The 55,329-nt window shown below is 49.4% G+C and carries 60 protein-coding genes and 1 riboswitch (1 of these 61 only partly in view); of the genes, 14 read left to right on the plus strand and 46 right to left on the minus strand.

The genetic code is table 11. From position 1 onward, the window contains the following. Positions 1-215: 215 nt before the first annotated feature. Positions 216-1,103 (minus strand): nucleotidyltransferase-like protein, encoded by an 888-nt coding sequence (locus tag ACE3MQ_RS25550; RefSeq protein WP_379398121.1) that lies wholly within the window; start codon positions 1,101-1,103, stop codon positions 216-218. Positions 1,104-1,226: 123 nt separating this feature from the next. On the opposite strand from ACE3MQ_RS25550, the gene ACE3MQ_RS25555 reads away from it, so the two are divergent. Then, the gene (locus ACE3MQ_RS25555; RefSeq protein WP_379398123.1) at positions 1,227-1,607 is read left to right on the plus strand and encodes a DUF2614 family zinc ribbon-containing protein; all 381 of its coding nucleotides are present in this window, start codon (positions 1,227-1,229) and stop codon (positions 1,605-1,607) included. A gap of 59 nt (positions 1,608-1,666) precedes the next feature. Here the strand turns inward: ACE3MQ_RS25555 and ACE3MQ_RS25560 are convergent, their stop codons facing one another. The 18 genes from ACE3MQ_RS25560 to uptA form a co-directional block, all read right to left on the minus strand. Next, positions 1,667-3,397, minus strand: a complete 1,731-nt coding sequence (locus tag ACE3MQ_RS25560) for a glycosyl hydrolase family 18 protein (RefSeq protein WP_379398126.1) — start codon at positions 3,395-3,397, stop codon at positions 1,667-1,669. A gap of 126 nt (positions 3,398-3,523) precedes the next feature. After that, the gene (locus ACE3MQ_RS25565; protein ID WP_379398242.1) at positions 3,524-3,949 is read right to left on the minus strand and encodes a Fur family transcriptional regulator; all 426 of its coding nucleotides are present in this window, start codon (positions 3,947-3,949) and stop codon (positions 3,524-3,526) included. Between the two features lie 137 nt (positions 3,950-4,086). Beyond that, a complete protein-coding gene (locus ACE3MQ_RS25570) occupies positions 4,087-5,919 on the minus strand; it encodes a DUF4097 family beta strand repeat-containing protein (RefSeq protein WP_379398128.1) in 1,833 nt (610 codons plus the stop codon). 117 nt (positions 5,920-6,036) lie between these two features. After that, positions 6,037-6,513: a GNAT family N-acetyltransferase gene (locus ACE3MQ_RS25575; RefSeq protein ID WP_379398130.1), complete on the minus strand. Its 477-nt coding sequence runs from the start codon at positions 6,511-6,513 to the stop codon at positions 6,037-6,039. A gap of 58 nt (positions 6,514-6,571) precedes the next feature. After that, the gene (gene gatB / locus ACE3MQ_RS25580; RefSeq protein ID WP_379398132.1) at positions 6,572-8,011 is read right to left on the minus strand and encodes an Asp-tRNA(Asn)/Glu-tRNA(Gln) amidotransferase subunit GatB; all 1,440 of its coding nucleotides are present in this window, start codon (positions 8,009-8,011) and stop codon (positions 6,572-6,574) included. A 44-nt stretch (positions 8,012-8,055) separates the two neighbouring features. Continuing rightward, positions 8,056-9,510 (minus strand): Asp-tRNA(Asn)/Glu-tRNA(Gln) amidotransferase subunit GatA, encoded by a 1,455-nt coding sequence (gene gatA, locus ACE3MQ_RS25585; protein ID WP_379398134.1) that lies wholly within the window; start codon positions 9,508-9,510, stop codon positions 8,056-8,058. Between the two features lie 119 nt (positions 9,511-9,629). Continuing rightward, complete coding sequence (gene gatC, locus ACE3MQ_RS25590; RefSeq protein ID WP_379398136.1) at positions 9,630-9,917, minus strand: Asp-tRNA(Asn)/Glu-tRNA(Gln) amidotransferase subunit GatC; 288 nt, start codon at positions 9,915-9,917, stop codon at positions 9,630-9,632. A 192-nt stretch (positions 9,918-10,109) separates the two neighbouring features. After that, a complete protein-coding gene (locus ACE3MQ_RS25595; protein ID WP_379398138.1) occupies positions 10,110-10,493 on the minus strand; it encodes an ATPase in 384 nt (127 codons plus the stop codon). A gap of 117 nt (positions 10,494-10,610) precedes the next feature. Next, positions 10,611-11,396: an ABC transporter permease gene (locus ACE3MQ_RS25600; RefSeq protein ID WP_379398140.1), complete on the minus strand. Its 786-nt coding sequence runs from the start codon at positions 11,394-11,396 to the stop codon at positions 10,611-10,613. Further along, the gene (locus ACE3MQ_RS25605) at positions 11,393-12,310 is read right to left on the minus strand and encodes an ABC transporter ATP-binding protein (RefSeq protein WP_379398142.1); all 918 of its coding nucleotides are present in this window, start codon (positions 12,308-12,310) and stop codon (positions 11,393-11,395) included. The genes ACE3MQ_RS25600 and ACE3MQ_RS25605 overlap by 4 nt, the downstream gene beginning before the upstream one ends. Beyond that, a complete protein-coding gene (locus tag ACE3MQ_RS25610) occupies positions 12,311-12,505 on the minus strand; it encodes a PLD nuclease N-terminal domain-containing protein (protein WP_379398144.1) in 195 nt (64 codons plus the stop codon). A 3-nt stretch (positions 12,506-12,508) separates the two neighbouring features. Then, the gene (locus ACE3MQ_RS25615) at positions 12,509-12,748 is read right to left on the minus strand and encodes a hypothetical protein (RefSeq protein ID WP_379398146.1); all 240 of its coding nucleotides are present in this window, start codon (positions 12,746-12,748) and stop codon (positions 12,509-12,511) included. Further along, entirely contained in the window at positions 12,745-13,080 is a 336-nt protein-coding gene (locus ACE3MQ_RS25620; protein WP_379398148.1) for a DUF5345 family protein, read from the minus strand. Before ACE3MQ_RS25620 ends, ACE3MQ_RS25615 begins: the two co-directional genes overlap by 4 nt. Continuing rightward, entirely contained in the window at positions 13,070-13,600 is a 531-nt protein-coding gene (gene sigY / locus ACE3MQ_RS25625) for an RNA polymerase sigma factor SigY (protein ID WP_379398150.1), read from the minus strand. Before sigY ends, ACE3MQ_RS25620 begins: the two co-directional genes overlap by 11 nt. Positions 13,601-13,742: 142 nt before the next feature. Next, positions 13,743-13,940, minus strand: a complete 198-nt coding sequence (locus tag ACE3MQ_RS25630; protein ID WP_379398152.1) for a hypothetical protein — start codon at positions 13,938-13,940, stop codon at positions 13,743-13,745. Positions 13,941-14,165: 225 nt separating this feature from the next. After that, positions 14,166-14,792, minus strand: coding sequence for an MBL fold metallo-hydrolase (locus ACE3MQ_RS25635; RefSeq protein ID WP_379398154.1), 627 nt, complete (start codon positions 14,790-14,792; stop codon positions 14,166-14,168). 1 nt (position 14,793) lies between these two features. Beyond that, the gene (locus tag ACE3MQ_RS25640; protein ID WP_379398156.1) at positions 14,794-15,360 is read right to left on the minus strand and encodes a thioredoxin family protein; all 567 of its coding nucleotides are present in this window, start codon (positions 15,358-15,360) and stop codon (positions 14,794-14,796) included. Position 15,361: 1 nt separating this feature from the next. Then, positions 15,362-15,976, minus strand: a complete 615-nt coding sequence (gene uptA / locus ACE3MQ_RS25645; protein WP_379398158.1) for an undecaprenyl phosphate transporter UptA — start codon at positions 15,974-15,976, stop codon at positions 15,362-15,364. A gap of 165 nt (positions 15,977-16,141) precedes the next feature. Between uptA and ACE3MQ_RS25650 the strand changes: the two genes are divergently transcribed. Continuing rightward, positions 16,142-16,444, plus strand: coding sequence for a dehydrogenase (locus ACE3MQ_RS25650; protein WP_379398244.1), 303 nt, complete (start codon positions 16,142-16,144; stop codon positions 16,442-16,444). Here ACE3MQ_RS25650 and ACE3MQ_RS25655 read toward each other — a convergent pair. From ACE3MQ_RS25655 to yyaC, 5 genes are all read right to left on the minus strand, one after another. After that, positions 16,441-18,675, minus strand: a complete 2,235-nt coding sequence (locus ACE3MQ_RS25655; RefSeq protein ID WP_379398160.1) for an O-antigen ligase family protein — start codon at positions 18,673-18,675, stop codon at positions 16,441-16,443. The genes ACE3MQ_RS25650 and ACE3MQ_RS25655 overlap by 4 nt on opposite strands. 659 nt (positions 18,676-19,334) lie before the next feature. Next, positions 19,335-20,510 (minus strand): class I SAM-dependent methyltransferase, encoded by a 1,176-nt coding sequence (locus ACE3MQ_RS25660; RefSeq protein WP_379398162.1) that lies wholly within the window; start codon positions 20,508-20,510, stop codon positions 19,335-19,337. A 63-nt stretch (positions 20,511-20,573) separates the two neighbouring features. After that, positions 20,574-21,221, minus strand: a complete 648-nt coding sequence (locus ACE3MQ_RS25665; RefSeq protein ID WP_379398164.1) for a DUF6483 family protein — start codon at positions 21,219-21,221, stop codon at positions 20,574-20,576. A 255-nt stretch (positions 21,222-21,476) separates the two neighbouring features. Further along, entirely contained in the window at positions 21,477-22,277 is an 801-nt protein-coding gene (locus tag ACE3MQ_RS25670; RefSeq protein ID WP_379398246.1) for an alpha/beta fold hydrolase, read from the minus strand. A gap of 110 nt (positions 22,278-22,387) precedes the next feature. Next, positions 22,388-22,927 carry a spore protease YyaC gene (gene yyaC, locus ACE3MQ_RS25675; RefSeq protein WP_379398166.1) on the minus strand — a complete coding sequence of 180 codons (540 nt, stop codon included), beginning with the start codon at positions 22,925-22,927 and terminating at the stop codon, positions 22,388-22,390. A gap of 136 nt (positions 22,928-23,063) precedes the next feature. Between yyaC and ACE3MQ_RS25680 the strand changes: the two genes are divergently transcribed. Next, on the plus strand, positions 23,064-23,291 hold the full coding sequence (locus tag ACE3MQ_RS25680) for a DUF1128 domain-containing protein (RefSeq protein ID WP_379398168.1): 228 nt from the start codon (positions 23,064-23,066) through the stop codon (positions 23,289-23,291). Between the two features lie 176 nt (positions 23,292-23,467). Here ACE3MQ_RS25680 and ACE3MQ_RS25685 read toward each other — a convergent pair whose 3' ends face one another. Together ACE3MQ_RS25685 and ACE3MQ_RS25690 are read right to left on the minus strand one after the other, a co-directional pair. Further along, positions 23,468-24,187 carry a pirin family protein gene (locus ACE3MQ_RS25685; protein ID WP_379398170.1) on the minus strand — a complete coding sequence of 240 codons (720 nt, stop codon included), beginning with the start codon at positions 24,185-24,187 and terminating at the stop codon, positions 23,468-23,470. Between the two features lie 140 nt (positions 24,188-24,327). Next, positions 24,328-25,341: an asparaginase gene (locus ACE3MQ_RS25690; RefSeq protein WP_379398172.1), complete on the minus strand. Its 1,014-nt coding sequence runs from the start codon at positions 25,339-25,341 to the stop codon at positions 24,328-24,330. A 209-nt stretch (positions 25,342-25,550) separates the two neighbouring features. On the opposite strand from ACE3MQ_RS25690, the gene ACE3MQ_RS25695 reads away from it, so the two are divergent. The 3 genes from ACE3MQ_RS25695 (at position 25,551) to ACE3MQ_RS25705 (ending at position 26,611) form a co-directional block, all read left to right on the plus strand. After that, a complete protein-coding gene (locus ACE3MQ_RS25695) occupies positions 25,551-25,916 on the plus strand; it encodes a YtxH domain-containing protein (protein ID WP_379398174.1) in 366 nt (121 codons plus the stop codon). A 96-nt stretch (positions 25,917-26,012) separates the two neighbouring features. Beyond that, a complete protein-coding gene (locus ACE3MQ_RS25700) occupies positions 26,013-26,333 on the plus strand; it encodes a DUF5665 domain-containing protein (protein ID WP_379398176.1) in 321 nt (106 codons plus the stop codon). A 53-nt stretch (positions 26,334-26,386) separates the two neighbouring features. Then, positions 26,387-26,611 (plus strand): hypothetical protein, encoded by a 225-nt coding sequence (locus ACE3MQ_RS25705; RefSeq protein ID WP_379398178.1) that lies wholly within the window; start codon positions 26,387-26,389, stop codon positions 26,609-26,611. A gap of 86 nt (positions 26,612-26,697) precedes the next feature. On the opposite strand, the gene ACE3MQ_RS25710 is transcribed toward ACE3MQ_RS25705, so the two are convergent. From ACE3MQ_RS25710 to ACE3MQ_RS25760, 11 genes are all read right to left on the minus strand, one after another. Then, positions 26,698-27,672 (minus strand): magnesium transporter CorA family protein, encoded by a 975-nt coding sequence (locus ACE3MQ_RS25710; RefSeq protein WP_379398180.1) that lies wholly within the window; start codon positions 27,670-27,672, stop codon positions 26,698-26,700. A gap of 91 nt (positions 27,673-27,763) precedes the next feature. After that, complete coding sequence (locus ACE3MQ_RS25715) at positions 27,764-28,537, minus strand: sigma-70 family RNA polymerase sigma factor (protein WP_379398182.1); 774 nt, start codon at positions 28,535-28,537, stop codon at positions 27,764-27,766. Then, positions 28,534-28,986, minus strand: a complete 453-nt coding sequence (gene rsbW / locus ACE3MQ_RS25720; protein ID WP_379398184.1) for an anti-sigma B factor RsbW — start codon at positions 28,984-28,986, stop codon at positions 28,534-28,536. Before rsbW ends, ACE3MQ_RS25715 begins: the two co-directional genes overlap by 4 nt. An 18-nt stretch (positions 28,987-29,004) precedes the next feature. Continuing rightward, positions 29,005-29,343 (minus strand): STAS domain-containing protein, encoded by a 339-nt coding sequence (locus tag ACE3MQ_RS25725; protein WP_379398186.1) that lies wholly within the window; start codon positions 29,341-29,343, stop codon positions 29,005-29,007. A 52-nt stretch (positions 29,344-29,395) separates the two neighbouring features. Next, positions 29,396-31,087, minus strand: coding sequence for a response regulator (locus tag ACE3MQ_RS25730; RefSeq protein ID WP_379398188.1), 1,692 nt, complete (start codon positions 31,085-31,087; stop codon positions 29,396-29,398). 32 nt (positions 31,088-31,119) lie between these two features. After that, positions 31,120-31,992: a CheR family methyltransferase gene (locus ACE3MQ_RS25735; RefSeq protein ID WP_379398190.1), complete on the minus strand. Its 873-nt coding sequence runs from the start codon at positions 31,990-31,992 to the stop codon at positions 31,120-31,122. A 71-nt stretch (positions 31,993-32,063) separates the two neighbouring features. Further along, complete coding sequence (locus ACE3MQ_RS25740; RefSeq protein WP_379398192.1) at positions 32,064-35,729, minus strand: response regulator; 3,666 nt, start codon at positions 35,727-35,729, stop codon at positions 32,064-32,066. Then, positions 35,726-36,895, minus strand: a complete 1,170-nt coding sequence (locus ACE3MQ_RS25745) for a PP2C family protein-serine/threonine phosphatase (protein WP_379398194.1) — start codon at positions 36,893-36,895, stop codon at positions 35,726-35,728. The genes ACE3MQ_RS25740 and ACE3MQ_RS25745 overlap by 4 nt, the downstream gene beginning before the upstream one ends. A 201-nt stretch (positions 36,896-37,096) precedes the next feature. Continuing rightward, the gene (locus tag ACE3MQ_RS25750; RefSeq protein WP_379398196.1) at positions 37,097-37,441 is read right to left on the minus strand and encodes a YflT domain-containing protein; all 345 of its coding nucleotides are present in this window, start codon (positions 37,439-37,441) and stop codon (positions 37,097-37,099) included. A 114-nt stretch (positions 37,442-37,555) separates the two neighbouring features. Beyond that, on the minus strand, positions 37,556-38,098 hold the full coding sequence (locus ACE3MQ_RS25755) for a hypothetical protein (protein WP_379398198.1): 543 nt from the start codon (positions 38,096-38,098) through the stop codon (positions 37,556-37,558). Between the two features lie 48 nt (positions 38,099-38,146). Continuing rightward, complete coding sequence (locus ACE3MQ_RS25760; RefSeq protein WP_379398200.1) at positions 38,147-38,656, minus strand: DUF948 domain-containing protein; 510 nt, start codon at positions 38,654-38,656, stop codon at positions 38,147-38,149. Positions 38,657-38,919: 263 nt separating this feature from the next. Here ACE3MQ_RS25760 and ACE3MQ_RS25765 point away from each other — a divergent pair, with 263 nt between their 5' ends. Then, a complete protein-coding gene (locus ACE3MQ_RS25765) occupies positions 38,920-39,084 on the plus strand; it encodes a DUF1328 domain-containing protein (protein WP_125082230.1) in 165 nt (54 codons plus the stop codon). A 109-nt stretch (positions 39,085-39,193) separates the two neighbouring features. On the opposite strand, the gene ACE3MQ_RS25770 is transcribed toward ACE3MQ_RS25765, so the two are convergent. Continuing rightward, positions 39,194-39,778, minus strand: coding sequence for a hypothetical protein (locus ACE3MQ_RS25770; RefSeq protein ID WP_379398202.1), 585 nt, complete (start codon positions 39,776-39,778; stop codon positions 39,194-39,196). Positions 39,779-39,905: 127 nt separating this feature from the next. On the opposite strand from ACE3MQ_RS25770, the gene ACE3MQ_RS25775 reads away from it, so the two are divergent. Next, positions 39,906-40,229: a hypothetical protein gene (locus ACE3MQ_RS25775; protein WP_379398204.1), complete on the plus strand. Its 324-nt coding sequence runs from the start codon at positions 39,906-39,908 to the stop codon at positions 40,227-40,229. Between the two features lie 105 nt (positions 40,230-40,334). Here ACE3MQ_RS25775 and ACE3MQ_RS25780 read toward each other — a convergent pair whose 3' ends face one another. Next, entirely contained in the window at positions 40,335-41,351 is a 1,017-nt protein-coding gene (locus ACE3MQ_RS25780) for a C40 family peptidase (RefSeq protein ID WP_379398206.1), read from the minus strand. 266 nt (positions 41,352-41,617) lie between these two features. Between ACE3MQ_RS25780 and ACE3MQ_RS25785 the strand changes: the two genes are divergently transcribed. The 3 genes from ACE3MQ_RS25785 (at position 41,618) to ilvB (ending at position 44,054) form a co-directional block, all read left to right on the plus strand. Then, positions 41,618-41,851 (plus strand): DUF2249 domain-containing protein, encoded by a 234-nt coding sequence (locus ACE3MQ_RS25785; protein ID WP_379398208.1) that lies wholly within the window; start codon positions 41,618-41,620, stop codon positions 41,849-41,851. 22 nt (positions 41,852-41,873) lie between these two features. Continuing rightward, entirely contained in the window at positions 41,874-42,197 is a 324-nt protein-coding gene (locus ACE3MQ_RS25790) for a hypothetical protein (RefSeq protein WP_379398210.1), read from the plus strand. A gap of 156 nt (positions 42,198-42,353) precedes the next feature. Then, the gene (gene ilvB / locus ACE3MQ_RS25795) at positions 42,354-44,054 is read left to right on the plus strand and encodes a biosynthetic-type acetolactate synthase large subunit (RefSeq protein ID WP_379398212.1); all 1,701 of its coding nucleotides are present in this window, start codon (positions 42,354-42,356) and stop codon (positions 44,052-44,054) included. A gap of 70 nt (positions 44,055-44,124) precedes the next feature. Here the strand turns inward: ilvB and ACE3MQ_RS25800 are convergent, their stop codons facing one another. Next, positions 44,125-44,997: a cation diffusion facilitator family transporter gene (locus ACE3MQ_RS25800; protein ID WP_379398214.1), complete on the minus strand. Its 873-nt coding sequence runs from the start codon at positions 44,995-44,997 to the stop codon at positions 44,125-44,127. Between the two features lie 192 nt (positions 44,998-45,189). Here ACE3MQ_RS25800 and ACE3MQ_RS25805 point away from each other — a divergent pair, with 192 nt between their 5' ends. Next, complete coding sequence (locus tag ACE3MQ_RS25805) at positions 45,190-45,378, plus strand: hypothetical protein (RefSeq protein ID WP_379398216.1); 189 nt, start codon at positions 45,190-45,192, stop codon at positions 45,376-45,378. 74 nt (positions 45,379-45,452) lie between these two features. Here the strand turns inward: ACE3MQ_RS25805 and ACE3MQ_RS25810 are convergent, their stop codons facing one another. The 5 genes from ACE3MQ_RS25810 to ACE3MQ_RS25830 all read right to left on the minus strand — a co-directional run bounded on the left by ACE3MQ_RS25810 (position 45,453) and on the right by ACE3MQ_RS25830 (position 50,785). Continuing rightward, on the minus strand, positions 45,453-47,078 hold the full coding sequence (locus ACE3MQ_RS25810) for an ABC-F family ATP-binding cassette domain-containing protein (protein WP_379398218.1): 1,626 nt from the start codon (positions 47,076-47,078) through the stop codon (positions 45,453-45,455). Positions 47,079-47,236: 158 nt separating this feature from the next. Then, on the minus strand, positions 47,237-48,187 hold the full coding sequence (locus ACE3MQ_RS25815) for an MBL fold metallo-hydrolase (protein WP_379398220.1): 951 nt from the start codon (positions 48,185-48,187) through the stop codon (positions 47,237-47,239). A gap of 110 nt (positions 48,188-48,297) precedes the next feature. Beyond that, entirely contained in the window at positions 48,298-48,399 is a 102-nt protein-coding gene (gene cydS, locus ACE3MQ_RS25820) for a cytochrome bd oxidase small subunit CydS family protein (protein ID WP_379398222.1), read from the minus strand. Between the two features lie 8 nt (positions 48,400-48,407). Next, entirely contained in the window at positions 48,408-49,439 is a 1,032-nt protein-coding gene (locus ACE3MQ_RS25825) for a cytochrome d ubiquinol oxidase subunit II (protein WP_379398224.1), read from the minus strand. Beyond that, complete coding sequence (locus ACE3MQ_RS25830; RefSeq protein WP_379398226.1) at positions 49,436-50,785, minus strand: cytochrome ubiquinol oxidase subunit I; 1,350 nt, start codon at positions 50,783-50,785, stop codon at positions 49,436-49,438. The genes ACE3MQ_RS25825 and ACE3MQ_RS25830 overlap by 4 nt, the downstream gene beginning before the upstream one ends. Before the next feature lie 326 nt (positions 50,786-51,111). Here ACE3MQ_RS25830 and ACE3MQ_RS25835 point away from each other — a divergent pair, with 326 nt between their 5' ends. Continuing rightward, a complete protein-coding gene (locus ACE3MQ_RS25835; RefSeq protein WP_379398228.1) occupies positions 51,112-52,263 on the plus strand; it encodes a virulence factor in 1,152 nt (383 codons plus the stop codon). Between the two features lie 189 nt (positions 52,264-52,452). Further along, positions 52,453-52,648: riboswitch (Lysine riboswitch) on the plus strand. 100 nt (positions 52,649-52,748) lie between these two features. Then, complete coding sequence (locus ACE3MQ_RS25840; protein ID WP_379398230.1) at positions 52,749-54,215, plus strand: amino acid permease; 1,467 nt, start codon at positions 52,749-52,751, stop codon at positions 54,213-54,215. 95 nt (positions 54,216-54,310) lie between these two features. On the opposite strand, the gene ACE3MQ_RS25845 is transcribed toward ACE3MQ_RS25840, so the two are convergent. Further along, positions 54,311-55,329, minus strand: partial view of a transglutaminase domain-containing protein gene (locus ACE3MQ_RS25845; RefSeq protein ID WP_379398232.1) — the 3' portion only. The gene runs 127 nt beyond the window's last position; only the last 1,019 of its 1,146 coding nucleotides appear in the window; its start codon lies off the right edge, out of view; the stop codon is at positions 54,311-54,313.

Consider the following 55,329-nt stretch of genomic DNA (forward strand, 5'->3'; position numbering starts at 1 on the left):
ATTTCGTGTGTCACCGTTGTTTCAGCAGCGACTCTTATAATATATCACGATCACCCGGATTAAGTCAACAAGTTTTTTTCAAAAACTTTTTTTGGCTGATACCGTTGAAGAATTCTTTAAAACTCAATGCCTTAAAGGGGCGAGATTTAATTTAACACAGATCATACATAAGAGTCAATCTATATTTATACTTATTGGTCTGGAAATGCCTTACATCAGAATTTGCCCGCTAAATACTTGATCTCACGGTCTTCTCCAGCGCTTCCTTTCGGCTCGCTTGTTGCTTCATAGGCCAAGGAATGATACACCAGCTTCCTCAATATCATGGGGACTTCCTCCCGCACATGTGCCAGCTCGGGCAATTGCCGGAGCTCCTGAATGCTCCAAGCTTCTTTGCGACTGGATAAAATACGCAGCAATATCGAACAGCAATCCGCCATTTTGGACATAATGGTGAACTCGCAAGCCAGCAGCACAAGTTGGATACGCTGCTCTAGTGTCTCCTTACTATCTGTCAGCTCATCAAACAGTTTATATACGACGGAGTTCAGCGGACGCACCTGCTCCCATACACTATTTTCCGGCAGAATCCCTTGTTCGATCAATTCAATCCTGGCATAATGCTTTAGCGCTTGCAGCACATTATAATAAGCATCGAGGAAATCAAGCTCTTGGGTATAGCGCTTCGCCTCAATATACATCTTTAGAAATTTGGCAAATTCAATAAATTTGCGCTGCCCTCTCATGCTCGCACCAAAATCAATGATTTCCTGACGCAATCGAGCCAATTCCCCTTCGACATCCCAAATAATTTCCCCATGTAAAAAACACTGTACAATTTCCCGGTTCTCACCAGTCATTACCCAGCGTTTCAAATCCTCGTTGCCAATATAGAGCAATTGATATTGTATATCTCCATTTGTACAATGCTCGATTTCGATTCCCGCTTCATTGATCCCTTCGCATACCGTTATGACAACCAGTTCAAAGCCGTAAATGAGCGAGCTGTGAAAATCTCCGCTGTTATGACGATATCCAATAGCGCCTAGTGCTTCACGGCCGACACTATCTTCATCAACTAATGAAAAAATAGTTGGTTCCACGATATCCTCCTACCTTGGCGTTACCCCGCCAATTCGTTATAATATAGTTCTACGCTATATTGAAGTTTCCTGCTTTTTAAAAGCAGCGTTCTAAAAAAATATCATGAATTGAGGTTTGCTCTAATGTTCTTCAAATCAAGCAAAATCAATGAATTCAGATTATGGGGCCTGCTTCTTACCATGCTGGGCATGGGCCTTATGGTTCTTGGAACAGCCGGTATCGTCTTCTGGGGACAGTCCGGTAAAGTGGTTGCCGGAATCGGACTTGTCATTGGGCTCATCGCTATGCTCGGAAGCTTGGCCGTTTACTTCATCGCTGGCATGCTGTCTACCTCTGCCGTGCAATTAGAATGTCCAGAATGCCATAAATTGACCAAAATGCTAGGCAAAACGGATCGCTGCATGTTCTGCAAAACGATGTTAACGTTAGATCCAGATCGGGCAAATATTACGGTTGAACAATTGCAGCAGCAAAAAACAGCAGCACATTCAGCCGAGTCCTAATAAAAAAGAAGGCGGATCCCAAATGGGTGCCCGCCTTCTTTTTTTCATCAACACAGCGATTACTCGGCAATTTTACTAAGTACTTCCCAAGCTTCACTAGAGGCGAAGCTCCGATTCCATGTCGCTATGCCTCCAAGCTGGAGCGACTTCGCCAACTCCACCCGACGCGCCAGGGAATCCTTGTCTTCCAGCCAAATTCGGTGAAGAACGCCGTCCTCACGATACTCGACGTAGTTTTGGCCGGTTTCTTCCGAGAGCTTCGGCTTCAATGCTTTTTCCTTAATGATCTCTTGGGCTTTCTTCATACCGATCGCTTTAGACTTAACCTTTGTACCCCCGTCTTCTTGCGTCTCCGTCCATACCCGCGTATACAGCGGTATTCCCAATATCAGCTTGCCGGGAGGAACATCATCCTCCTCGATAATTCGCTTCATCGACGAACGAACCCATGGCAGGGATGCAACTGAACCCGATACAGGACTTGCAGCCCAATGCTCATCATATGCCATAACAATGATATAATCCGTTACCTTCGCCAAAGACCTCCGATCAAGAAACGCCGACCACATTTCACTGTTCGATTTCGGAGTCACGTCAATGGATACCACGAGCCCCTGCTCCTGCGCAAGCGGCCACAACTCTCTCATGAATTGAGTCAAATTAGCTCCATCCTTGGTATAAACGTTCTCATAATCAATATTAATGCCGTCTAAATCATACAATTTGGCATAATGCAGCATTTGCACGATCGTCGTTATGCGTCGTTCGAAGGTCGATAAGGATTCCGAAGTAATCTTCGGTTCAAAGCTGTTGCTGAATAATCCCCATACCTGCATGCCCCGTCCATGCGCCCAGTTCACATAGCCACGATCGGCTTTGCTCTGAACATTTCCTTTTCCATCCACCAGCGAAAACCAGGTAGGGCTGACTACGTTTACCCCCGGGAGCTCCCCGATCGAAGATGGCTTGGGCGCTACATTGTATACGGCCTCCCAGGTTAGGTTGACAGCTTTGGATTGCCACTTTTGCTTGGCAGGAGGCATGTCCTGGTCTTCCAGAGGCGGTATTGTCACGTTCTCATCCAGGGCTACATTCTTTTTCTTCACATAGCCGGCATAGCCATTATCCAGTTGGGCATAATACCAATCATCGGCCTCGTCCAAAATTCGCAGCTTCTCTCCGGGCTTCATCTCCGCCAAAATCGGGGTATGAATGCTGCTGCCCTGACGCATGGCGACGGTAGCGTCCTTCTTCCGGCTGGAGGTTTGAGCATGGGCCATTCGAATGGTCTCCCCCGCTCGATATAACAGTACCGCGCCAGATTCGCTATCTTCATGCGTCTCGATGCCGTAGAGCTCCTTCAATAAATACGTCGGCAAGTATAGATTGCCATCCTTCTCCACCGGAGCAAACAGCAATTGAACCGGCTTATTGTTGATCTTCCCATTCATCTCGTCCGTCTTCATCAATACAAGCTTGCGCTGCGTGGTAAGAATGACCGACTTGCTCTCTTCTTCATATCTAATATTGGGATCAATCACCGATTGAATTACGGTAAAAGGAAGCTTTAATCCCTCCCCGCCGTCCAAAGCGGGCAAGTCCATCACTTCGCCTGCCACAAAGATCGGCTTATCGATTTTCCCTTTCCAATCCGGATCGGCATGCTCCCGACTTGGCAGAAGCTCAGATGCCGCCCAGTATGCACCGGCTGCAAGCAACACAAGCACCAAAAACCACTTGAATCGCCCTCCGCGCCTCCGCTTCGTATGAGCCGTTCTTCTACTTTTCAATCCGCAGTACCTCCATCTAAAAATGATAATATCGACGCGGCAACTTCATATGGACTCAAAAAAATAAAAACGTGAAGAATTCACGAAGGAATCCGTCACGTTCTTCCAAACCCGCAGGTCAAATGATTATTGTTCCCGGCAATCGCCGCAAACCCCATAAAGCTCCATTCGGTGACCATGCACCTGGAAGCCGGTCATCTCCTCGGCCTTTTGTTCCACATCCTCCAGCGAAGAGTACGTGAAGTCTTTAATTTTGCCACACTTCTCACATATCACATGATAATGATTCGAGACATCTGCGTCAAAACGGCTAGAGTTGTCCCCATAAGTCAGCTCCCGAACCATGCCAGCTTCAATAAACATTTTCAAATTGTTATATACTGTTGCCACGCTCATATTGGGAAAACGGGGCGCTAATGCACGGTAGATTTCGTCTGCCGTCGGATGGCCCATCGATTCCATAAGAAACGTTAAAATGGCATGACGCTGCGGCGTAATGCGGACCCCATTGAATTTCAATTGATCCAGAGCATGCTGTACCCGCGTAGTCATTTTGTCCACCGCCTTTAAGAGGTTGCTCACCAAGTCCTCTTCTGTCTTCTTACAACTTTATTGTACTTTTACAATAATTCGTTTGTCAACGGAGCACGGCCGGGGGATCGAACCGCTACGAGCTTCACGGATAGAATTCATTGTTTATACACAAACAAATTGCTGTTTCCCTCGACCTTTACTACATATTCCCCAGTGCCAACAATGCCATGAATTACCTTGTTATCGACGACGAAAGGCAGATCCGTCGTAATGTCGCCATAGCCGCTCGAGCCTTCAAGCGTATAGTCCCCTTCCTCGGGGATGGACAGGGTCATTTCTCCTACCGCGCTATAGATGTTCCAATCTCCCTCGATTTGCGGCGATTCAATTTCGACCTTCCCATTCAAGGATTCGGCTTTAAGCGACGCAGCGACGCCTTTAATAACAATATTGCCATTCTTCGTCGTCGCATGAATATCTTCATCCACGTTCAGCAAAGCGATGTTGCCGACCAGCGTGGACATGGAGACCTTTCCGGTGATCATGTTCCCCATCATATTCCCGCCTTGAGTTTCTACATTGATATTTCCGAAAATGCGGTACATTTCCGCATCTCCATTCAGTGTTTTTGCCGTCACATCCCCATTGACATCCCACAGCTTCAAATCCCCATTGCCCGTCTGCAGCTTAATTTGCTTCAAGGCGCGAATGCCGCTCATCTTGATTTTACCGTTCAAAGTGCTTAGATCGATATCCAAAAAGCGATTCTCCGGCAGATATATAGTCATGTTCATCCGAGGATGCCTTTTGCCAGAGGCGCCATAGACCTCGTCCTTCACATTCAGGGTCAGCGCCTTCCCTTCCGTTACGCTAAGCTCCGTACCCTCCGCTACAGGCTGAGCCTCTTCAGCCGGCAGTTGATCGACCCATACTGTGCTTTCCACGCGAATCCCTTCAATCTCCGCTCTTCTTACGTCGATATTTCCATTAATGCCGTTAATAATAATCTGCTCGGTGCTCAGATCAATGGGAATCTCCAGTGACTCCTTCACCAAGCTGTAGCCTTCCTCTGCGCTGAAGTCGGTGCCTGCGGTCGTTAAATCAAGGCTGACCCGGTTCCATAAATGCATATAGTGATCCTGCTGCGTAACCGCGAACACAGAAAATGCCACAAAAAGCGAGAGCAGCAGCCCTTTAATATCGACACGAAGCAAACGCAGCGGAAAAGCTGTTCTCCGGCGATTCCATAGGAATACGTAGATTTGCTCGATTCCTGCAACAACCAGCAGCAGCGGCCACCACTTCAGCAAGCGAAGCATAAGGTTGCTGCCCGACACAACATCTGCCAGAAGGATGCCCCCTACCCCCATAAGCAATAGGGAAGCCGTCATCCGGCCCGTTCTAAACATCCGGCGGCGGCACTCCCGCAATATAAATAGTATACCGCTCAAAATGAGCAGCGCCGAAACCACATAGCCTGCACTGGCCTGAATGATCGCCGCAAGCCAAGGGGGCTTCTGACTAAGCAGGAATATCACTCCGCCTCCACCCATAAGGAGAAGTCCAGAAAGGATCCCCCTCCAGATATGCTCATTAGCTCGGGAGACTGTCTCTGCGGGAGTATTCCTTTCGTTCCTTGCTCTTGCATTGACGACATCCGTAGATTGAAGCACATCATAAATGCTATAAAAATACATAGCGGGAATTAGGATCCCCAGTATAAATAAAAAAGGAATATTAATGGTCATTCTGACGGAAGAGAAATAAATCAATGCCGAAGCATCCAATATTAAAAAATAAATGATAGCTATTCCGCGCCAAAACATCCGCAAATAAAGATGGCCAAGACCCGGAAGCAAGGCCGACAGCATGCAAGCCATAAATTTTCGTTTGCGTCGTCTCGGTCTATATCGCTTAATCGCCTTTTTGGGCCCATGCTTCTGATGTTGCTGAGCCGTCTCGCTCGCGATTACTCTATCCGGCGTCATATCCATCCTCCTCTCAGCAAAGCATCCCTTATCGATTAAACCATCTTTGACTAATCATAACCGATTTCGGGACAATTCGTAACTTGGAATGTACTGGCGAGCATGAAAAAAACTCTCCTACCTGGAGGAGAGTTTCATAGGATCAAGCTGATATAACGTTAATTCCACATTCGGCATCGCCATCATCGTACCTGTGGCTACAAAGCCTTGCTGCTCATATAGCGAGACAGCGGGAGCATTTAGTGTGCCCGCCGTAACCTTGAACAATGCCGTATCCGGATAATTTTCGATAACAAATCGCAGCAATGACTTGCCTATGCCTTGACGAAGATGCTGGGGATGTACCATAAGGCGCGTGATCTCAACAGCTTCATCCTTTTTCCCGGAAACGGCAATCGTTCCGAGAATTTCTCCTTCCGGAGATACCTCTCCATAAAAAGCTTCGGAGCTGTTCCTTAGAGTCTCGAAAGTATCTGGAAGCGGGGGCAGATGCTGAACTCCTACGGCGTATGCCTCCAGGCGATACGCCGCATGCTGCAGGCTCCAAATCTGTTCTACAATTTCCGGTTCATGCAGCGACAGCTGAGCAATCATCCCCTTGCCCCCTTCTTCAAATGACACTCGATAATCTTAGCGCTAACGAAGCTGTCCTCTAGCCTTTCAGAACGTCTACCAGCAGCTTGTTAACGAGTCCTGGATTAGCTTTTCCTTTACTGCGCTTCATAACCTGGCCTACCAGGAAGCCAATCGCCTTCTCTTTGCCTGCTTTGTAATCCTCGACAGAAGCCGGATTATCGGCAATAACCTCATTAACAATGGCCAGAATCGCTCCCTCGTCGCTGATTTGGACAAGTCCCTGCTCCTCGACGATTTGCTGAGGCAGCTTGCCGCTCTGCAGCATTTCTTTGAAGACCGTCTTGGCGATCTTGGAGCTGATCGTTCCTTTCTCGATCAGGCCGATCATTTCGCCCAGCCCTTGACCCGTCAGCTTCACATCGGACAGCTCTTGACCGTTACTATTTAAATATCCCAGCAGATCGCCCATGATCCAGTTGGATACCGATTTCGCATCCTTCGTGAATTCCAGGCTGCTTTCGAACAGATCAGCAAGCGCCTTAGAGGAGGTAATGACTTCAGCATCATAGCTTGGAAGTCCAAATTGCTCCGTATAGCGCGCTTTGCGGGCATCGGGCAGCTCAGGAATGGACGCTCTGATCCGATCCTTCCACGCTTGGTCAATATGCAGCGTAACGAGATCAGGATCCGGGAAATAGCGGTAATCATGCGCTTCTTCCTTGCCGCGCATAGAGAACGTCTTGCCTTGGGTCTCATCCCAGCGCCGCGTCTCCTGAACAACCTCTCCTCCGTCATCCAAAATTTCGGCTTGACGGTATTGCTCATATTCCAGTCCGCGCAGTACGCCACGGAAGGAGTTCATATTTTTAAGCTCGGCCCGTGTTCCTAATTCTTTCTGGCCTACGGGACGAAGGCTGATATTCGCATCGCAGCGCATCGAGCCCTCCTCCATTTTCACGTCGGATACATCGCAATATTGCATAATAGCACGCAGCTTCTCCAAATAAGCTCGCGCTTCCTCCGGAGAGGAAATTTCCGGCTCGGATACGATTTCTACCAACGGGGTGCCGACACGGTTGAAATCGACAAGTGATGCGTAGCCCCCATCGATATGGGTCAGCTTGCCCGCATCCTCCTCCAGATGAAGACGGGTAATTCCAATGCGTTTAGTCTTACCGTCGACTTCAATGTCGATATATCCGTTCTGTCCGATCGGCTGATCGAATTGGGAAATTTGATAAGCCTTCGGTGAATCTGGATAGAAATAGTTTTTACGGTCAAATTTGCTGACATCTGCTATTTCGCAATTGAGCGCCATCGCAGCTTTCATCGCATAGTCTACCGCCTGACGGTTTAGAACAGGCAGTACTCCAGGATGTCCCAGACAGACCGGGCATGTATGACTGTTGGGCGGGGCGCCGAACTCCGTAGAGCAGCCGCAGAAGATTTTCGACTTCGTATGCAGCTCGACATGCACTTCCAGCCCAATTACCGTTTCATATTTGGATGTTGACATATTGATCCTCCTGAACACTTTAGTGAAACAACCCTGCTATCCCTTTACAACGATGGACGCCGCTTGTGATGGTCACTATTCGCTTCAAAGGCATGAGCTAGACGCAATATAGTGCTCTCATCAAACGCTTTGCCGATAAATTGCAGCCCGATTGGAAGCCCGTCCGCAAATCCGCAAGGCACGCTAAGCGCCGGCACTCCGGCAAGGCTGACCGGAATCGTCAATATATCGTTCAAATACATCGTCAGCGGATCATCCACCTGTGATCCCAGCGAGAACGCCGTCGTTGGCGTCGTCGGTCCGACGATAACATCGTATTTTTCAAACGTCTGGTCGAAATCGCGCTTGATCAAGGTACGCACTTTCTGGGCTTTTAAATAGTAAGCATCATAATATCCAGAGCTCAGAGCGTAGGTTCCGAGCATAATACGCCGCTTCACTTCCGGTCCGAAGCCTTGGCTGCGGGACTCGTGATAGAGATCAATCAGGCTGCCTGCATGATCAGCACGCACTCCATAACGAACGCCGTCAAAGCGCGACAGGTTGGAGGACGCCTCTGAAGAAGCGAGCAAATAATAAGCGGCAACGGCATACTCCGTATGCGGAAGCGATACTTCCTCCCATACTGCGCCGAGGCTTTCCAATAGACGTAATGCCTCCATAACGGAAGCCTTGATTTGCGGATCAACGCCTTCCAAATACTCCTTCGGCACCGCGATGCGAAGCCCGGCGATGTCTCCGGTCAGCGCGCTTGCATAATTCGGGATGTCCACTTCTGCCGATGTGGAATCCTTCGGATCATAACCGGCGATGGCCTGCAGCACATACGCGGCATCCTCGACATTTTTAGTAATCGGACCGATTTGGTCGAGCGACGAGGCAAAGGCAACCAGACCGTATCTGGATACAAGGCCATAAGTTGGTTTCAAGCCAACGACTCCGCAATACGAAGCAGGCTGACGAATCGATCCGCCCGTGTCTGAGCCTAACGCAAAATAAGCTTCGCCCGCAGCCACAGCAGCAGCCGATCCGCCGCTTGAGCCGCCTGGTACCCGGTTTAAATCCCACGGATTCCGAACCGGATGGAAGCTTGAGTTCTCATTAGAGCCGCCCATCGCAAACTCGTCCATATTCAATTTGCCGACCAGGATCGATTCGGCTTGCTTCAGCTTCGAAATAACCGTACCGTCATAGATCGGATCATAATTGGACAGGAACTGGCTCGCGCAAGTTGTGCGAAGTCCCTCTGTTACCATATTATCCTTTACTCCGGCTGGCAGCCCGAACAGCAGCCCCAGATCTTCTCCACGAACCAGCTTGCCATCCAATCGCGCCGCTTCCGCGCGCGCGCCTTCTTCGTTCAGTGTCAAAAACGCGCCGATCCGTTCGTCTCTTTCCCCGATCTTGGCAAAGGCCTCGCCAACCAAATCGGTAACCGATAACTCCTTGTTGCGGAGCTGGTTATGTATATCCTGTAAACGTAAATCAAAAAGCGTCACAACCGCTTCCTCCTTCCAAAATTGGGCAGCTCGTCCATCAGGACAGCATAGGTGCTGCAAACCTTTATTAAAGCACATTCGTAGCCGCTTTTTCGCGTATCCATCAATAAGGCTATGGGCTATTCCAAAACGGCAGGAACTTTAAATTGTCCATCCTCTTCTTCAGGCGCATTGCGGAATACCTGCTCTTGCGTCAAGCTCTCATGAACGACGTCCTCGCGCATAACATTGCTGAGGCGAAGCACATGCGTCGTCGGCTCTACGCCTTCCGTATCCAATTCATTCAGCTTCTCGGCATATTGTAAAATCGCGTTCAATTGTTCCGTGAACATATCCCGCTCTTCATCCGTTAAATTCAAACGGGCCAGCTTGGCCACATGCTCAACATCTTTAGTCTCGATGCTCATTCCGTGATCCTCCCTCGTACCTTCCCTGACGGGACTTGATTTGTCCATTCTAACATGTCCATATAGATGATTAAAATTATATTGTAGATTATCTCACAATTCAATCCATTAACGCGAAGCATAAATTAACTCGCAGGCCGCGAGCAAAGCGTGGTTAAACTCAAAAAAAGGCCGGCATCGCCGACCCTTTTCCTAAATCCAAGCTCGCAAATTCACCTGTTTGATGAATTCCGCCTGAGACATAACTTCCTTTGTTGGTTCTTCTTGCTCCTCCGCATAAGGATCTTCCCCATTGATGACCTGGTGGAACAGCTTCTCATTGTGCGTAGCCAGTGCGTAGTCAATCAACGCTTCCTGGGTGGTGCGCTCTACTTCTTGCTCAATCAGCCGCTCTTCGGATTCCACATCCTGCGATGGGACAAAATAATTCCGCCCAGTCTTTGGAGACCGAACAACATAATCAAATACATTGTCCGGATTACGGTCATAAGCAATAATATAGCCATATTCCCCAACAGGAAGATTCTGCTCAAAAGCATCGCCGACGATAACAACTTTCTCTCCCAATTGCAGCATCGTCTACCTCCCTGATTATTACTGTCAGTTATTTTACTATCCTACTAAAAATAAGCGAGATTGGTCAAGCATTTCAGGGATTTATTAGACTACTGGAGCAAAATGAGAGAAATTCGCTTAATCGCCCCTTAAATCAGGGATGCCTTGACGGCGCAAGCTCCAAATGGCGACTCCTATACAAGCAAGGCATAGTAATGAGGTCATTATAGTAGGAAAATACACCGAATCTAGCGGCGAACCGGAGATTGCAGCATTTGCTAGCATCAGCAGCCGAGCCGGACTCCAGGCAAACCAAGCGGGGGCAAGAGTGTGGCCTAGAGAAAAACCCGCAATAAGCAAGAGTGAAATCATAGCCGCAGCGCTGCCGCGTAATAATGTACTAAGCAGAACAATCAAGGATATGGCGAACGTAAGCCATAGAACATATAGCCCTCCTGCAATTAATCCTTCCCGCCAGGGCACAGGGCCGAGCAGCAAAGCAGTGTAATACCATGCGGCGGCATAGCTTACAGCGAAGGAAAAGAGCATTAAGGTCATTTGACCAGCCCACTTTGCGGAAATAAAAGAAGCTGAGCTGACGGGCCGGACGAGAACCAATGCCGCCGTTCCTCCATAGCGCTCGCCGGCCACGACCTGCATCCCGGCGATCACAAGAATAAGTACCCCAAGGGTGTTATATTGCCCGAGCACCCCTGCCATCACCTCGGCAGGACCAGGAATCGGAAATCCCGCGATCATCTCCTTGGGGACGCTTCCTGAAGCGGCCAGAATATCCGGCAAAAAATATGAGGTTACGGGCTGCATGACTACAAGCAGCATAAAAACGACCGGAATCCAGAGCAACTGATAACTTCGAGCCATGCCTAGCAGCTCCTTGCGGTATATATACAATGTTTGCCTCATGCTGTAACCACCTTCATAAACATATCCTCCAATGAGGTTGTGCCCGCCTGAAAGCTTAATAAAGGAATGTCCTGCGAGGAGACCTCATCTAAGATGAGCCGTCTGGCCTCTGTCATGTTATTGACGGTTAACAGAGCGGTATTGCCTTGAATCTGCGCATCCTGGATAAACGGGCGGCTCTGCAGCGAATTCAGCCACTCCTTTGCTGCGCCATGCCTTTCCACCTGAATGGTGAGCAGCGGAAGCCGGTATTTGTCGGTAAGCACCTGCAGCTCCCCGTTTTCTACGATTTCCCCGTCACGCATCATCATGATCCGGTCACAGACCTCTTCCGCATCAGGCAGCACATGAGTCGAAAACAAAATCGTCGTCTCCGTGCGGAGCGACTGGAGCAAATTCATTACCTCTCGCCGCCCTATCGGATCAAGCGCCGATACCGGCTCATCGAGCAGCAGCAGCTTTGGCTGATGAACCAACGCCTGCGCCAAACCAAGCCGCTGCTTCATCCCCCCCGAATATCCCGCAATCCGACGCTTCGCCGCTTCGGCCAAACCAACCCGTTCTAACACGAAGATCGTCTGTTTTCGAGCATCTTTACGGCTCATCCCACTTAGACTTGCCGCGTACATTACGAATTCCTGCCCGGTCATCCAGCCGTAAAACGCGGGATGCTGCGGTAAATATCCGATTAGCGAACGGTATTCCCCGCTGGAATGGCGTAGGCCTTGAACGGAAATCTGTCCCGAGGACGGCCCGATCAATCCGGCAATCATCCGCATCGTCGTCGTCTTGCCGGCGCCGTTCGGCCCAAGCAGCGCCGTACAGCTTCCACGTTCCAGCTCAAAGGAAATTCCTTTGACCGGAGTACGCGAACTAAATCTCTTAGTCAATTGATCGACACGAAGAAATGACATTTAGGCTTCTTTCCTTCCAATTATGAAATAAACGATGCTCCCTGCTATATTTCCGAAGATGATAATCAGAGCCCAAATCCATTTGGCTCCCCTCACCGATTCAGCCCGGGCCAGCGAAATGAGGGCCGTCATCATCAGTATGAACTGCAATACGATAACAGGTGCGAGCAATCCCCAGTTAATATCGACATTCATTTTTTATTCCCCTGTCCTTGTTTTTTCTTTGCGATAATCAGCCCATACAACAACAAGCAGATAAACAATAAGTGGGCTAGGGCAGCTGAGAGCCCCCCATAACCCCCAAATCCAGGCTCTTCTCCCTCGTTTGCGAGCGTCAATGAACATCCATGTGCCTTGAGCAAGCACTAACAGCGCAACTAGGATAAGCACCCACCATGGCGGGAGCGGCTCAGAATGAATTTTCAGCGGCATATTCATTCTGTTCTCCCCCTCCGGGATGGGCGCAGCGCTACGGCGACTGCTACCGCTGCGATAACTCCAAGCCCTTGCAGTAGTGCGAAAATTACCGGGATCGTCAGTGCAAACAGGAAACCGCCACTAATCATCAACAGGGCAACCAAGCAGAACAGCAGAACTTCCCATCTTCTCACCCAAGCCATCATTCGCCATCGCTCTTTAACGATCAATTCCCAAGACTCGACCGAGGGCCCGCTCTTCTCAGGAACGACACGATCCAAAGTCTGTAAATCCTTCAACAGCTCATGAATGAGCTCGTCCTCCAATTCCCTGTCTTGTCCTTTATGATTCATGTGGATTCAACTCCTTTCGCAATTCGCGCAATCCATAAGCGACACGGGATTTAACCGTACCTGCAGGGATATTCAGCATACTTCCAATCTCATCATAGCTGTACCCGTAATAATGCTTCAGTAGAATCGCAATCCGGTGATCGGGAGAGAGCTGAAACAGCAGCTCCAGCAAATCGCTCCACTCTTCCTGATTGGCTTCAAAATGCCATTTCAGCCTACTAGTGTTCGCATCCTGCACCAGCCATTGTCGTTCCCTCTTCCGGCGTCGGGTTACGTCGATGAATAACCGAGTTGCAATCGTCATCAACCATGAGGAAAAAGCAGAGGAGCCATCGTATTTTTGTATATTCTCCATACATTTCAGCATCGTATCCTGAGTTAAATCCTCGGCTGTTTTGGGCTCCATGGTCACCTTCACCAAGTATTTGTACACATAAGAATAATGATGTCTTATTAGTGAAGCGAGAGCGGCGGCATCGCCTTGTTTAGCTAGTTTGATCCATTCCCTCTCTTGCGGCATCGCGTCACCCCTTTGTCCATAGCATCTATAATACGACCAGTAAGCCGAATTCGTTCAATGATAAGTTTAAAAAAGTGATTTCAAAAAAAATAGAGCCGAAAGAGGGAACGCAATATCACTCATTTCAGCTCTGCGAGCACACTTATTTATATAATTCTTTGCGTATTTGCCCCAGCTTATGATGCCAGGGCTGATTTATCAAGCCTGAAGACATGACAATCTGGCGCCAACTAGGGGAAATATCAGTTAATGAAGCCTCCGCAATCATTACATGTTCTCGATTTCTTCCTAAATGATGGCCAGAGCCTTCATCCGTAACATAAGATACGCTACGCTTCACATTGCCCTCTCCTTCCTGATCCTGCCGACTCGCCTGCTCTCCTGCAGCTATCCCGGAAATCCGAAAAAAGACAAAAAAAGAACGCAAACCGGGATTATTCCACAGCTTGCGTGCTTCGCAAAGGTTACAAACATTTAATTAATATACATCCTAGCAAAGGAATGTAGTTTTGTCTAGTATTTTTGTACTTTTTGTAGCAAATTCTCACTAAATCGCATCTCCTGGTCAGGAAACGTACGGATTATTGGCTTTTTCGAATCCTATCGTCGTTTTTGGCCCATGACCAGGGTATACGACAACCTCATCCGACAAACGATATAATTTTCCGCGAATGGAATTATACAGATCAGCCTCCCGGCCGCCCGGCAAATCCGTGCGTCCCACGCTCATCCGAAATAATACGTCTCCCGAAAAAAGATCGTTTTCGCACAGGAAGCTGACGCTTCCCGGGGAATGACCCGGAGTGTGGTAAACGGTAAACTCATGGCCGATCAATTTCAGTTTCTGTCCTTCATCAAGCTCGTACTCTGCCGGATTGCTCTGAATAGGCGGCGATACTTCCGCCCAACGAAGGGAACCGTTAAGCGCAGGCGTCGTCAGCCAGTCGCTCTCTATCCGGTGCAAATACACCGGGCACTTCTTCAAACGGCGGATTTCATCGACTCCCCCGATGTGATCGAAGTGGGCGTGGGTCAGCAGGATCGCTTCGATCTCAAGCCCCTCGATTCTGCGAATCAATGGAGCAGGGTTCATTCCCGGATCGATGATGATAGCCTTGCCCTCATCTTCCCCGCGAATCAGATAAGCATTGGTCTGCAGTGGTCCTAATGAAAATGTCTCGATGTTCAGCATGTTAAAATTTCGAGAGCAGCGCGCGCAGTTCGGATACAACCTTGCCGTTTACTCCCGCTCCTTCATCATATTTCCGGGCCATTTGCTTACGGATTACAGCAATTTTCTCTTCGTAGTCCGGAGCTTCGCGATCCGGGTTGTCCTGCTTGAATTGGATCATGATTTTCTGCACGTCCGCCGGGCGCGGGCCCCAGTGACCAAGAACATGGCCTCCCGTATCCGCTACGATCACAATCGGAACGGCACGGCCCCCCATCGTTAAGAAGTGATCCATAACATCCTGATGCTCCTCCACAATGAGGATTTCCGGCTCGATGCCCGCCGTCTCAAGCGCCCGAAAAATAACAGGAACACTACGAATGACATCGCCACACCAATCAGCGGCAAGGATCCAAACTCGCAAATCATCCCGATTCTTCAAGCTCTCGAAAAATTCCCGATCCTCCTCGTTCACCCAGCTAAAGCCATCATAGCCGGACTGGAACGCTTCTTTATTACGCTGCATCCCCTCCATAAATTGCTGCGGCGAGATACCCTTACCCAATTTATGACTTAAATTTATACTCATATTAAGCCTCCCCTTTCCTCTTGTTCGATCCATACCACTTCACGATAAAATACCCAATCAGCAGGGCGAGGGCAACGAGCAGTATCGGCATAATATACGGGCCTGCCTTCTCATCGATAGCTTGCCACTGTTCTCCAAGCACCATGCCTAGGTAGACAAACAGCACCGACCATGGAATGACAGCAAGAGTGGTCAGCCATAGAAATTTGCTCACAGGCATCTTGGCCATGCCTGCCGGGATCGAAATGGCATGTCTGACTACCGGAATGAAGCGTGCGGTAAAAATAACCCCTGATCCGTATTTCAAAAACCAGGCCTCGGATAAGTCGATATGCTTTTTTTGGATCAAAATATACTTGCCGAATCGCTCCAAAATCGGCCGTCCCCCGTATCGCCCGATCCAGTACACGAATAACTGGGCTATCACGCCGCCGATCACGCCGAATACAACCGCTCCAATAAAGCTGATTCGCTCCGTATATACGAGATAGCCCCCGAAGGCAAGCACGATCTCACTCGGTATGACCTCGATCATCAGCCCTAGCATAATACCGAAGTACCCTAGCTGCTGTATCCATTCAAACAATGCTCCGACCACATTTGACAACCACTCCACGACTCGTCCTCTCCTCAAAATCGTCTTACTACCAATCTATTCTAACATAGCCTAAGACATGCCTTCTAGTTAGAGCACGTTTAACGCGGGAAGGCCATCTCTGCAGTGTCCCGCCCGAATCGGTACGCATATGCTGTTACAAAGGAGGCGATCATTCTGAACAAAATGCACGGCAAGCACCAAGCCGCCCTCCCAACGCCGCGCAAAATCCGCCGGGGATGCAGCAAGGAACTTTACCGAACCATCAAACGGCTCGGCGTATATATTCCCGAAGATCAGCTCAAAGAAGGTGAGGCGCTTTACTACAAAAAAGTGATTGCCAATTTGCTCTGGATCGGCGAAAACAGCAGCAACCGCAAGCTGCTTGCGGACTGGTGGGATGACGAAGTGAGCCCAGAGCTCGCCGAGCTGTGGAGCCTTGATCGCGAGGCATTATGCCAAGCGTTCCGAGCTGCTTTCGGCGGCTAACTATGATCGGGAGAGTAGCGAAATACGTACTCTCCCAGCTCACGGCCCCGATCTTTCGCCTCTTCAGTCACAATGAAGCGTCGATCATTGCGCAGGGTCGTTGCATTAGCGAGCCGCTTGGCAAGCTCCTCGTAGCGAGTGTACAGCTTGTACCCGGACAAAGCTGCAGCCATAGCTTCCTTAGGGCGCTGATCCCGCTTCAGTTGGCGAGCGAGAGAGGCAAGATGGCTTAGCACCTCCGTCTGTCTCTTCCTGCTGTAAGGATCGAGCTTAACGGCATGCTCCCAGGCAGAAACGGCCTCCATCGGCCGCGAGCCGGAAAGCGCCCGCCCCAAGGCGCTCCATAGCTCGGGATCGGCCCGGTCGTAGGCTAATCCCTGCCGCAACACCTTCGCTCGTCCATCAGGATTGGACAACCCGGCCAAATGCAGCCGAGCCGAGGATCGGGCGGGATATATGGCTAGCGATTGCTCAAACAATTCCACAGCCTGTTCAGCTCGGCCCAAAGCTGCTGCCGTCAACGCCTGCCGTTCCCGTGCCAGGCTAACGGCCTGCCGTACTCCCGACAGACTCACAAGCAGCAACAGGGTCATAACTATAAGAGTACCGCTGTATCGCAGGTGACGAGCCATTGGCCAAGCTAGCTCTGTGATCTGGGGCTGTGTGAAATGGGGAGGCCGATCAAGCTGTGCGGAATGTACGAACTGTATGCGTGTGAACCGAGCCATCGGCATAGTCTGTATGGGATCAGACTGCGTAGAATGGACGGAAACAGCCGACAGACGCGAGATGCCGGAGCAAGCCATCCAAATCAGTAACAGCCACGTTAGGCCATAGCTCAAACTAAAATCGACAGCGCTATGCAGAAGTATTACGAGATAGGAAGGCCACATTATGCTCCTCATGCGAACCAGTGTAACCCCTGCGGCTGTAAGCCAGAGCAGCACGGCAGCCAGTCCGGCCAGCCCGATATCCAACACGATATTCATATAGCCGCTATGGATTTCCCCTCCCACGTAAGCAGAACTCTGTACCGCCCTGAACATGATCTCCCATGTCCTGCCCCCTTGCCCCAGCCATGGGGAGTTGATAAACAAGCTCCAAGCATCGCGGTACATAAGAATGCGGGCAGAAGCCGTGGCCAACGAGCCGGCCCGTTCAGGCAGGCCATGGCCCAGCCATAACCAAAAATGCCCTGCCGCCAGCAGAATGCTGACGGCGGCAAGCCACCGGGTTCCCCGCCCGGCAATATGTCTTGCGGTGATCATGGCTGTGCCTCCGGTCGCTGCCAGCAGGAACAGCCCAGGAAGCAATGATGGAGCGAGCGATGCTGAGGATAGCTGCCAAGCAGCAACTGATCCACAGAGGAGCAGCGCTCCGCTTTGACCCACGTAACGAGAACGGTCAGCACCCCGAAGCTGGCATAAACCGGCCAGCCCGGCAGCGGCAACAGCTATGCAAGCTCCCCGCGATTCCGTGAGCAGCAGGCACAGAACATAAATAAAGGCGCAGCATGCAGCAGCATACCCTCTCCATCCGCGCTGGCGGGTGAAGTCTGCAGCCGACATCCGGGCCAGGGACATCAACCGCTCCAGAAAAAAGACCCCCATCACTGCTCCAAAGGTATTTGGATATTGCAGCAGTCCGCCTAAGCGTGCACCGTAAGCCGATAATTCTGCCTGCTCCGTTCGAAAAATGGCCGCAGGGTACGGAAAGAGCCCATACACCGCTGCGAGAGCCGTTACACCGAGCAGCAGCCCAAGAAAGCCCCAGCCTGCCGCAAGTGCTTTCCTGCCTCTCACGCTGCAGCCGGCGTAATAGATAAATAACCCAAAGCAGCCATAAAAACTCCAAGCAAGCACGGTCTCGCCGTTAGCCTGCTGGGACAAAGGGCCGGCGGCAAGATGAGCTGCATACAACGAGGCTATGATGAACGGCCCGCTGAGAACGAGGCCTAGCGCTAGCTGAGCCGTTATGATGGGCTGACTTTTGCCGTTCAAGAGGCTCCGACTCCGACTCCGGCCCATCCACCGTCCACTCACCGTTCTCCCAAATACCACTGCAGCTGTCACCGCAATGCCCAATGACATAAGCACCAAAGCCGCCATAGTATCGATAAAATATAATCCGCCGCTCAAGCAAGCGACGCTCCCGGCGATTGTACAAGCGAAAGCCGCAAATATCGCTGACAAAGCCCCTGCATCGCTGTCGCCTGGCCATCTCTCGATCATTTCGCGCATGCCGCTCCTTTTCTTCATCGATTTGAAGCCCTATTCCGCCTCACGCAATAGCTATTTCTACACGAAAGCGCCTAACAGCACCCTTGAACAATACTCAATCTAAATACAAGTGGATTTCATGTATCTATTTATACTGCAACGGGTCGATTTCGCGAATTAGCTTCATTTCGTGTATCTAAAACATAGCTTTTCGCCTGACTAACCCTAAAGTTTAATTCTAAATACATTAAATCCAGTTAATTTTATATCCAGTGACAAACCGCCCATTTTAATACAGAAAATACCGTTATATTTTTTCTTCTGGTACAAATAGGTACGTCGCCGTAGTTTATCCTAAAAAAAAGGCCAACACCTTAAGTGTTGACCTCCAAAAACTACTTCAAACCACGAAGCTGAAGCAGTCTGTAGTCGACCGACCGCCGTCATGCAGCAAAACACCGCGCGCTGGGAGCTGCGCCCGGTGCGAAAAGTATGCTGTTAATTGCTGCTTGTGCAGTCTTGTGCTGTATAATACTGTTTCTTGATGTTGCTCTTATCCGTTAAATCGTTATGCCGTAAAATCGTTATGCCGCGACATTTATTGTCACTCTGTTATGTTTTGGTGTTCGGCCTTAACCTGCCGCCTGAAGCTGGGCCTCTTTCCCGGTCGCTTAGTCCTGATCCTTCTGGGGCAGCAAATCCCGGCAGGCTCTCTCCAGGTAAGGGTCTGCACTCAGAAAGTCGCGAAAAGCGGTATACTCCCGCCACAGCCGTTCGGTATCGGCACTGGACGATTTCACAGCCCGAATCAAAATGTTCTTCGGCGTATGCTCCATATCGATGAACTCAAGCAGCTGCGTCTTATAGCCGAGCAAATCCAGCAGCTTCGCCCGGATGGCATCCGTAGCCAGCGCCGAGAAGCGCTCCTTAAGGATCCCGTGCGACAGCAGCGGTTCAAGCACAGGGCTATTCACCTGATTGAACAGCTCATGCTGACAGCACGGTACGGACAGAATGACGGAAGCTTCCCAGCGTACCGCCTTCTCCAGCGCAGCATCTGTCGCAGTATCGCAAGCATGCAAGGTCACGACCATGTCCACTTGACTTAGCTCGTTATAATCAGCGATATCGCCAACGAGGAAGCGCAATTGATTATAATGCAAATTCTGTGCCAATGTCCCGCAGTGCTCGATAACGTCTGCCTTCAGGTCAAGCCCGACGACGTTCAGCTCCCTGCGCTGTTGGACGGACAAATAGTGATACAGCGCAAACGTCAGATACGATTTGCCGCAGCCGAAATCCACGATGGTTAGCGGGCGATCCTCTGGAAGGTAGGGGATGACATCCTGCACCATTTCCAGGAAGCGATTGATCTGCCGAAACTTATCGTATTTTTTGGCGAACACTTTTCCATCCGCATTCATGATGCCGAGCTCCACTAGGAACGGTACCGGAGTTCCTTCTTCCAGAATGTATTGCTTTTGCCGGTTATGCGACAGCGCACCTGGCTTCTTGGATGGAGACTTCTTTAAAATCGATACTTTGTATTTCTTGCTGATCAGGACTTGATAGTCGGCATCAACGGCACAAAACAGACCCTGCCGGAACGTATCTTCGAACAGAGCCATTATCCGCTCCTCGATGAAAGAAGCTTCAATATTCTCATGGGTTACCTTATTGGCATAATGATACGCCAGCTGATAATGAAGGCTCTTCTTCAGTTCCACGGGTTTCACTACCACTTTAGTATAGCTGGTATCGCCCGCTTTGCGGCGCTGACTGAGCGTAGCGGAGATCATGGTACCCTCTTCCGCCAGTTGATGGACAAGATTCCGCAAAGACTCCATAGTTAGACAACTCTCTTTCGCTTTTCAAATAATGGTTCCTGCCTAATGGCTAATTAAGTTATTTTACAAGCGATTGCGCAGTTCAACAAGCCCCTCCTGCACCTCGGCTGCTGACAGTCCGCCTTCCTCCAGCTCACGCGGATCCACGTCTGACAAGCGTTCATAAAAAGCAATTCCTTCGTGCACATCCATCGCATGCTGATCGATCAGGCGGTACAGCGCATTTTCGGCCAGATCATATTTGCCCTTCTCCTCGGTAAAATGAAATACCAGCCGCTCTGCATCCGGATTAAGGGGGTAGCCTTTGAGCTTGGCCAGGAGACTGAAAATTTCCTCATCCAGCCCCCACAAAGCGCGATCCGCGCCATGCTGCCTGGCCACAAGAAATAATTGAAGAGCCTTCTGCTGCCTCACCCGGCCCTCATTCACTTGACCGTTATCCAGGAATAAGTCCCCTTCCTCTCGCAGCAGCCTGGCCAGAGTTTGTAGTTTATCCGCTTCTATGATTCTGCCACTGCGAAATAATTCTGTAATATCCTTGGGCGACAACGTCCCCAGCAGCAAAGAGTTTAGGCGAAACTGGGTTCTGTACAGCTCTTCAAGCTCCTGCAGGGCTTCAGGATGCTTTTTCTGCTGCTTTAAGCCAAAAATAGCTCCCAGCGCCTCCGTTATCTCCTCAATGGCCCGAACGAGGTAATCTTTTCTTAACATGCCAAGCCCCCTCTTCCCATCCTATTGTTGATGAATGCACGTGTATAGAGTCAGATTTTATATGATTTCAACCTTGATTTCCACTTCCTCCGCTTAAATCAACACCTTTGCTTCCAGTCCTCTTTACAATCACGCCCTACTCTGAAGGATTCGCCAATACAGCGGCAATGTATACGTATATTCATACACAAATAAACCGGAGGTCTGCCAGAGACGTCCGGTTATCAGCATAGAAATCTGAGCTCACTGAGAGCCTTATTCCTTCGCTTCATGAATATGACGCAAAAAGTCGTTAATAACGACAGCCAGCTGTTCAGGAGCCTCGTACATGCTCATATGACCAGCCCCTTTAATGACGGCCTTCGTAACATTGCTGCCTTCCGTCGTAAATGTCCGTTCAATCGGGATGAGCTTGTCATTCTCTCCCGCCACCAGCAGTACGGGCAATGTCGTGGATGAAAGAACGTCCCTGCGGTCAATTCGTTCACGCATGGCTAGTGCTGCGCCGGAGGCTCCCTGCGGGGGTGTCTTATAGCCTATTTCTTTTGCACGATCCAGGGCAGCTTCATGCGAGACGGCATTCGCAGGAGCAAATAACCCAGGAATTAGCCCATCAACGAACGGTGTAATTCCCTCGGTGCCAATAACCGATACCGCCTGAAGTCTCTTCTCCCTGGCTTCCTCACTGTCCGGATGGGCCGTTGAATGAATCAGGCCAAACCCGTTAAGATGGTTCGCATAACGCTGGGCTAGAGATAATGTGACATATCCGCCCATCGAATGTCCCAGCAATGTGTATTTATCAACCGACAATTCCTTCAACAGGCCGGCCACATCATCAGCCATTTGCTCGATCGTATAGGCGCCAAGCGGTGCGTCAGATAAACCATGCCCCCGCAGATCGGGTGCGATGACGCGGTAATGCTCGGACAACAGCGGCATCACTTGTTCCCAGTAAGCCGAACTGCCGCAAAAACCGTGTAAAAGCACTAAAACGTCTCCCTTGCCCTGGTCCTCATATGCGATCGTCGTTCCGCTTATCGTTAGCTTTTCCATCATTCATCCTTCTTTCTTGTCTATGTATTGAATATATATAATTAAGCCATTTTTGCTCTTCTGAAACGCCGTTGTCCATGATATCCAGGCATACTCAGGCCTGTCTCCGCCTATTGACGCTGAAATCCTTCTTCTACGGCACGCACGATTTCATCCGCCATTTGCATGACCCGGTACAAAGAAGTCATTCCGAGCGTCCAATAAGGCTTTGGGCCATTCACATTCACCACGCCCGCAATGCTGTAATGGCCGGCCTCCGGCAATCCACCGCCGACGGATTGCGCCGGGATCAGCGGTTTTCCCGATACGATATAAGAGCCCACCGAAGCCGGAACGCCCAAGCAAGCGTCAATCGCTAAAATGACATGATCCTTGGGAATAGCACTCATGCGAAACACCAAATTATCGGCATCGCAGGGATGCTGAAGCGAGCCTACGACCGAAGGGAAGCCGAGCTCCTCCAGACGGGTGCCGACAATAGGGCCTAGCGAATCTCCCGTGGAGCGATCTGTCCCGATGCATAAAAAAGTAACATGGTCTAATGGATGCTTCTGGCGAATGCTATGCATAAACAGCGGTAGCTCCTTGCCAGTCAGCTTCCTTTGGCTAAAGGCAGAATCATTATGAAGCCCCCCACCCTTTAACTTCATCTTCATCCCCCCTGTATTAACGTATTTTGATTGTACCCTAACCGGGCATTCGCCGCAAAACATAGAACAGGATGGGCTGTCATGATACAATACAATGAGGCGAGAACGAGCACATAATAGAGAGGATGAAAGGATCATGGTAGATTTAACTCAAAAAACCCAGGAAAACGTGGAATATATGATCGAAGCGATTAAAACGAAATTAAGAATGGCGACCGGTGCTGCTATGTCGGCTTCGGCATTTCACGTGGATCGTTACGACGACATTCTGGAGGTTTATGATATCGTAATGAGCAAGGAGCGCCTGAGCATCTCAGAGGTGGAGGCACTTGCTAAAGAACTCGGCCAACTTAGAAGCAATTAGCTTCCTCTCTTAGTATTGACAAACTAAAGCCGGCGCTTGCCGGAACAAGAAAAGAGTCCAAATCCCGCTTCGCATCAAAATGGTACGCGGGAATATTGGACTCTCTTTATTTTTTAGCGATCCGCAGGCCGGGAATTCTTCAATTCAGGACAATACACTCACAACCCTATGGCTGTCTAGGGCAGATCAATCAGTATAAATTCGGCCGCTTCTCCGCTACCGGTGCTGCGAACGGTCAATTCCTCGGCATTCCTTATTCTGGCTGCATCGCCTGGCCGCAGCGGGAACTTTTGTTTGCCGCACTGCAAGTCGATGTGACCGGAGAGCATGAATAAATGCGTTCGGCGTTCTCCCCGGGAAGGGATGGAAAGCTCTTCTCCTGTCATCAATTTTGGAATAAACAGCTGAACATCCTGATTTATGGGCAGACAATCGACGTGAGGCCCCGAAGCCACAATAGGCTTCAATAGCCCTTCGCGTTCCTGCCAAGGGAACCACCGGCTATCCCAGGCAGGCTTCAAATTTCTCTCGGCGGGCAGGAACCACATTTGAATAAAACGGACGGGCTCTGTTACCGAAGGATTACTCTCGGAATGGCGGATACCGGCCCCGGCGCTCATCACCTGTACACTCCCTGCCGTCAGATCCTGCGTATTTCCAAGATCATCCTCATGCCGCAGCGTACCGGATACTACGTAAGTGACAATCTCCAAATCATGGTGCGGATGAGGGGCAAGTCCTTGACCAGGCTGAACAACGTTGTCATTTAAAGCAAGCAAACAACCGAAATGAGCATTGCTCGGATCATCATAATCGGAAAAGGAGAAGCTGAATTCACTATGAATTGCACCTTTGTCCGAAGTATGGCGCTCCTCAGCGGTGACCACTTTGATCATCGTTATCCTCCTCGCTCTCTATCAAGATCAATACTCGGATTCATTGTTTTGTAGGGTGGATTTGAGTATTTCTTACCCTTTACACAAAACCGCTAATCAAAGTCCATCTCTAAAAGAGCTTAAAGCTTGGAGCAGTCCGCCTAATTTGCGAGTGTAAACACAGCCTCCGTATGTCCGACGATGTTCCCTTCATCATTCAGGATGCGGGCCGGAAACTGTTCCTGGAGCTTGAATATCAGCTCTTCGTTCCCATATTGAAGCTGCTGCAATATTTCAAGGACGATTCTTCCCCATTCTTCTTCCGAGCCATCCGATACTTTAAAAGCAATACCAAGCCGTTCCCGTTTCAGGCTAAAGCAATATACGCCTTTAAAGCCGCCCTTGGCGATGATGTTGTTGTCTTCCAGCAGCATGGAGTCAATGCGGCCGCTCCCTCCGACAAGCTCCGGGCGTGCATTCATCGCATGCGTGATCTGTCGTACGGCTTCTGCCGTTCGCACGTCCTTGATGAGATCCGGGCAAGCCAGCTTCATATAAGCCGTAGCCAGCGCCGATAAGGGCAATGCGAATACGGGAAAACCGCAGCCATCGATCCCCCGGCCAATGTGCTCCGCCGCAATATTGGCAAGAGAAGCCAAAGTTTCGACAATCTCCTGCTGAGCGGGATGGCTCGGCTCATGATAGCCTTCCAAATCGAAGCCCTTCATTTGGCAATATGCCAGTACCCCTAGATGCTTCCCTGAACAGTTATGATATAATCTGCGCCGCTCTCCCCCTGATCGAAGGAGCGCTTCCCTGGACTTCGCATCCAGCGGCAAACTCGGGGCGCACACCAGCCCCTCCTCCTTTACGCCGATCTTGGAGAGCAGCGACTCCAGTACCTCAATATGAACATCCTCCGAACGATGCGAAGCAGTCATTACGGCTACCTCGGCTTCGGTTAGATGGTAAGCTTCCTGAATACCAGCCCGGATTCCCGGAATGGCTTGAAAAGGTTTGGCAGCAGAGCGGGTAAACACTTGGGCATGAGGATCGCCGGCATGCATCAATATATGGCCTTCTTCATTTACCACGCATATATATCCGCGATGACTGCACTCCAGAATGCCTCCGCGATATTCCTGAATCAATAATGTATCTCTTAAGCTGTCCATCGCTCTTATTCTCCCCTTTCGTGAACCTATGCCATTACAGTATAGTACAATGTCTTTGCCCGTACCAAATCATTGAGCTCCACCGCTTTTTTTTGAGAATGCCAGCGGGCGGATTCTTTGTTTCACTCCTTCTTCTAACGTTTATATAGGAAGTAAGCAGGACAATTTCTGGTCAATCACTACAAATGATATATAAGGAGCGATCGAACATGAATAAAGAAGAAATGGAACATCCGGTTCAAAGCGGTTCTACGTTTACCAAAGGCATCATTATCGGCGCATTGCTAGGAGCGGCTGCCGCTCTTCTATACGCACCAAAACCGGGGCGCGAGCTGCGCAGCGACTTATCCGAAAAGCTGAGCGCAGCTACGGATAAATCGAAGGAGGTCGCTACTGTAGTAGGCGAGAAAGCGACTGATCTCGCTAAAAACGTCAGCGAGAAAACAACGGATTTGGCCAAAACGGTTGGAGCTAGCGCCGGAACCATTTTTAACAGCGCAAAAGAAGCTTCCGCCGACGTAGCCGAAGATGTGAAACGCGCCTCCGATGACGTGATCAACGAAGCCAAGCAATAATGGGGCTGTCCCCTGAAGTAGCCAGCTCTCAGAGCTGGCTACTTGTATTTCATCCCGCTGAAGCCTATTCAATACCATTTTCGAGGAGGGATCGTCATGGCGCGTACTCAACCTATGGATCCGCAAGAGCATCCCTTTGAATTACGCCACGAAGTCAAGCGTTTAAATGGAAGACTGGATTATATTGCGGATTTGCTGGAAAAGGCGGAGTTCAAAGATATTTTGGAAAACTATACCAGCCCAAAAAAAAGAATACTTACCAATTTTATGGCCGGCATGTCGCGCGGGCTTGGCCTGAGCGTGGGAACCTTTGTCGTCCTGGGTCTGCTCGGCTGGATTCTGAGTCTGTTTGTGGACGTCCCGATGGTCGGCGATTACATTAAAGAGCTTCAGGATTACATTAAATCCAAGCCATAACGGCACACTGTGTACTAGGGACAATGCCCTATTACGAGGAGGAGATGATAAGGATGGCTCGAATCAATGCAGAGCAAGAGCAGGAAAACTATGTGAAGAAGCAAATCAGGGAAGCGCGTGAAGGCGAATATCCCGAGCATAAGAGCATCCAGGAGGCCGAGAACGGTTCCATGGTCAATGATATGGAGGATTTAAAGCAGCTTGGCGAAGATATGGACGAAATGTCCACCAATAGCGAAGATGAAGCGCAGGGACTGACACCCGATCCTGAACAATAGCCTCAGCAAGTAGCAAGATAATAACCCGCAAACCAAAGAACCTGCTGCTGCCCTTCCAGCGCCAGGTTCTTGTTTCGTCCAATCCCCTACAAATGCGAATCCTTCTTGTCCACCTGCAGCAAATCTCCCGTCCATCCCTTCATATTCATCCATAGATAAAAAGCCAACGTGCTGAAAATCGTAATTGCGCTAATAATCAGGAAGCCGGTAATTCCTGTCTTGACCCAGGGCAGAAAATCGAAATTCATGCCCCAAATCGCCCCGATCACCGTGGCTGGGGTAAAAATAGCCGTCAAAATCGTCAGCGTCTTCATAATATCATTACCTCGAAAAGCGGAGACGGCCTCATCAATCGAAATTAGCGTGTCGATCTCCTTTTCATAATGCTTGAACAGTACGCTCATTCGTTCCGTGCGGAAGACCAGCCGCCTGAAATAGACGCTATGCTCCAGTTCTTCCCCTGAATAGGCTTCTCGTGCAGCCGTCACGATTTCCTGGAAAGGGATAAATAAATTGGACCAGTATAACAGTTCAAACCGCGAACTCAAAATTTGATCCATTAAATGCTTCTTGTTATGTTTCTTCATCATTTCTTCTACTTTACGCAAATTCTGTTCAAATCGATCCATGCCAATGTGGATATAGTGCAGTATCGTGCGGGTTAAGACGAACATCCCCTCAATCGGCAGCTTGCAGGCATGCATCATCACCATCTTTTCATGCGTATGCATTCTTTCCCGGGTATGAGTATCCAGATTAAGCGTAATGAAGCGGTCTTTGTTTACAAAAAAGTGGATATGAACGCAATCCTTAATTTCCTGCATTTCCTCCTCTACGGAAAAGATGAGCGAACCAAATACGATCGGATTCTTTCCGTCAGGAAACCGTACTGATAAATAATTCGCTTCTACAGAAGGTATAATTTCCAGCCATTCCTCTGTGTCGGGGACATCCTGACGGAGCTCATGAAGCACTGAATCATCCCAACTATTGATTTCAAGATCATGCCAGCTCCATCCTTGCTCGGTCGTAATGCAGCGTCCTAGATTGTCGAGATTCAAGCTTCGTCCCCCTCTCATCGAAAAGACACGCTGTTCCTCTCGGAAGAAAGCGTGCCTTTTGCCATGTAAATTCAAAATGATCCTCAAACGCTTAGTATAAGTTGGAGTTTGACATAATCTGCTTCAGCTTCTCGGTCGCTCGTTTTTGGATCCGGGAAACGCTCATTTGCGACACCCCTAGCTGCTGAGCGATTGCACGCTGAGACTGTCCCTCCTGGAAGGCCAGCAGCAGAACCTGCTGCTCTTGTTCCTTTAACTGGCTAAGCGCTTTCTGCAGATCCATTCGCTTCTCTACGGTATCATAGTCGTTAGCTTCGGAACTGATCAATTCACCAAGCGTCGCCGCACTCTCATCCTGAGATAGCGGAGAATCGAGAGATACATAGTGGTAACATTCCCGTCCAGCGAGTACTTCGACCGTTTCCTCCACCGAAAGATCCAAATATTCGGCGATTTCTTTCACGTCGGGGGAACGTTCCAATTTCACTGTCAATTCATCGATGGCCTGCTGAACAAGAGCTCCCTTCTCTTTGATACGGCGCGGCACCTGGATATACCAGGACTTGTCCCTCAGGAAGTTCTTCATGTGCCCGATCATGCTTTTCATGGCGTAAGGCTCAAATGGGATGCCGAGTTCAATATCGTACTGCTGCAGCAACCGAATCAATGCCATTTGGCCCACCTGATACAAGTCCTCGTATAAATCAGGACGGTTGCGGGCAATTTTACCTGCGGCCATCTTGACCATCGGCTCATATTTCTGGATGAGAACTGTTGCAATCTCATTGTCTTTCGTCTGCTGATATTTCCAGATCAGGCTGGTTGATTCATTCAAAGACTCGGGGGGAGTCAATTTGTCGCTCATACTTTCTCCTCGCTCTTAACGAGCCGGCGAGTCAGAACAACCTTAGTCCCTTGTCCGGCAACGCTCTCTACGCTTACGTCATCCATAAGCGCCTCCATTAAATAAAAGCCGAGTCCGCCAATTTGAGCTTCGCTCAATTCCTTATCATGTAACGATGCCCGATCTGCTGTCTTGCCCCAAGAATCAAAGCTCTCCCCTTCATCCTTCACCGTAATCGATAGTGCATCCTCGAGCACTTCAAAGGTCACTTCCATTATTCCTGGCTTTTGCTTGTACGCATACAACACAGAGTTGTTACAGGCCTCCGACACTGCGACCTTCATATCCTCGATCTCTTCATAGGAAAATCCGATTTTGGAGGCCACGCCATAAAGATTCAACCTGACGATATCCACGTAATCCGCAGTCGCTGGCAAACTAATTACCACTCTCTGAACTTCGTCTTTCATTCTTACTTCGATCCTTTCCTATTGGGAATTCTCTTGTGCGGCAAAAAACTTGGCAATCCCGGTCATGTCAAACAGCTTCTGAATTTGATCCGGCACTTCCTCCACCAGGAACTCGGCCTTCATGCCATGTCTTGCTTTTAAGATAGACAACAGAATTCCGATACCCGTACTATCGATATATTTCAAGTCTTTCATGTTGATAACCAAATGCAGCGCCTCGTCTCCGACGAGCGGTTCCATCACCTGGCGAAAATCCGGAGCTACAGATAAATCCAGTTCTCCTCGTAAGTACACCGTGCAAGTGCCATTCTCCAATTGTGACGTAGCTGAAAACTTATCATTTTTATTTGTATTCATAGACACTCTCTCCTGAAAAATGTTTTCTCTATTCATAACCCAAACGAACTGCTTATGAATCAACTACACTCTCTTGATACGTTTCTCGGAGCTGCTTCATCGGCCCACGGACTGTCCCGCCGCTGTACTTCGCGATCATTTTTTTGACGGAGCTCAGCTTCACCGGCTTGCTGATATAATCATTCATTCCCGCTTTTAGGCATTTGCTCTTCACGCCCTCCATTACATTCGCCGTCATCGCGATAATGACCGGAGACTGCTCCGAATGCTGGTCTTCGCGAATCCGCCTTGTAGCCTCGAGCCCGTCCATGACGGGCATCTGCAAATCCATGAAAATAAAGGAGTAGCCTTCTCCATCTAATGCCATCTGAACAGCCTGGGCCCCATCCTCGGCTACACTGGCTTCATATCCCAGCTTATTCAGCATACTGACCATAAGACGCTGATTGATTGGATGATCATCGACCACGAGCATCCGATCGGCATGCAAGGATTGGCCTTCTGCCGAAAAGCCTGGGCAATAGTGCGGCGCTTCGTCCTCTTCTCCACATTTGCGCACCTGAACAGAAAAGGTAAAGGTAGCCCCCTTTTCCTCCTGCGGCTCAACCCGGATGTTGCCGCCCATCAGCTGCACCAGCGTCTGGCAAATCGCAAGGCCCAGGCCGGTTCCGCCGTATTTTCTCGTCATGGACGAATCCAATTGGGAGAACGGCTTGAACAGCTTGTCTACTTTATCGGGAGCAATGCCGATCCCTGTATCTTTTACCGTGAATTCCAGCATGAGAATATCCTGCTCATCCTTGGACTCGCTGGCGGATACGACTAAATAAATACCGCCCTGATCGGTAAATTTAATCGCGTTGGCAATCAGGTTAATCAGCACTTGACGTAATCGTCCCATGTCCCCGTAGAGAACTTGCGGAATACGGTCATCCATGAAATATACAAGCTCCAGGCCCTTGCGGCTCGCATCCATAGAGAACAGGTTTAATACCTCTTGTATTCCAGCCCGCAGCTCAAATGGACTTTCCTCCAGTTCCATCTTGCCGGATTCCATCTTGGTGAAGTCAAGAATATCGTTAATGATGGTCACTAATGTGTTGGCGCTATTACGGATGATCTCCGCATATTCCTTCTGTTCATCCTGCAGTTCGGTTTCCAACAGCAAATCAATCATGCCTATGACGCCGTTCATCGGAGTGCGGATCTCGTGGCTCATCATGGCCAGAAATTCCGTTTTGGCCTTTGCGGCAATCTCCGCCGCCTCTTTGGCCTTTACCAATTCAAAGTTGATCCGCTCCAATTCCTGGGTCTTCTGCTGCAGCAGCATGCTCTGGGTTTTATGACGTTGATTCGTGATGTACATATCGACGAAACCATCGATTTTCGATTTTAAAATTTGCGGAATAAACGGTTTAACCATATAATCGATTGCACCCGCCGAATAGCCTTCGAACAAATGCTCCGCGTCCTTGCTATTCGCTGAAATGAAAATAATCGGAATGTCCTTCGTCTTATCGCGGGCCTTGATCAGCCTAGCCGTCTCAATACCGTCCATTCCCGGCATCTGTACATCAAGCACAATCACCGCAAAGTTATCCTTGAGCAAATATTTGAGCGCCTCTTGACCCGAAGTGGCCTTCACGAGCTTATACTGCTCACTATCTAGCACCGCTTCCAAGGCCATTAAGTTCTCAGGACGGTCGTCTACCAACAAAATGTGAATCGGTTCTTCAACCCCCATGAATTCCTCCTGCCAATCATACTGTCAAAAGATCACTTGATCTTTCGATATATTTTCTCTTCACGATCCAAAGCTTCGTAGCTGTCCGTGAAGTCCGTAAAATGGATTGATTCCTTAGCTCCAAGCACCAATACGCCAAAATGACTCAAGCTTTCGTGAAATAGGGCATGGACGCGATTTCGCAGCGTTTCATCAAAATAAATCATCACATTTCGACAAAAAATGACATTGAATTCGTTAAAGGAACGATCTGTGGCCAGGTTGTGTTCGGCAAAAATAATGTTCTTGCGCAGAAAAGGCTGGAATATGACCGAGTTGTACTTCGCTGTATAGTACTCGGAGAACGAGCGTGTTCCGCCCGCCTCCAAGTAATTTTTCGTATACTGCTTCATTTTTTGAATACCGACGATGCCCTCTTTGGCCATTTGCAAAGATCTGTCATTCATATCGGTTGCATAGATACGGGCTTTGTCATAGAGACCTTCCTCATGAAGCAATATAGCCATGGAATATACCTCTTCCCCTGTAGAGCAGCCCGCATGCCAGATTCGAATATAAGGATAGGTTCTGAGCAGGGGAACGACCTTCTCCCGGAAAACCCGAAATAGGTTAGGATCGCGAAACATTTCCGTCACGGGAATCGATAAATTGTAGACGAAGCGTTCAAAGCATTCCCGGTCATGAAAAATTTTCTCCTGCAAGCCGGATATCGTCTTCAAATGCTCGGAATGCACATGGTGCCATATTCTTCTGCGCAAGGAGGGAACGGCATAATTTCGGAAATCGTATCCGTAGAGCCTATGGACTCCCTCCAGCAGCAGTTCAATTTCGATATCCTCTCGCTCGCACTGGTTATCTTCGTAAGGAATATCGTCTTCTAAATCTATGAAATCACTGGATGACATGAGTTCAACTCCACTTTCTCTTTTAAATGCAGGTTACTACCTCTATAAGTATTATTACCCCGATATTCGGCTTACGAATACAACCAAACGCGCATTAATGAGAGTAATTGATCCGTTTGGATCGGCTTCTTCACATAATCGGAGGCACCCGCCTCAATGCATTTGGAGCGGTCCTCTTTCATTGCCTTGGCGGTCAAAGCGATAATAGGAAGCTTGGCAAACTCCGGCTTCTCGCGAATGCGGCGCATCGCTTCATAGCCATCCATTTCCGGCATCATCATATCCATCAGAATAAGGTCGAAGTCGCCCTGTTCTTCTAGGATTTCAATCGCTTCTCTGCCGTTCTCGGCATATACGACGTTCATCCGATAGCTTTCCAGCACGCTGGACAGGGCAAATACGTTTCGGACGTCATCGTCTACAAGCAATATTTTCTTGCCTTCGAACAATTCTTCCTTGTTATGCAGCTTCTGCAGTATTTTACGCTTATCCTCCGGCAGATTCGCCTCGACGCGATGCAGGAACAGCGTCGTCTCGTCCAGCAGACGCTCCGGTGATTTAACATCTTTAATAATGATCGACTCGGCATACTTGCGCAGCCTGGTCTCTTCCTTCGCGTCCAAATCCTTGCCTGTATAAATAATGATCGGCAGGTCATTTAAATTCTCGTCATCGCGTATTTGATCCAGCAATTCAAACCCGGTCATATCCGTCAGCATTAAGTCCAGCACCATGCAATCATAATGCTTCATCCGCAGCTCATCGAGCGCTTCAGCCCCTGTGGATACAGCCGTAATCGCTACATCATCATGACCAATCAACTCGATGATCGACTTCTGCTGAATTTCATCGTCTTCGACGATCAGCAAATGCTTCAGGCTTTTCTCCGTATAAGACTCAATATAGGTAAAGGCCCGTTCGAGATGCTCTCTTGAGGATGGCTTGCGCAGATAAGCGATCGCTCCCATCATTAAGCCTTGCTTCACATCATCCACAACGGAAATAACATGCACAGGAATATGCCTTGTCTTGGCATCGCTTTTCAATTCGTTAAGAATCGACCAGCCGTCCATAACGGGCAACTGAATATCTAGAATGATCGCATCCGGCAAATATTTATGAACGAGACGAAGTCCCTCGTCCCCTTGAATAGCAACGAGCCCTTTAAAGCCGTGATTGCGGGACATTTCAAGCAGGATTTTGGCAAATACAATATCGTCTTCGATAATAAGCAGTACTTTATCTTCTGTTGCAATAGCTTCCCGATCATCCTCAATCGGGTTTGGTACCGGAGCATGCTCGTCTGCCGGCGCAGGCAGCGCGTAAGCTCCCTGACGCATTTGCGTCCCGACAGCGTTAGTGGCAGCCGCCTCCCTGGCAGCTCCAAACAGCTTGGAGCCCGCCTCCTTCGGCAAGTAGAGCGTAAAACTGCTGCCCTCCCCTTCCTTGGTCTCCAGACCGATTCCGCCGCCAAGCAGCGCGGATAGCCCTCGGCTGATCGAGAGGCCTAGGCCGGTTCCGCCATACTTGCGGCTCGTTGTTCCGTCCACCTGTTGAAAGGCTTCAAAAATCAGATCCGTCTTGTCCTTAGGCACGCCAATCCCGGTATCTCTGATCGTCAGCGCCAAGTAATCGCGATTACGCTCCAAGTAGCTTGGGAGCTCATCCGGGGAAGCCACCTTGACCAAGAACGCGACTTCTCCCTCACTCGTAAATTTAAAAGCATTAGAGAGCAAATTACGCAATATTTGCTTTACCCGATGTCCGTCGGTCATGATGCGCTCCGGTACCTCCGGACTCACTTCGAGCCGCAGCCCGATCCCTTTGCTCTCTGCGACAGGCCGGAAATTGTGCTCCACGAATCTCTCCAGCTCTTCGATACCGACATACTCCTGATTCACTTCCATCTTGCCCGCATCTACCTTCGATAAATCGAGAATTTCATCGATCATTTTCAGCAAATCCGTGCCTGACATATGAATGGTATGAGCATATTCCACCTGCTTGGGCGTTAAATTCTTGTCCTTATTCTCCGAAAGAAGCTGTGATAAAATAAGCAGGCTGTTCAGAGGAGTCCGCAGCTCGTGAGACATATTCGCCAGAAACTCCGATTTGTATTTGCTCGTCACAGCAAGCTGGGACGCATGGCGCTCTAGCTCGTCTTTCGTTTTCTCGATTTCCTCATTCTTCTCCTTGACTTCCTGCACCTGCTCTTCAAGGGCGCGAGTCTTGGCAATGAGCTCGGTATTGTAATGCTCCAGCTCCTCCTGCTGACGCTGCAGCAGCTCTTCAGAGCGCTTCAAGGCCGCCGTCTGCTTCTCCATGCCTTCATTTGAACGGCGAAGCTCTTCCTGCTGGGTTTGAAGCTCTTCCGATTGAACCTGCAGTTCTTCTGTCAGAGCCTGCGATTCACGCAAGAGTTCTTCGACACGCAGCCTGCGGTTCACGTTATTCAATACAACGCCTAAATTATTCGTCAGCTCCGACAGCAGCTCCTCTTCCAGCGGGGTAAATTGATCCAGGTTGGCCAGCTCGACGACCCCCAGCAATTCGTCCTCGAATAGAATCGGGTAAATAAGCACGTGAGCAGGCTTTGCTTCCCCTAGAGCCGAGCGTACGGACAAGTAATTAGCCGGGGTATCCTTCAACGAAACTCGCTTCTGATCCAGAGCAACCTGGCCGATGAGGCCCTCGCCGATTTTGAACATGGCGGGAGAGTTCAGATTCCCGTCCTTGGCATAGGTGCCTGCCAAATACAGCTCGTCCGGGTTTTCGCTTTCCTTCCGGATATAGATGGCACCGACATTCCCGCCGAGAACCGGAGTGAATTCATTAATGAACATTTGCGAAATTTGCTCCAGCGAATTAATGCCGTGAAGCAGTTCGGTGATCCGCGCCAAGTTCGAGTTGATCCACGTCAAATCCTTCTGCTGCTGCATGAACTTTTTCTCAAGGTCTTGTTTTTCCCGAAGATCCTCTGTCAGCTCTTGGAACACCCGGGCTACATTGCCGATTTCATCCCTGGAATGCACGGAAACAGCTCTTATCTCATCCCACTGTTCCTTTCCGAAATGCTTGATCATGCCGTTTACGATGTTTAATCCTTTAGTTATGCTTGGCAGCACCCAAAGCACAATGGCTAATCCCAGCAGCAGGCCGAACGCCATTGTAGCAATCGTAATCTGGATCGAGCTCTCGTAGGCCTGGTTCGCTTCATTAATTTTATTTTCAATTTGGATATCCAAATAATCCTTCAGCTCATTCAACGTATCCAGCAAGCGATCCTGAATACCCTGTCCCGATGAAATACGGTACTCATTTGCCCGATCGTACTCCCCATTCAGCAGCAGCGTCATCAACCGAGACTGATAGCTTTCGAAGTCCAGGCTTGCTTCATCAATTCTAGAAATAATTTGACGTTCATCCCCGGTTATCAAGCTATCCTGCAGCTGCTGCATATATTGCTTTGCGGATTCCTCCTTTTTCTCCAGCTTGTTGCGCTCTTGAACGATATAGTCCTGATTTCTCACCTGAACCATATTCGTAAGTATGCGGGCCATATCGTTCACATCGCCGCGCATTCCTGTGGATGCCTTGACTTTTAAATAACCGTCCGAATATACATGCTCCAGCTGCGCATTCATATAGTGAAGCCGATCATAACTGGCAAATGTCAGCACCATCGTAATGATCAGAAGTGAACTGAATCCGATAATCAACTTGCTCTTGATTTTCATTCGCTAACCTCCCCTTCTTTGAGTGTAATCCATACGAGACATTTATCGTCCTCCCGTTCCTGCGGATGGCCCTCATCAAAAAATAAGCGCTGCATCATATCCTTGTCCAGCATATGGCTGCCGCTTAAGGTCTGCTCCAAAAATTCGATCTGCTCCTCTTGCGTACCCTCCATGACCTCCATCAAACCGTCGGTATACAGTACGATGTGGCCTTCCCCCTCATACGTAATCGTATGCGTCGTGGTCTCGATCTTATCGAATAACCCCACGGGCGGACATACAGTCTCCAGCCGAGTCACCTCTCCCTCCTTCTGGAAGAACAATGCGGGAGGATGCCCTGCATTCACATAATCAATTTTCTTATGCTTCGTATCGACGACAAGGTAGATGGCCGTAAAATAGTATTGAACCAGTTGATTCTCGATATGGAGCTGATTGAAGCGGCGATTTAACTCCTGGACGACCTTTTCGGGCTCCACGTAAGTGCTGACCGTATCCTTAAGAACAGACGCGATGAACATGCAAAATAAGGACGAGGATATCCCGTGTCCCATCATGTCCAGCAATATAATTCCGTATCTCCCCTCACCGAGCGGATACCATGAATACAAATCTCCGGCCAGCTCAAAGGACGGCTTATACAATGCGTCAATTTCGAATTGCGGGTCGTCGATCGCCGAGCTTAGAACCGCATTTTGCACTAATGCGGCTAGCTTCAATTCCTCCTGAATTCGCTGATCTCTTTCCTTATGCCAATCCTTCTCCTGCTTTAGACGCAGCGCCAGCCGTATTCTGGCCATCAGTTCCACCTTATTGATCGGCTTGGTCACATAGTCTACCGCACCGGCATCAAGAGCTTCCGCCAGCTTCTTGGAATCCCCTACTGCGGTAACCATAATAATCGGGATATCTTTAAGCCCTTCATACTGCTGAATGACGCGGCAGGCTGTGATGCCATCCATTTCCGGCATCATCATATCGAGCAAGATCAAATCAATATCCGACGAGCCGGGCATCAGTTCGGCATTATCCTCTTGAATCCCCAGCTGCTGAAACATCTCTGCCGCCGAAGAGGCGGCTATGGTGTTTCTATAATTTTCCTTCTTCAGAATTTCTCTAATAATAATTATGTTAGTAGGATTATCATCCACGATTAATATTTTCATTGATTTCTCCTCGCAACAGAATGTAAGCCGTAACTTTTAACTACAACTACTACTATAAACTACTTTTAACGACTTTGTTATTTAGGAAAATTAATACTATCTGCTATCTTAAAAACATAGATAAGGAATGGGGGAGTGTGGTTTCCCCATTCCTTATCTATGCTTTAAGCTTATAGTATCAGACACGAAGATGCTGTTCATTTACGCTGTATGTCTCGCAATGACAAGCACTTTGCCTAAGTCCAGTTCCTTCTCGTAAAAAGCGGCTTCCGTCTCTGTAAATCCAAGCGAAACAATTTTAGCACGCAGCTCGTCTCCGCGCGAACGGAACAAGTTGGCAATGGCATCAAAGACGCCTTCTTCCTTAATACCGATTTCATTAGCAGCGGATGTGTCTGCAATTCGTTCTGTACGATCCTGGTCATGGGCAAGAACATAGATATGATCTTTCGCATATCCAGCAGAACGCAGTTCATTTACGGCTTCTACGGCCTGAACTCCATTCTGGACAACCTTGGCATAAGACTTCTTATCCGTCATACTCATCGTCAGCACTCTCCTTTGTCTATAATGAAATCCTATCCTTCTCTTTCGCTATGGCTGTTATTACCCTTCTCGCTGTGGTTTGAAACAGGCCTATTCATACAATTAATATAGGTTTTAAAATGCAATAGTATCGAATAAGTCGACACCTACAACGGCTCTCGTCTCAGGATCGCGGTAAATTTTGATCGCCGCTAGATCACGGATATATACATCCCCGTCTTCAGCCTCGAAATCAGGCTCGCCGAAGGCCTGCCGCAGCTCCTGCTTTTCCAAAGCCAACCATTTTTCGTTCACTTTGATTTTCTCGGGTGACGCATCCACATGCACATAATAGACCAAATCCTCATATAGCCCGACCGTGATATCCTCATAACGATATTCGGTATACCCGGAATAAGCATCCTTACTTATCGATAACGGTTGCCCTTTCTTCCGGACGACGCTTTCCCGATCGTCATGCAAAGTAACATCGCCCATAGAATGAAACTCTCCGATCGGCGAAGCTGCTTGGTCTTCTCCCGGTATGGCTCTTTCAGAGGAGGATAGCTGCGAAAGGGCAAGTTTCACAGAAAGCTGCGGAACGCTGTCCACGGTTGCCGGATTATGGCTTGCAGAAGCAGAAAGGAGCCCAAGCAGCAATAACATAATGTTCAGCATCGTTCTCACCTCTTTCTGGAGACTTGCCGTTTCGATTCTATTCCTAGTTTATGAGCGGTACTTGTGCCACACGCCGGAAGCTATGTCCACCCACTTCATCCAGCCTGGCTCTGACTTGGAATTCGCAGCGCGATCATAGGTCGAGCCATAAGTATGCATGGAGCGGTCAATAGGATGTTCTTCCTGGGCAACAACTTGCTCCGCTCCCGCCTTGCTTCCTGCTTTATGTGAGGTTTTCTTCATTCTTCCGATCAGGGAAGTGGATACCTGCTTGGCGGCAAGCGTCACTTCATTCAGCACGTCTCCGACATTTTTTACGGATTCCAGTACGGGATCGAGTTGCTTCATTTTATGTTCGACATCCTCGGTTATGCTGTTAGCCTGTCTAACGACCTGCTTGACTTCATAGCTAAGCTCGTCAACCGTCTTCTGAATTTCCTGCAGCGTCTGGGTCGTTTTATCCAGAGAATTTTCTGCTGCCTTCAAAGTTTTAACCAGGAAAACGACTAGTACCACAAATGCTACAGCAATAAGTGCAACGCTTATTTGCCAAATCATACAATTCCCTCTCTTTCCTGTCCTGACTTCGTCGATACTCCTTAGTTACCCTTGGTCTTTCGGGGCGAAACAAAGCGCCTTGTTCCGGCATTTTCCGAAATTTTTCCTCCTGTTTCATCCGGAATTCCCCCGGTTAATGACAACTACAAGCGACGGAACACCAAAATTGGAATCACTTCCGCATAGGTCATTTTACACACTCGTGTCCATGTCGCTTTAAGCTTCATACTACACTATTTTACTATGAAGGAAAGGTGATTATCATGTTGAAATGGTCAGTTATTTTTCTGATAGTAGCAATTATTGCAGGAATTTTCGGATTTTTTAATATTGTAGCTGCCGCTGCTTCAATCGCTAAAGTGCTATTTTTCATTTTCCTAGTATTGTTCGTGATTTCCCTTTTCACCGGACGCAGCCGTTCACTTTAAATAGAAAGCCCACCAAGAACGTCATGACATAGATCACAACCAATGAGCTAGGCAAAAGGTTAGAAATAAAAAAACAAGGCGGCCCTTTCGACGAAGGGGCCGCCTTGTTCTAATAAGAAGATAAATACCTCGCTATTTCAAGCCAATCCAGCGTAAATTTGATCGTGATATGCCGATCATGGAATAGTATATTCTCTATCGCAACCGGATCGGGCACATAGGGGGCCGGATCGATCTCCACCTGCTCCAGCCCGAATATAGCTGGAGATAAGGACAGCATCCTGACCTTAACTGCCTCCGGGTTCAAAACTAATCGCCCGGCCGAATATCCCATGCTATACTGAACCGCTGCCCCGATCTCCATAGAACCCCACTCGGCATGAATATGAACTGTAAGCAGATCCCCGGCAAGCTGGAACTGCATCCCGTTAATCGTTACAGGAAGTTCATAGCTCTCCAACGCCTGAGCCAGCTTCTGTTTGGCCAAATCATTAAACTCTTCCTCAGAGAGCTCTATTTCCGGCTTACGGGTTTCAATCATCCTCGTGAGCTTGTCCTTCCAAGCAATTTTCGAATAGCTCATGTCCAGGGGGCGTTCGGGGCGGATGTACCAAACAGCGGCGGCCGCGAGCAAAAATACTATAAGCAAGAGCAAAAACAGGCGCAACCCCCATTTAGACCGTCTTTTTCTCACACCAGACCTCTCCTTTTCAAACCTTTTATTAAAAACTATCATTTAAATTGATTCTTAAGTTGCTTGATTGTTTATTACATAAGTACGAACAAGTATACAATCAAATATATTCAAGGAGGAGTTTCAATTGAAAAAATTTGCAGCTATTACCGCTTCCGTAATCATTTCCGCCGCCCTGGGTACTGCAGCCTCGGCAGCAGAGACAGAGGCCGTCACCCCGAATCTTGATGAGCCTATTATTCAAGTCGGCGAAACCGTGATTGCTCCAAACCCTATCGAATTATTAAATAATACTACGTTCTATAGTAACCCTAATGGCGAAGCTCTGAGCGCACTTGCTCCGCAGTTTGTTCACCCGACCGGTCAGACGATCAACGATTGGGTAGAAATATACACTTGGCTCGGCAAAGCCTGGATTAATGTTCCGAACTATGTTCCTGACTATAGCTAATTTATAACACAGGATATACGATGAATGCACGAAATCGCTCCGCGGACAAAGGGTTTCCCTAAGTTCTGCGGAGCGATTTCAAGTTATATGCTATCGAATTGGATACTATTGAAGCACACTTCCACCGAATAAGAAGCGGCGTTCCCATGACCCGCTCAGCTTATCGATTCGCACGCCGCCGGATTTAACGGAATAGGTCTGCAGCAGCTGACCGTTACCGATGTACATCGCAACATGCGTGATCCGTTCACTGTTCTTGTCAATGCCTTCATAGGCCGAAGCGGAGGAGCCTTTATAGCTCATAAAGAAGACAAGATCGCCTGCCTTCAAATCGCTTATGCGATAGACCGGTCGGCTGTTTTCCTTGATCCAGGCACCCTGCTTCCGAGAATCGGACGGCAGCGTAATGCCTAGTGCCTCTTTATAAATATGTCTTACGAAATCAGAGCAGTCGAAGGTGGCTGTTGTATTCCGGTTAGACCCGAACTCGTAAGGAGTTCCCAAATACTTTTTTCCCGTCCGGATCACTTGATCCACCTGCTCCTTGATGTTCGCTGGCGTAGAAGGGTCTCCTCCCCCTTGAGATCCTTCTTTTCCGCTAATTTGCATATATTTCGTCGATGAGCTGACATACCCGGTCAAGCCTTCATCGGTCTTTACTTTATAAAATGATTTGTTGGCTTCCTCCAAAATGGTCACGCGAGTGCCTTTATTCAGCATTTTAATAATCTTGCCCGAGGTGGATGGCGAGCTGCGCAGATTGACCCCATAGATCACGAGGCCGCTCCTTTCCGTTTCCGAAGGCCCCTGCCCCGGTGTTGTACCTTGAAGCGAGATATATTTAGGCGCGGAGCTGACATAACCGATCTTCCCTCCGGCATCCTTCACTTTATAGAAATAGCCGTTGCTTTGCTCCAAGATTTGAACCGCTGTACCCTTTTTTAAAAAGCCAATGACCTCTCCCGACATCGAGGGCTCGTCCCTTAAATTGACTCCAGCCTCAATAAGGCCTGACTGCACGGTATTTTGCTGGGACGAGGCCGCTGACGCTGCCGTCGGCATAGCCGAATAAATGGATAATGCCATAGCACTGGATAATAATATAGCCACACTCCGTTTCATTGATGAAAAACCTCCTAGATGCGAATTGGAATTATGGGTATTACTTCTAATTCCTCCTTTCTTTTAACTTCTATCCATTATATCCTTTGTCGAACTTTGTCTAAATAAGTCGATTTTCGTGTTATCTGCACTAAAATCCTACTAACTACCCAATTTATAAAAATAATTGTTATAAGTAACAAGTGATTAGTATCACAATGCCATGATGCTGACTTGCATATAATGATCGCGAACACATAAAATTTTAACTGCAGGAGGAATGAACCATGGACAATATTAAGACTACAGTTAACGCGACAGAATACCCGCCGCAACTAAAGCATAAGACCATTTTTGCCGCTTACAACGACTTAAAGGAAGGCGAAGCCATGCTTCTTATCAATGATCACGATCCTGTGCCGCTTCGCTTTCAGTTTGAATCTATGCACCCGGGACATTTCACATGGGATTATGTTGAGCAGGGGCCTGCTATTTTTCAGGTAAGAATCGGCAAAATTTAATACCGGCAGGGGAGGTTGTCACGTGGCCAATATTACAGTCATCGATGAGAAGAAAATTCAAATCTCTCTGGAGCTCGATGATGCGCTAACTATGATTGCCGAGGCTGGGAACAATGTCAATTTATACGCAGATGAGATTGTGACGATTGCTGAGAAAATGCCGGAGTTTCAATATACTTACTTCTGCTTCTACGCCTATGATACGGCTGCCTTGTTTGAGAAAATGCTAGGTATCGATCCAAAGCAATATCTCTCCTTCTCACTCCATGCACCTGACTCCTTCTTTTACACTTTGTACGGTGGCATGAAAATGTTAAGCGGCGTAATCAGTCAAGTCAAAGCATAAATACGCATCATGATATAGAACTAATATTCTATTCATTCAGGAGAGCAGCAGCTCTCCTTTTTCTATGCCAGCATCGTCTCTCTATGACCAGGGTCACTTTCGAGGCTCGTGAATCGCAGTAAAATGGTCAGAATAACAAACTGGGAGGGAATTCTGATGAGGGAAAATGATACTGTCCAGCAAGCTCCATCCATCGGTGCCCAATTGCTGCTGGAATGTCTGGTCGAGGAGAAAGTAGACACGATCTTTGGTTACCCCGGCGGGGCCGTTATCCCTATATATGATGCGTTATACGACTGTCCCGATATCCGGCATATATTAACTCGGCATGAGCAGGCAGCCATCCATGCAGCGGACGGCTATGCCCGAGTGACCGGAAAGCCTGGAGTCGCGCTGGTCACTTCCGGCCCGGGAGCAACCAATGCTATTACGGGGATCGCCAATGCATTTATGGATTCCGTGCCGCTGGTCGTTTTGACGGGACAAGTATCCACCAACCTGATTGGTCGCGACAGTTTTCAGGAAGTGAACATTTACGGGATGACCATGGATGTCACTAAGCATAACTATGTGGTCAGGAATGTGGCAGAGCTGCCGCGCATCGTCAAAGAAGCGTTCCATATTTCCTCTACGGGAAGACCAGGCCCTGTTCTCATCGACCTGCCTAAGGATGTGATGACGGCAGCAACCGCTGGTCTCCTGCCCGCTGCACCCCTGAACATCCGCGGCTATCATTCAACCCCGCCAATAATGGAAGAAAAGGTTATCCGCATTTGGGATTCGATCAAGCAGGCGAAGCGTCCGGTCATTCTTGCTGGAGGAGGCGTCATCTCCTCGGGAGCTACCGAGGAACTGGTCTCTCTGGTCGAACAAACAGGCATCCCCGTCGTAAGCACGTTGATGGGGATTGGCGCCTTCCCGGCAAGGCATCCCTGGTATTTAGGAATGGTTGGCATGCATGGCACGTTTGCTGCCAATCGGGCGGTTCATCAAGCAGATCTCCTGCTCTGCCTCGGAACGCGATTTAATGACCGCGTGTCAGGCAAGGCGCAATCCTTCTCACCAGGCTCATTGAAGATTCACGTCGATATCGATAATGCCGAATTGAATAAAAATATCCCGGCAGAAATATGTATATCCGCGGATATCCGTGATCTGTTAAACCGTCTGCTGCCTTTGGCTGAAAGCGGTAAACCTTCACCTTGGTTAATCGAGGCAACGAAATGGCCTAAGAAGGTTCCCCATTATTCTAAACAAGAAGGACAGTTAAGCCCGGGCGAGGTTATCTCGCTTCTGGATCAATTTACACAAGGGGAGTCTATTGTAGCTACGGATGTCGGGCAGCATCAAATCTGGACTGCACATCATTATAAATTCGCCCGCCCGCGATGTTTCCTGACCTCGGGAGGCCTCGGTACAATGGGCTTCGGCTTCCCGGCCGCTATAGGAGCCGCAATCGCTGACCCCTCCAAACAACCCGTGTTATGTATTACGGGCGATGGAAGCTTTCAGATGAATTTGCAGGAATTGATGACTGCTGTCGACTATGATTTGCCAATCAAAATTGCCATCCTGAATAATGGATATCTCGGTATGGTTCGGCAATGGCAGCAGTTATTTTATCAAAAACGCTACTCTTCCGTCCAAATCTCATCACCGGATTACGTCACTTTTGCTAAATCCTATGGCGTTACCGGTTTGCGGGCAAGCACTTTACAGGAAGCGGAAGCAATCATCCGGCAGAGCCTGAGTATACCTGGTCCGGTACTTATGGAATTCAATGTAAAGGAAGAACAAAACGTTTATCCTATGGTACCGCCGGGCGAAAGCAACGACCAAATGATTACCCAAGATTGATCCTCTCGATCATCCGGATCCGGCAAAGCCAAAAGAACCGTCAGAGTATATCCACTCTAACGGTTCCCCCCTAGGCCCCGGTCTTCGGCTCTACATGGACATGAACATGCATGACGTTCCGAATGCGCCGCATCTGCTCTTCAACACGGTCGCTGATTTCGTGGCTTTCCATTACGGTAAGCAGCGGATCTACTTCAATGACAACGTCAACGAGCACATGATTGCCATGGACGCGCGCTTTCACATCCCGTATACCCTCTACTCCCTGAATTCTAGCGATAGAGCTTCGCAAATCTCCTAGCTCACTCTCATCGAAGCCATCGGTCAATCGATGCGTCGAATCCCTGAAAATATCCCAAGCCGTTTTACAAATTAATAGTCCAACTGCAAAGGCCGCTACGGTATCTAGCCAGGGCAATCCGAATTGAGCTCCGATAATGCCGACGGCTGCACCGATACTCACGAGGGCATCCGATAAATTATCCTTCGCCGCAGCCATCAGCGCCTGATTGTTGATTTGCGTAGCCAATCTTCGGTTATAAGCATAAACGAACCACATGGCTACCGCACAAATCAGCGCGACTGCAGCAGAACGGATATCCGGCTCAGCCTCTACCCCCGTTACTAAAGATCGGATCGAACCGTAAATAACTTGAATCCCAACCATCGCCATAATAAAAGAGGCCAGTAAGGCGGCAATCGTCTCGGCTCGCATATGCCCATAGGCGTGATCGGAATCCGGCGGCTTTTGAGATATGCGCAGACCTATCAATACGGCAAGTGAAGCAACGATGTCGGTTACGTTATTGAAGCCATCTGCCAATAGGGCACTCGATGCAAAGAGGTACCCGCTGATCAATTTAAATGCAGACAGAACCAGGTAAGCGGCAATGCTGATCCAGGCGCCCCGCTCTCCTCTGCGTATATCGTCATAAATGTTCAAATCTGCACCTCCAGCTCCTTCTCTATATGAAAAACAAAACTTGTTGTATCATCGTAGCAAATCAACTTCGTGTGAGTCTAGAGAAACAGTGTTGCCTCAGGCTAAAGCAAGCGTTATTCATTATTCCCGTTGTCCAATAATTTAAAAACGTATAGAATAAGAGCAACCCCTTTTCCTATAGGAGATGATTTCATGACAGATAGCAATGAGCCTCGAAAAATTGATTTAGCAGAAGCCATGCGCCAGAAGCTGCAGCAAAAAAAACAGCAGCAGAATGCCGCGAACAAGCCTGGGTTTACGGGAACTCAGCAGACAAAAGCTATGAAGAGCCAGAACAATAAGAAACCGAATAATCAGCGTCGTCGTACGGGCGGGTCATAGGAAAGCCAAAAAAAGCCTGGCAGGGAGTTTCCCTGCCAGGACTTTTTTGTTTATGCGTCAGGTTAGCGATTAGATTACTTTTCTGCGGGATACATTTGCTTGCGCAAATTTTGAATCTCTTCGCTCTCCAAATATTCATCGTACGTCATGACGCGATCAATAATGCCATTCGGCGTAATTTCAATAATCCGGTTGGCAATCGTCTGGATGAATTGATGGTCATGGGACGTAAACAGAATCGTTCCGTCGAAATCGATCAAGCCGTTATTCAGCGCCGTGATGGACTCCAAGTCCAAGTGGTTCGTCGGCTCGTCGAACAGCAGGACGTTCGCGCCGTTCAGCATCATCTTCGCCAGCATGCAGCGAACCTTCTCGCCCCCGGACAATACGCTCGCCTTCTTGAGCGCCTCCTCCCCGGAGAACAGCATCCGGCCCAGGAAGCCGCGAAGGAAGGTCTCGTCCTGATCATTGGAATATTGCCGCAGCCATTCGACCAAATTGATATCGACGCCATCGAAATAGCTGGAGTTGTCTTTCGGGAAATAGGCTTGCGACGTCGTCACGCCCCAGCTGTACTCTCCTGCGTCCGCTTCCAGCTCGCCCATCACGATCTGGAAGAAGGTCGTCTTCGCCAGTCCGTTCGGCCCGACAAAAGCGATTTTATCGCCTTTATTAACGACGAAGCTGACATTATCCAGCAATTTCTCGCTTTCCACCGTCTTGGTCAATCCATCGACGCTCAGAAGCTGCTTGCCTGCTTCGCGCTCGGACTTAAAGTGCAAGAACGGATATTTCCGATTCGAAGGGCGGATATCGTCGAGCGTGATTTTGTCCAGCTGCTTCTTCCGGGATGTAGCCTGCTTCGATTTGGAGGCATTCGCGGAGAAACGCTGAATAAACGCTTGAAGCTCCTTGATCTTCTCTTCCTTCTTCTTGTTAGCGTCACGCTGAAGCGCCAACGCCAATTGACTGGATTCATACCAGAAGTCATAGTTGCCGACATACAATTGAATTTTACCGAAATCAATGTCCGCGATATGCGTACAAACCTTATTCAGGAAGTGACGGTCATGGGATACGACGATAACTGTTCCTTCATAGTCCATGAGGAAGTTTTCCAGCCACTGAATAGATTCCAGATCCAAGTGGTTCGTCGGCTCATCCAGCAGCAAATTGTTCGGACGACCAAATAGGGCTTGGGCCAACAGAACCCGAACCTTCTCGTTTCCGCTCAGTTCAGCCATCTTCTTGTCATGTAAATCACGTGAGATGCCAAGTCCGATGAGAAGAGCGGCAGCGTCCGGCTCAGCATCCCAGCCGTTCAGCTCCGCGAATTCTCCTTCAAGCTCTCCGGCCCGCATGCCGTCTTCTTCGGAGAAATCCGCCTTGGCGTACAACGCGTCCTTCTCCTTCATAATGGAATACAGACGGGTATGCCCCATGATTACCGTTTCGAGAACGGGGAACTCGTCATACTCGTAATGGTTCTGCTTCAGCACCGCAAGGCGCTCATTCGGGGTCATATGCACTTCGCCCTGGTTCGGCTCGATCTCACCGGATAAGATTTTGAGGAAGGTTGATTTACCTGCCCCGTTCGCACCGATGAGGCCATAGCAGTTACCCGGCGTAAACTTTATATTCACATCTTCAAAAAGTGCTCGTTTTCCATAACGGAGCGTTACACCAGTAGTACTTATCATTTCGGCATTACCATCCTTTATTAATAATACACACTGGTCAACATTATAGCATAAATCATGGCCGGTCGCCCCAATGGAAAGCGAATTACGAGCAAAAAAAAAGACGCAGCGCACGAGCGTCTTTGCATTCGTTGAATGATGATCTTAACCTTGTTTCCTTACCCGCTTCCAGGATAGCGAAGCGTCTCGCCGTGAAGCAAAATTTTAATGGCCTCTTCCGCGATTCCGCGGCGCTTCCGATCCTCTTCCAATCGATCCAGCGCCTCCCGGGCCGTATCATCCGCTAACCGGAATGTACCGTAATGCATCGGGATCATCAGTTTGGCTTTTACATCGAGGAACGCCTGCAGCGCCTCCTCCGGGGTCGTATGCTGGGAGGTCATGAACCACTCCGGCTCATAAGCTCCAATAGGCATTAACGCTATATCGATTTTGTATCGATTGCCTATCTCTTCAAAGCCGCGGAAATAACCGCTATCGCCTGCGAAATAAAGGACTTGAGCCTGCTCTCCTTCATGCACCCGCGCCGGTTCCAGCACATATCCGCCCCAATGCGACGTGTTCATGTCGAACAGCGTACGGCGCGTCCAATGCTGGGTCGGCACAAATGAAATTTTGACATCGCCGATCTCCAGATGCTCCCACCAGCTCAGCTCCTGCACGCGCTTGAATCCTTTACGCCGCAATTTGCGCGCGAGCCCGATCGGCACGATAAGCTGAGTATTTGCCCCATACAGCTTACGGATGGAAGCGATATGCATATGATCGTAATGGGAATGAGAGATGAGAATAACATCAAGCTCGGGAACGTCCCCGATTGGAATTCCCGGCGTTCCGAGTCTACGTTGAAATCCCATCCGTCCGGCCCATACGGGATCCGTAACGATATTCAAGCCTTTATACTGAATCAGAAATGTGGCATGGCCAACCCAGGTGACGGTAAGCTCGCTCTTATTCTCCTGCAAATAATCAAGCTGCGGCGGTGAGTTCGGAATGATGTAAGAATAATCTTTCTTCTTTCTGCGCCGCTCTTCGCGCCATTGCCTGAATTGTTTCAGTGATCTGTCAGTGTTTATATTATCGATGTTCGTGTAGCGCTTTTTAGCCATTCTTGAGGAATCCCTCCTTCTACTCCCCTCCAGTTTGTTCATTGCGTTTCTAATTTTACTATACATACTTAGAACATATACACCCGTAAATCCAAATGATTAATCAAAAATTAATCGGAAGGATCCTTAAACCGATAGGCGTAAACGAATAAAAATAAAACTGCGCCGATAATGACCAGCTGCGGCGCCCACATCATCAAGAAATGCTCCATGGCGCACCTCATCCTTTCTCCGGCGATCCTCCCCGAATATATTTGGCATCAAATAGAAACAAACGCATCAGCAGCACAAGAGAAGGAATTAAAATGAACAGCCCGGCAATAAAGGCAGTGATAAGCGCAACCGCCATCGTCTCATTCGTAAAACTATCGTAAATGCTCACTTGTTTAAACAGGATGTAAGGCAAATGAGAACGTCCATATCCATACCAGGCAAAGCCGAATTGCAGCATAACGAGCATAAAGGACCAGCCTAGATGCCGTCGTCTCCAAACGAAGTAGATCGCCAGCAGAAAACAGACGAATGAGGCGGCGAACATCCATGCAATATGGAGCATATTTTGGAAATGCTCCGGATTATGCCGGTTGAGTTGAAAAAAAGCAAGCACGGAAGCGATGATCGTCGGGGCGCTCCACATTAGCGCATAGCCTCGAAGCACTTCAAAGGCCAATCGGTCTCCTGCCTTTTTCGAGTAATACGTCAGGAACATCGCAGAAATGTACAGCACAGAGACGATGGCCAGCACAATAACGGACCAGGTGTAGGGACTTGCGAAGAACGCTGCCCAATCCAAGGTCACTTGGCCGCCCTCTTCCCGGATAATGCCGCCTTCCGATATTGCTAGTACCGTCGACAATGCGGCGGGAATGAGCAGCCCTGTCGCTCCGTAGATAGCCATGTATGCTTTATTGTCCTCTCTGCTGCTTCCGTAAGTGTTGTAAGCATAATATGCGCCCCGAAGCCCGAGCAGCACGGTAGCCAGACTGCCCGGAACCAGCAGCGCCGTACCGTAGAAATACGCCGATACCGGAAAGAACCCCACAAGGCCTACAACGAAAAAGATCAAAAATACGTTCGTTACTTCCCACACCGGGGAGAGGTAGCGCTGAATAATGTGGTGAATTCTATTCCGGTGTCCTGTTATGACGCTGTAATAGCTAAAAAAACCGGCACCGAAGTCGATGGAAGCTACGATCAAATATCCGAATAAAAACGTCCAAAGCACCGTAATTCCGATGATTTCATAGCTCAACCCAGCCCCCCTCCTTCGATTCCCCGCTCTCTCATTTCTTCGAATACGTCTTTATTGCGGAAAAGTTTGGCCAGCACGTAAATACACGATATGCACAACACGAGATACAGAATGATAAACAGCACGAGCATCGAGCCGACATGCGGTGAGGTCGTGGCCGCATCGGCGACTCTCATATACCCCCGGACGATCCATGGCTGCCGGCCGATTTCAGCGAACATCCAGCCCAGCTCAATCGATACCATCGCGAACGGCCCAAGCGTCAATATGCCGATCAAAAGCCATTTCGGGTATCCTTTATTCCGGCCCGGGAGTCTGCGGCGCAGCAGGAACAGGAAGGGAATAAGAACAAGCAGCATACCGATCGTCACTTTCATGTCGAACATATAATGAATCAGCAGCGGCGGCCAATCATTCTGCGGAAATTCCTCCAGTCCGACCACTTTGGTGCTTGGCGAGCTGCCGGCCAAAATGCTGAGGGCATAAGGAATACGCAGCGCATATTTGATTTCATGGTTCTCACCCAATATGCCTCCGTAAATGAGAGGCGCCTTCTCCATCGTATTGAAATGCCATTCTGCTGCGGCCAGCTTCTCCGGCTGGTATTTAGCGAGAAATTTGCCGGAGAAGTCCCCGATCACCGCTGTCGAGATCGCAAAGACAAAGGTACTGGTCACCGTCAGCTTGAGCGCTTTTTTAAAATAAGGATGATTTCTCCCTCTCAGCATGCTATAAGCAGCAATGCCCGCCAGCAGTCCGGCGCTCATCGTTAATGAAGAAGCTAAAACATGGGATACCTTGGTAGGCGTCGCCGGATTAAACATTGCTTTAAGCGGATCTATATTCGTAAACACCCCATTCTCCAATGTAAATCCTTGCGGAGTATTCATGAACGCATTCACCGTAGTGATAAAGAACGCCGAGGAGAATGCCCCGAGAACGACCGGAATCAGCAGCAGCAGATGCAAGCCTGGCCGCCTGAACCGCTCCCACGTATACAAATATATGCCGAGAAAAATCGCCTCTACAAAGAATGCAAAGGTCTCCATAAACAACGGAAGTGCTATCGCCTGCCCGGCTACCCGCATAAAGCTGGGCCATAGCAGGCTGAGCTGCAGGCCAATCGAGGTTCCGGTAACTACGCCGACCGCCACAGAAATAACGAATCCGCGCGCCCACCTGCGAGCCAGCAGCGAATAATGCGGATCTTTATTTGTAATCCCCCTCCATTCGGCCAAAGCGATAATTAACGGGACGCCTACACCAATTGAGGCAAAATTAATATGTACAAATAAGGTGAGTCCGGTAAGAATCCGGCTCAGCGTTACTGGATCCGTAGAAAACATGAGTATGGTTCAGCTCCCTTTTGGTCATAATCACGCTGCCTGACTGCGCCCCAGATCCAACTGGCGCACCTATGTACCGGAGGGCACTTTTGATCGTGGCATACAGCATAATTATCGCTACGACGAAGCATATGACGATAAGTATTCTTTCCTGCCTCTGAAACATGATATAGTTGCGCCTCCTATGGAAGTCAATTTTTCTACCTGTAGTGTGCCGCTTCGGTTCCTTTTTATTCCTGACCGGATCTTCGCGAGGCCGCTCCTTCCGAGACTTGGGTAAACTCATTCCTTGATGTACAATAAATTCAAAGGAGTGTGAACAAATTATGAAAATCGTATTTATCGAACCGACGCCGAGCCCGAACACGATGAAGCTCCATCTGAGCGTAAGTCTCGAGCCGGGAATCCGTAAAACATATACGCTCGACAACGAGCGCTCCGCCCCGCCTTGGATCGGGAAAATGCTGCATATCCCCGGGGTGAAGAGCGTATTTCATACAGCCGACTTCGTCGCGCTTGACCGGAAGGGCAACGCCGATTGGTCTGCCATTTTAAGCGAGGTTCAAGCCCAGTTCGGCCAGGAGGGCATTGCCTCTGCCTGGGAGCAAGGCGAAGCTGAGGCTGCGCAGGGATATGGCGAAGCACAAGTATTCGTGCAGTTCTTCCGCAGCATCCCGATGCAAATCCGCGTAAAATCCGGCAGCCTGGAGGAGCGGATCGGTCTGGGAGAACGCTTCGTGTCCGCAGTGACCGAGGTGTCCAGCGCGACGCTCATCAAAGAACGCAAGCTGACCGATTATGGCGTGCGTTATGGAGAGCTGGCGGAAATCGCCCGCGAGGTGGAGCAGGAGCTGGAAGCGGCATATCCGCCGGACCGGCTTCAGGCGCTTGTCGCGCAGGCGATCCAGCACGGAAGCAGCGAAAGCGAATTCGTCGAGCAGCGCCGCGAGCTTAGCCTCGATGAGGTTCGCGAGCAGTTGAAGAGCGAGGATTGGCGCGTCCGCTATGCGGGCCTCGAGGCGCTGAAGCCGGATGCCGCAGCGCTGCCGCTGCTCGCTGAAGCGCTGCGCGACAAGCAAATGCAGGTGCGACGCCTCGTCGTCGTCTACCTCGGCGACATCGGTACGCCGGAGGCGATGGAGCTGCTTTACGAGGCGCTCCGCGATAAGTCGGCAGCCGTGCGTCGTACCGCAGGCGATACGCTATCCGATATTGGCGATCCTGCGGCGACAGATGCCATGATCGCTGCGCTGCAGGATTCGAGCAAGCTGGTTCGGTGGCGGGCGGCCCGCTTCCTCTATGAAGTCGGCACGGATGATGCGAAGGAAGCGCTCCGCGCTGCCGCGGATGATCCCGAATTCGAGGTTGGCCTTCAAGCGAGAATGGCGCTTGAGCGGATCGAATCCGGTGAACAGGCGGCAGGCACCATCTGGCAGCAGATGGCCCAGCACAGACAGAGCAGCTCGAAGAATGCTTAGCTTAGCAGCGCGCTGCATCGGCTAGCCACAGAACTAGCTGATCCAGCTGACTTAGTTATCTAGCTGCTAATCCGGTGAATCCAGCTATCTGTCAGCAATGTCAAGATTTATCCATTGCTTTGGCCTAATGGCTGCTATATACTGAATAATCATTTCAATGAAACTAAATACAAACCTCATCAGTCATTCGGATGAGGTAGAGGTCGCGATGGTGATAAGTACATCTGAGAAGGCGAAGAAGCCGCCGATGAATCAGATGGAAAGGCAGCGTCGCCGAAGTATGGCGTCAAGCTTCCAAGGACGAACATACTGGGGCTGTTTCCGAAAGGGACAGAACTGTCACGGCTGCCTGCCTATAAGGACGCCGTGTTGAGCTATCTTTACGAACTATGATGGGATCACGGTATGACAACGAGACCGCGGAACCTTTCCCGCGGTCTTTTACTTTTTCTTTTATTCACCTACACACGGAGAGGATGCAGACAATGGGCAGTAAAAACACAACAGTAACCGACAATTTAAAGCCCGGATTAAAGGCCCGCCATATGACGATGATCGCGCTTGGCGGCTCGATTGGCACCGGGCTATTCCTAGCTAGCGGAGGAGCAATCGCTTCAGCTGGCCCAGGCGGTGCCCTTCTCGCATACGCCGCTGTCGGAATCATGGTCTATTTCCTCATGACCAGCTTGGGCGAGCTCGCTACGTATATGCCGGACTCAGGATCATTCGAAACCTATGCTTCGCGCTTCGTCGATCCTTCCCTCGGCTTCGCCATGGGCTGGAATTTCTGGTACAACTGGGCGATTACGATTGCTGCCGAGCTTTCAGCTGCCACGCTGATCATTAAGTACTGGTTCCCCGAAAGCTCTTCGCTGTTATGGAGCGTTTTGTTTCTCGGCCTGATTCTCGGCCTCAATCTATTGTCCGTCAAAGGATATGGCGAATCAGAGTATTGGTTTGCCACGATAAAAGTTGCAGTAGTCATCATATTTCTCGTTCTCGGCGTCCTGATGATTTTTGGCATTATCGGCGGGGAAGCGGTCGGCTTCAAAAACTTCACGATCGGGGACGCGCCGTTCCATGGCGGATTCTTCGCTTTTCTCGGCGTGTTCATGGCCGCGGGCTTCTCCTTCCAGGGAACGGAAATGGTCGGCGTCGCTGCAGGTGAAAGCGATAACCCCCGGGAGCATGTTCCGCGGGCTATCCGGCAGGTATTTTGGCGGATTTTGATATTTTATATTTTAGCGATCCTGGTCATCAGCTTGCTGATCCCATATACGAATCCCAATTTGCTGAAAGAAGGCATAGAGAGCATCGGCGTTAGCCCGTTCACCCTCGTATTCGAAAAAGCCGGACTAGCCTTTGCGGCTTCCGTAATGAACGCGGTCATCCTCTCCTCCGTGCTGTCGGCCGGCAACTCTGGCATGTACGCGTCCTCCCGCGTGCTCTATTCTTTAGCCAAACGAGGCAAAGCGCCGAAGTTTCTCGCTCGGCTCAGCCGCCGGGGACTGCCGGTAAATGCCCTGCTGCTGACGACTCTGGTCGGGATGACCGCCTTCCTGGCCTCCCTGTTCGGAGATGGGGTTGTTTACACCTGGCTGCTCAATGCTTCAGGCATGTGCGGCTTTATCACCTGGCTGGGCATCGCGATTAGCCATTACCGCTTCCGCCGAGCCTATGTTGCCCAAGGAAGAGATTTGAACGATCTTCCCTACAAGGCCAAATGGTTTCCATTCGGCCCGATCTTTGCCTTCATTCTCTGCTTTATCGTGATCTTGGGGCAAAATCTGTCCGCCTTCACCGGTGGACAGATCGATTGGTACGGCGTTGTTGTATCCTATATCAGCGTTCCCTTGTTCCTAATCATTTGGCTGGGATACAAATGGATCAAACGCACAAAGGTAATTCCTCTGCAGGAATGTGAGCTTCATCCGCCATCACAAAAATTATAGCCTTCCCGAAGCACAAAAAAGAGCTGCCCAGAAGTAGATTTCTCTACTTCGGGCAGCTCTTTCATTTTAATCTGAAAGATTGCTAAATTACTATCTCACTTGTTCTCCCAATGGATCTCGACTCGCAAATCGTTAGTTCCTTCCAGCGGCTCGGCCAGATAAGAAATATTCTTAATCTTAAGCTCGTACAAGCTACCCAAATGATCGACTAATTGCCGCTCCGAGCCTGCGTACCTGATGGTGACGGTACTCTGCTTATTGCTGACGGCTTGTTTGACCTGTCCTTGAATTCCCTGTACATTTGTGACCGCAGAATCAGGGCTGTACAGCGTATATTCCAGCTGCTTCTCCAGTTCCTGCAATCCCGCGGCAGCTTGCCCCCCCGCGGTTATTAAAGAACTGAGCGTATGACGATAGGATTGCTTTGCAGCCGGAGTTGCAATATTCCAGTTGTGCGTCTTTCTCATCTGCTCGTCCGTTCTCATGTAATATCCGTATTTAACGACCCCGGGCATATCTGGAGCAGGATCATCCCACGTAGTATCAAGATGGTACCATTGTCCTTCCAAGTGAACGAGGTTCCAGGCATGGAGCTGGCCGCCCGCACTGCCTTCGACAATTCGATTGTTGATCCCTGCTTGCTGCAGCAGCTTGTACGTTAACAGGGTATAGCCTTGACATACCGCCTCGCCTGTCTTCAGCCCCTCGTATGCGGTGTACTTCTGCAGGCCTTCATCATATTTCATATTCAACACGACATAATCGTGAATCGCCTTAATTTTCTGGTGCTCATTCATGCCAGGCTTTATGATCTCCTCAAGGATCACCTTCACACGGCCATCGACATAAGCCGATTGCTCAGCGGTTTCCCGGTAATGAATTTGAAAAGTAATTTTTGCCGAACCGGAGGTTCCTTTCCAGGAATATGTATAGCGATCAACGACATACTTGGTGTAAGGATCGCTCTCCAACGCCCCGTTTACGGCTTCCTTCAAAATATCCTTCAAGTTGCTCGTTGTGCCCTGATATTTTACAGTTATCGTCGTTTGCCTAGCTCCCATAAATTCAGCTAGTGTAGATTGCAGCTCCTTGGAAGAGGTTACGGTAGCTGTCT

Source organism: Paenibacillus lentus (assembly GCF_042714055.1).
GTDB lineage: Bacteria > Bacillota > Bacilli > Paenibacillales > Paenibacillaceae > Fontibacillus > Fontibacillus lentus_A.

What these genes read in the sequence shown, in the direction of transcription:
- ACE3MQ_RS25680 (WP_379398168.1), top strand. Translation starts at nt 23,064, where the DNA reads ATGGTAGATTTAACTCAAAAAACCCAGGAAAACGTGGAATATATGATC.
- rsbW (WP_379398184.1), bottom strand. Translation starts at nt 28,986, where the DNA reads ATGAAAGACGAAGTTCAGAGAGTGGTAATTAGTTTGCCAGCGACTGCG.
- ACE3MQ_RS25830 (WP_379398226.1), bottom strand. Translation starts at nt 50,785, where the DNA reads ATGTTTTCTACGGATCCAGTAACGCTGAGCCGGATTCTTACCGGACTC.
- ACE3MQ_RS25755 (WP_379398198.1), bottom strand. Translation starts at nt 38,098, where the DNA reads ATGCTGAACATTATGTTATTGCTGCTTGGGCTCCTTTCTGCTTCTGCA.
- ACE3MQ_RS25700 (WP_379398176.1), top strand. Translation starts at nt 26,013, where the DNA reads ATGGCGCGTACTCAACCTATGGATCCGCAAGAGCATCCCTTTGAATTA.
- cydS (WP_379398222.1), bottom strand. Translation starts at nt 48,399, where the DNA reads ATGGAGCATTTCTTGATGATGTGGGCGCCGCAGCTGGTCATTATCGGC.
- ACE3MQ_RS25750 (WP_379398196.1), bottom strand. Translation starts at nt 37,441, where the DNA reads ATGAGTATGACGGATAAGAAGTCTTATGCCAAGGTTGTCCAGAATGGA.
- ACE3MQ_RS25725 (WP_379398186.1), bottom strand. Translation starts at nt 29,343, where the DNA reads ATGAATACAAATAAAAATGATAAGTTTTCAGCTACGTCACAATTGGAG.
- sigY (WP_379398150.1), bottom strand. Translation starts at nt 13,600, where the DNA reads ATGCCGCAAGAGAGGGAATGGATCAAACTAGCTAAACAAGGCGATGCC.
- ACE3MQ_RS25640 (WP_379398156.1), bottom strand. Translation starts at nt 15,360, where the DNA reads ATGAGTATAAATTTAAGTCATAAATTGGGTAAGGGTATCTCGCCGCAG.
- ACE3MQ_RS25740 (WP_379398192.1), bottom strand. Translation starts at nt 35,729, where the DNA reads ATGAAAATCAAGAGCAAGTTGATTATCGGATTCAGTTCACTTCTGATC.
- ACE3MQ_RS25840 (WP_379398230.1), top strand. Translation starts at nt 52,749, where the DNA reads ATGGGCAGTAAAAACACAACAGTAACCGACAATTTAAAGCCCGGATTA.
- ACE3MQ_RS25575 (WP_379398130.1), bottom strand. Translation starts at nt 6,513, where the DNA reads ATGATTGCTCAGCTGTCGCTGCATGAACCGGAAATTGTAGAACAGATT.
- yyaC (WP_379398166.1), bottom strand. Translation starts at nt 22,927, where the DNA reads ATGAAGTTAAAGGGTGGGGGGCTTCATAATGATTCTGCCTTTAGCCAA.
- ACE3MQ_RS25705 (WP_379398178.1), top strand. Translation starts at nt 26,387, where the DNA reads ATGGCTCGAATCAATGCAGAGCAAGAGCAGGAAAACTATGTGAAGAAG.
- ACE3MQ_RS25785 (WP_379398208.1), top strand. Translation starts at nt 41,618, where the DNA reads ATGGACAATATTAAGACTACAGTTAACGCGACAGAATACCCGCCGCAA.
- ACE3MQ_RS25810 (WP_379398218.1), bottom strand. Translation starts at nt 47,078, where the DNA reads ATGATAAGTACTACTGGTGTAACGCTCCGTTATGGAAAACGAGCACTT.
- ACE3MQ_RS25690 (WP_379398172.1), bottom strand. Translation starts at nt 25,341, where the DNA reads ATGGACAGCTTAAGAGATACATTATTGATTCAGGAATATCGCGGAGGC.
- ACE3MQ_RS25600 (WP_379398140.1), bottom strand. Translation starts at nt 11,396, where the DNA reads ATGAGGCAAACATTGTATATATACCGCAAGGAGCTGCTAGGCATGGCT.
- ACE3MQ_RS25565 (WP_379398242.1), bottom strand. Translation starts at nt 3,949, where the DNA reads ATGACTACGCGGGTACAGCATGCTCTGGATCAATTGAAATTCAATGGG.
- ACE3MQ_RS25685 (WP_379398170.1), bottom strand. Translation starts at nt 24,187, where the DNA reads ATGATCAAAGTGGTCACCGCTGAGGAGCGCCATACTTCGGACAAAGGT.
- ACE3MQ_RS25610 (WP_379398144.1), bottom strand. Translation starts at nt 12,505, where the DNA reads ATGAATGTCGATATTAACTGGGGATTGCTCGCACCTGTTATCGTATTG.
- ACE3MQ_RS25620 (WP_379398148.1), bottom strand. Translation starts at nt 13,080, where the DNA reads ATGAATCATAAAGGACAAGACAGGGAATTGGAGGACGAGCTCATTCAT.
- ACE3MQ_RS25730 (WP_379398188.1), bottom strand. Translation starts at nt 31,087, where the DNA reads ATGGGGGTTGAAGAACCGATTCACATTTTGTTGGTAGACGACCGTCCT.
- ilvB (WP_379398212.1), top strand. Translation starts at nt 42,354, where the DNA reads ATGAGGGAAAATGATACTGTCCAGCAAGCTCCATCCATCGGTGCCCAA.
- ACE3MQ_RS25715 (WP_379398182.1), bottom strand. Translation starts at nt 28,537, where the DNA reads ATGAGCGACAAATTGACTCCCCCCGAGTCTTTGAATGAATCAACCAGC.
- ACE3MQ_RS25665 (WP_379398164.1), bottom strand. Translation starts at nt 21,221, where the DNA reads ATGTTAAGAAAAGATTACCTCGTTCGGGCCATTGAGGAGATAACGGAG.
- ACE3MQ_RS25760 (WP_379398200.1), bottom strand. Translation starts at nt 38,656, where the DNA reads ATGATTTGGCAAATAAGCGTTGCACTTATTGCTGTAGCATTTGTGGTA.
- ACE3MQ_RS25635 (WP_379398154.1), bottom strand. Translation starts at nt 14,792, where the DNA reads ATGCTGAACATCGAGACATTTTCATTAGGACCACTGCAGACCAATGCT.
- ACE3MQ_RS25735 (WP_379398190.1), bottom strand. Translation starts at nt 31,992, where the DNA reads ATGTCATCCAGTGATTTCATAGATTTAGAAGACGATATTCCTTACGAA.
- gatB (WP_379398132.1), bottom strand. Translation starts at nt 8,011, where the DNA reads ATGTCAACATCCAAATATGAAACGGTAATTGGGCTGGAAGTGCATGTC.
- ACE3MQ_RS25765 (WP_125082230.1), top strand. Translation starts at nt 38,920, where the DNA reads ATGTTGAAATGGTCAGTTATTTTTCTGATAGTAGCAATTATTGCAGGA.
- ACE3MQ_RS25660 (WP_379398162.1), bottom strand. Translation starts at nt 20,510, where the DNA reads ATGGAGTCTTTGCGGAATCTTGTCCATCAACTGGCGGAAGAGGGTACC.
- ACE3MQ_RS25835 (WP_379398228.1), top strand. Translation starts at nt 51,112, where the DNA reads ATGAAAATCGTATTTATCGAACCGACGCCGAGCCCGAACACGATGAAG.
- ACE3MQ_RS25615 (WP_379398146.1), bottom strand. Translation starts at nt 12,748, where the DNA reads ATGAATATGCCGCTGAAAATTCATTCTGAGCCGCTCCCGCCATGGTGG.
- ACE3MQ_RS25555 (WP_379398123.1), top strand. Translation starts at nt 1,227, where the DNA reads ATGTTCTTCAAATCAAGCAAAATCAATGAATTCAGATTATGGGGCCTG.
- ACE3MQ_RS25815 (WP_379398220.1), bottom strand. Translation starts at nt 48,187, where the DNA reads ATGGCTAAAAAGCGCTACACGAACATCGATAATATAAACACTGACAGA.
- ACE3MQ_RS25695 (WP_379398174.1), top strand. Translation starts at nt 25,551, where the DNA reads ATGAATAAAGAAGAAATGGAACATCCGGTTCAAAGCGGTTCTACGTTT.
- ACE3MQ_RS25595 (WP_379398138.1), bottom strand. Translation starts at nt 10,493, where the DNA reads ATGCTGCAATTGGGAGAGAAAGTTGTTATCGTCGGCGATGCTTTTGAG.
- ACE3MQ_RS25605 (WP_379398142.1), bottom strand. Translation starts at nt 12,310, where the DNA reads ATGTCATTTCTTCGTGTCGATCAATTGACTAAGAGATTTAGTTCGCGT.
- ACE3MQ_RS25655 (WP_379398160.1), bottom strand. Translation starts at nt 18,675, where the DNA reads ATGATCGAGAGATGGCCAGGCGACAGCGATGCAGGGGCTTTGTCAGCG.
- ACE3MQ_RS25805 (WP_379398216.1), top strand. Translation starts at nt 45,190, where the DNA reads ATGACAGATAGCAATGAGCCTCGAAAAATTGATTTAGCAGAAGCCATG.
- gatC (WP_379398136.1), bottom strand. Translation starts at nt 9,917, where the DNA reads ATGAGCATCGAGACTAAAGATGTTGAGCATGTGGCCAAGCTGGCCCGT.
- ACE3MQ_RS25670 (WP_379398246.1), bottom strand. Translation starts at nt 22,277, where the DNA reads ATGGAAAAGCTAACGATAAGCGGAACGACGATCGCATATGAGGACCAG.
- ACE3MQ_RS25650 (WP_379398244.1), top strand. Translation starts at nt 16,142, where the DNA reads ATGCACGGCAAGCACCAAGCCGCCCTCCCAACGCCGCGCAAAATCCGC.
- ACE3MQ_RS25780 (WP_379398206.1), bottom strand. Translation starts at nt 41,351, where the DNA reads ATGAAACGGAGTGTGGCTATATTATTATCCAGTGCTATGGCATTATCC.
- ACE3MQ_RS25745 (WP_379398194.1), bottom strand. Translation starts at nt 36,895, where the DNA reads ATGAAAATATTAATCGTGGATGATAATCCTACTAACATAATTATTATT.
- ACE3MQ_RS25570 (WP_379398128.1), bottom strand. Translation starts at nt 5,919, where the DNA reads ATGACGCCGGATAGAGTAATCGCGAGCGAGACGGCTCAGCAACATCAG.